The 56,469-nt window shown below is 67.1% G+C and carries 55 protein-coding genes and 1 pseudogene; 20 read left to right on the top strand and 36 right to left on the bottom strand.

Going from position 1 to position 56,469, the window contains the following annotated elements; translation table 11 throughout:
- The 5 genes and pseudogenes from AZG88_RS54795 to AZG88_RS43535 form a co-directional block, all read right to left on the bottom strand.
- Positions 1–208: pseudogene (locus AZG88_RS54795) on the bottom strand (ABC transporter ATP-binding protein); the annotation flags it as partial.
- A complete protein-coding gene (gene cydD / locus AZG88_RS43520; RefSeq protein ID WP_061040673.1) occupies positions 198–1,904 on the bottom strand; it encodes a thiol reductant ABC exporter subunit CydD in 1,707 nt (568 codons plus the stop codon). The pseudogene AZG88_RS54795 and the gene cydD, both read right to left, overlap by 11 nt.
- The gene (gene cydB, locus AZG88_RS43525; RefSeq protein WP_061701184.1) at positions 1,901–2,938 is read right to left on the bottom strand and encodes a cytochrome d ubiquinol oxidase subunit II; all 1,038 of its coding nucleotides are present in this window, start codon (positions 2,936–2,938) and stop codon (positions 1,901–1,903) included. The genes cydD and cydB overlap by 4 nt, the downstream gene beginning before the upstream one ends.
- Positions 2,939–2,949: 11 nt before the next feature.
- Entirely contained in the window at positions 2,950–4,446 is a 1,497-nt protein-coding gene (locus AZG88_RS43530; protein WP_025431869.1) for a cytochrome ubiquinol oxidase subunit I, read from the bottom strand.
- 133 nt (positions 4,447–4,579) lie between these two features.
- Positions 4,580–5,452 (bottom strand): aminodeoxychorismate lyase, encoded by an 873-nt coding sequence (locus AZG88_RS43535; protein ID WP_025431868.1) that lies wholly within the window; start codon positions 5,450–5,452, stop codon positions 4,580–4,582.
- A 63-nt stretch (positions 5,453–5,515) separates the two neighbouring features.
- Between AZG88_RS43535 and ygfZ the strand changes: the two genes are divergently transcribed.
- The 4 genes from ygfZ to AZG88_RS43555 all read left to right on the top strand — a co-directional run bounded on the left by ygfZ (position 5,516) and on the right by AZG88_RS43555 (position 8,634).
- A complete protein-coding gene (gene ygfZ / locus AZG88_RS43540) occupies positions 5,516–6,637 on the top strand; it encodes a CAF17-like 4Fe-4S cluster assembly/insertion protein YgfZ (RefSeq protein WP_025431867.1) in 1,122 nt (373 codons plus the stop codon).
- Positions 6,634–7,302: an MOSC domain-containing protein gene (locus AZG88_RS43545; RefSeq protein ID WP_061701185.1), complete on the top strand. Its 669-nt coding sequence runs from the start codon at positions 6,634–6,636 to the stop codon at positions 7,300–7,302. Before ygfZ ends, AZG88_RS43545 begins: the two co-directional genes overlap by 4 nt.
- Positions 7,299–8,252, top strand: a complete 954-nt coding sequence (locus tag AZG88_RS43550) for an asparaginase (protein WP_005244373.1) — start codon at positions 7,299–7,301, stop codon at positions 8,250–8,252. The genes AZG88_RS43545 and AZG88_RS43550 overlap by 4 nt, the downstream gene beginning before the upstream one ends.
- 181 nt (positions 8,253–8,433) lie before the next feature.
- Positions 8,434–8,634 carry a DUF3073 domain-containing protein gene (locus tag AZG88_RS43555; RefSeq protein ID WP_005244376.1) on the top strand — a complete coding sequence of 67 codons (201 nt, stop codon included), beginning with the start codon at positions 8,434–8,436 and terminating at the stop codon, positions 8,632–8,634.
- Positions 8,635–8,745: 111 nt separating this feature from the next.
- Here AZG88_RS43555 and purM read toward each other — a convergent pair whose 3' ends face one another.
- Positions 8,746–9,825, bottom strand: coding sequence for a phosphoribosylformylglycinamidine cyclo-ligase (purM, locus tag AZG88_RS43560; protein ID WP_005244377.1), 1,080 nt, complete (start codon positions 9,823–9,825; stop codon positions 8,746–8,748).
- A 120-nt stretch (positions 9,826–9,945) separates the two neighbouring features.
- On the bottom strand, positions 9,946–11,529 hold the full coding sequence (gene purF, locus AZG88_RS43565; protein ID WP_005254820.1) for an amidophosphoribosyltransferase: 1,584 nt from the start codon (positions 11,527–11,529) through the stop codon (positions 9,946–9,948).
- Positions 11,530–11,702: 173 nt separating this feature from the next.
- Here purF and AZG88_RS43570 point away from each other — a divergent pair, with 173 nt between their 5' ends.
- A complete protein-coding gene (locus AZG88_RS43570) occupies positions 11,703–13,022 on the top strand; it encodes a class I SAM-dependent methyltransferase (RefSeq protein WP_061701186.1) in 1,320 nt (439 codons plus the stop codon).
- Here the strand turns inward: AZG88_RS43570 and AZG88_RS43575 are convergent, their stop codons facing one another.
- From AZG88_RS43575 to AZG88_RS43605, 7 genes are all read right to left on the bottom strand, one after another.
- Positions 13,023–13,409 (bottom strand): sterol carrier family protein, encoded by a 387-nt coding sequence (locus AZG88_RS43575; RefSeq protein ID WP_005244380.1) that lies wholly within the window; start codon positions 13,407–13,409, stop codon positions 13,023–13,025.
- 4 nt (positions 13,410–13,413) lie between these two features.
- Entirely contained in the window at positions 13,414–14,058 is a 645-nt protein-coding gene (locus AZG88_RS43580; RefSeq protein WP_005244387.1) for a CPBP family intramembrane glutamic endopeptidase, read from the bottom strand.
- Complete coding sequence (locus AZG88_RS43585) at positions 14,055–15,824, bottom strand: alpha/beta hydrolase (RefSeq protein WP_061701187.1); 1,770 nt, start codon at positions 15,822–15,824, stop codon at positions 14,055–14,057. Before AZG88_RS43585 ends, AZG88_RS43580 begins: the two co-directional genes overlap by 4 nt.
- A 3-nt stretch (positions 15,825–15,827) precedes the next feature.
- The gene (gene purL / locus AZG88_RS43590; RefSeq protein WP_061701188.1) at positions 15,828–18,113 is read right to left on the bottom strand and encodes a phosphoribosylformylglycinamidine synthase subunit PurL; all 2,286 of its coding nucleotides are present in this window, start codon (positions 18,111–18,113) and stop codon (positions 15,828–15,830) included.
- A 143-nt stretch (positions 18,114–18,256) separates the two neighbouring features.
- On the bottom strand, positions 18,257–19,540 hold the full coding sequence (locus AZG88_RS43595) for a M18 family aminopeptidase (protein WP_061701189.1): 1,284 nt from the start codon (positions 19,538–19,540) through the stop codon (positions 18,257–18,259).
- Between the two features lie 25 nt (positions 19,541–19,565).
- Positions 19,566–19,919 (bottom strand): VOC family protein, encoded by a 354-nt coding sequence (locus tag AZG88_RS43600; protein WP_061701190.1) that lies wholly within the window; start codon positions 19,917–19,919, stop codon positions 19,566–19,568.
- Between the two features lie 40 nt (positions 19,920–19,959).
- Positions 19,960–21,159 carry a macrolide family glycosyltransferase gene (locus AZG88_RS43605; protein WP_025431866.1) on the bottom strand — a complete coding sequence of 400 codons (1,200 nt, stop codon included), beginning with the start codon at positions 21,157–21,159 and terminating at the stop codon, positions 19,960–19,962.
- A gap of 99 nt (positions 21,160–21,258) precedes the next feature.
- Here AZG88_RS43605 and AZG88_RS43610 point away from each other — a divergent pair, with 99 nt between their 5' ends.
- The gene (locus AZG88_RS43610) at positions 21,259–21,849 is read left to right on the top strand and encodes a TetR/AcrR family transcriptional regulator (protein WP_025431865.1); all 591 of its coding nucleotides are present in this window, start codon (positions 21,259–21,261) and stop codon (positions 21,847–21,849) included.
- A 9-nt stretch (positions 21,850–21,858) separates the two neighbouring features.
- Here the strand turns inward: AZG88_RS43610 and malQ are convergent, their stop codons facing one another.
- Complete coding sequence (gene malQ, locus AZG88_RS43615; protein ID WP_061701191.1) at positions 21,859–23,964, bottom strand: 4-alpha-glucanotransferase; 2,106 nt, start codon at positions 23,962–23,964, stop codon at positions 21,859–21,861.
- A 196-nt stretch (positions 23,965–24,160) separates the two neighbouring features.
- Here malQ and AZG88_RS43620 point away from each other — a divergent pair, with 196 nt between their 5' ends.
- Entirely contained in the window at positions 24,161–24,808 is a 648-nt protein-coding gene (locus AZG88_RS43620) for a HemK2/MTQ2 family protein methyltransferase (protein ID WP_005244403.1), read from the top strand.
- A gap of 213 nt (positions 24,809–25,021) precedes the next feature.
- Here the strand turns inward: AZG88_RS43620 and purQ are convergent, their stop codons facing one another.
- Positions 25,022–25,699 (bottom strand): phosphoribosylformylglycinamidine synthase subunit PurQ, encoded by a 678-nt coding sequence (gene purQ / locus AZG88_RS43625; protein WP_009477892.1) that lies wholly within the window; start codon positions 25,697–25,699, stop codon positions 25,022–25,024.
- Positions 25,696–25,935: a phosphoribosylformylglycinamidine synthase subunit PurS gene (purS, locus tag AZG88_RS43630; RefSeq protein ID WP_005244409.1), complete on the bottom strand. Its 240-nt coding sequence runs from the start codon at positions 25,933–25,935 to the stop codon at positions 25,696–25,698. Before purS ends, purQ begins: the two co-directional genes overlap by 4 nt.
- A 131-nt stretch (positions 25,936–26,066) precedes the next feature.
- On the opposite strand from purS, the gene AZG88_RS43635 reads away from it, so the two are divergent.
- A complete protein-coding gene (locus AZG88_RS43635; protein ID WP_061040664.1) occupies positions 26,067–26,714 on the top strand; it encodes an MBL fold metallo-hydrolase in 648 nt (215 codons plus the stop codon).
- Between the two features lie 50 nt (positions 26,715–26,764).
- On the opposite strand, the gene AZG88_RS43640 is transcribed toward AZG88_RS43635, so the two are convergent.
- From AZG88_RS43640 to AZG88_RS43650, 3 genes are all read right to left on the bottom strand, one after another.
- Entirely contained in the window at positions 26,765–27,469 is a 705-nt protein-coding gene (locus AZG88_RS43640; RefSeq protein ID WP_005254832.1) for a DUF2334 domain-containing protein, read from the bottom strand.
- Between the two features lie 100 nt (positions 27,470–27,569).
- Entirely contained in the window at positions 27,570–28,064 is a 495-nt protein-coding gene (locus tag AZG88_RS43645) for a glutathione peroxidase (RefSeq protein ID WP_005254833.1), read from the bottom strand.
- Between the two features lie 82 nt (positions 28,065–28,146).
- Entirely contained in the window at positions 28,147–29,532 is a 1,386-nt protein-coding gene (locus tag AZG88_RS43650; protein WP_061701192.1) for a cation:dicarboxylate symporter family transporter, read from the bottom strand.
- A 160-nt stretch (positions 29,533–29,692) separates the two neighbouring features.
- Between AZG88_RS43650 and AZG88_RS43655 the strand changes: the two genes are divergently transcribed.
- From AZG88_RS43655 to AZG88_RS51210, 4 genes are all read left to right on the top strand, one after another.
- The gene (locus AZG88_RS43655; RefSeq protein ID WP_061701193.1) at positions 29,693–31,258 is read left to right on the top strand and encodes a sensor histidine kinase; all 1,566 of its coding nucleotides are present in this window, start codon (positions 29,693–29,695) and stop codon (positions 31,256–31,258) included.
- Positions 31,255–31,944: a response regulator gene (locus AZG88_RS43660; protein ID WP_005244415.1), complete on the top strand. Its 690-nt coding sequence runs from the start codon at positions 31,255–31,257 to the stop codon at positions 31,942–31,944. The genes AZG88_RS43655 and AZG88_RS43660 overlap by 4 nt, the downstream gene beginning before the upstream one ends.
- Before the next feature lie 83 nt (positions 31,945–32,027).
- Positions 32,028–32,579 carry an LppP/LprE family lipoprotein gene (locus tag AZG88_RS43665; protein ID WP_005244416.1) on the top strand — a complete coding sequence of 184 codons (552 nt, stop codon included), beginning with the start codon at positions 32,028–32,030 and terminating at the stop codon, positions 32,577–32,579.
- A 162-nt stretch (positions 32,580–32,741) separates the two neighbouring features.
- Positions 32,742–32,921, top strand: a complete 180-nt coding sequence (locus tag AZG88_RS51210) for a hypothetical protein (protein ID WP_037230587.1) — start codon at positions 32,742–32,744, stop codon at positions 32,919–32,921.
- Positions 32,922–32,990: 69 nt separating this feature from the next.
- On the opposite strand, the gene AZG88_RS43675 is transcribed toward AZG88_RS51210, so the two are convergent.
- Both AZG88_RS43675 and AZG88_RS43680 read right to left on the bottom strand, forming a co-directional pair.
- Complete coding sequence (locus AZG88_RS43675; protein WP_061040659.1) at positions 32,991–33,578, bottom strand: TetR/AcrR family transcriptional regulator; 588 nt, start codon at positions 33,576–33,578, stop codon at positions 32,991–32,993.
- A 214-nt stretch (positions 33,579–33,792) separates the two neighbouring features.
- The gene (locus AZG88_RS43680; protein WP_061701195.1) at positions 33,793–34,881 is read right to left on the bottom strand and encodes an LLM class flavin-dependent oxidoreductase; all 1,089 of its coding nucleotides are present in this window, start codon (positions 34,879–34,881) and stop codon (positions 33,793–33,795) included.
- A 231-nt stretch (positions 34,882–35,112) separates the two neighbouring features.
- Here AZG88_RS43680 and AZG88_RS43685 point away from each other — a divergent pair, with 231 nt between their 5' ends.
- From AZG88_RS43685 to AZG88_RS43710, 6 genes are all read left to right on the top strand, one after another.
- On the top strand, positions 35,113–35,541 hold the full coding sequence (locus AZG88_RS43685) for a VOC family protein (RefSeq protein ID WP_061701196.1): 429 nt from the start codon (positions 35,113–35,115) through the stop codon (positions 35,539–35,541).
- A gap of 33 nt (positions 35,542–35,574) precedes the next feature.
- Positions 35,575–37,131, top strand: coding sequence for a long-chain-fatty-acid--CoA ligase (locus AZG88_RS43690; protein ID WP_061701197.1), 1,557 nt, complete (start codon positions 35,575–35,577; stop codon positions 37,129–37,131).
- Between the two features lie 21 nt (positions 37,132–37,152).
- Positions 37,153–38,505 carry an MFS transporter gene (locus AZG88_RS43695; RefSeq protein WP_061701198.1) on the top strand — a complete coding sequence of 451 codons (1,353 nt, stop codon included), beginning with the start codon at positions 37,153–37,155 and terminating at the stop codon, positions 38,503–38,505.
- 38 nt (positions 38,506–38,543) lie between these two features.
- The gene (locus AZG88_RS43700; protein WP_061701199.1) at positions 38,544–39,992 is read left to right on the top strand and encodes an aldehyde dehydrogenase family protein; all 1,449 of its coding nucleotides are present in this window, start codon (positions 38,544–38,546) and stop codon (positions 39,990–39,992) included.
- A 75-nt stretch (positions 39,993–40,067) separates the two neighbouring features.
- Positions 40,068–40,598: a flavin reductase family protein gene (locus tag AZG88_RS43705; protein ID WP_061040653.1), complete on the top strand. Its 531-nt coding sequence runs from the start codon at positions 40,068–40,070 to the stop codon at positions 40,596–40,598.
- Positions 40,595–41,821, top strand: coding sequence for a bifunctional 3,4-dihydroxy-2-butanone-4-phosphate synthase/GTP cyclohydrolase II (locus AZG88_RS43710; RefSeq protein WP_061040652.1), 1,227 nt, complete (start codon positions 40,595–40,597; stop codon positions 41,819–41,821). Before AZG88_RS43705 ends, AZG88_RS43710 begins: the two co-directional genes overlap by 4 nt.
- Here the strand turns inward: AZG88_RS43710 and AZG88_RS43715 are convergent.
- The 3 genes from AZG88_RS43715 to AZG88_RS43725 all read right to left on the bottom strand — a co-directional run bounded on the left by AZG88_RS43715 (position 41,726) and on the right by AZG88_RS43725 (position 45,344).
- Positions 41,726–43,237, bottom strand: a complete 1,512-nt coding sequence (locus tag AZG88_RS43715; RefSeq protein WP_063819484.1) for an amidase — start codon at positions 43,235–43,237, stop codon at positions 41,726–41,728. The genes AZG88_RS43710 and AZG88_RS43715 overlap by 96 nt on opposite strands.
- Positions 43,237–43,581 (bottom strand): hypothetical protein, encoded by a 345-nt coding sequence (locus AZG88_RS52335; protein ID WP_156517760.1) that lies wholly within the window; start codon positions 43,579–43,581, stop codon positions 43,237–43,239. The genes AZG88_RS43715 and AZG88_RS52335 overlap by 1 nt, the downstream gene beginning before the upstream one ends.
- 503 nt (positions 43,582–44,084) lie before the next feature.
- Positions 44,085–45,344: a DUF1116 domain-containing protein gene (locus tag AZG88_RS43725; RefSeq protein ID WP_082764352.1), complete on the bottom strand. Its 1,260-nt coding sequence runs from the start codon at positions 45,342–45,344 to the stop codon at positions 44,085–44,087.
- A 230-nt stretch (positions 45,345–45,574) separates the two neighbouring features.
- Between AZG88_RS43725 and AZG88_RS43730 the strand changes: the two genes are divergently transcribed.
- Entirely contained in the window at positions 45,575–46,489 is a 915-nt protein-coding gene (locus AZG88_RS43730) for a LysR family transcriptional regulator (RefSeq protein WP_061701200.1), read from the top strand.
- A gap of 4 nt (positions 46,490–46,493) precedes the next feature.
- Here AZG88_RS43730 and AZG88_RS43735 read toward each other — a convergent pair whose 3' ends face one another.
- Positions 46,494–47,258 carry a FadR/GntR family transcriptional regulator gene (locus tag AZG88_RS43735; RefSeq protein ID WP_082833639.1) on the bottom strand — a complete coding sequence of 255 codons (765 nt, stop codon included), beginning with the start codon at positions 47,256–47,258 and terminating at the stop codon, positions 46,494–46,496.
- 30 nt (positions 47,259–47,288) lie between these two features.
- Here AZG88_RS43735 and AZG88_RS43740 point away from each other — a divergent pair, with 30 nt between their 5' ends.
- The gene (locus tag AZG88_RS43740; RefSeq protein ID WP_061040647.1) at positions 47,289–48,077 is read left to right on the top strand and encodes an IclR family transcriptional regulator; all 789 of its coding nucleotides are present in this window, start codon (positions 47,289–47,291) and stop codon (positions 48,075–48,077) included.
- A 41-nt stretch (positions 48,078–48,118) separates the two neighbouring features.
- Here AZG88_RS43740 and AZG88_RS43745 read toward each other — a convergent pair whose 3' ends face one another.
- The 10 genes from AZG88_RS43745 to AZG88_RS43790 form a co-directional block, all read right to left on the bottom strand.
- Positions 48,119–48,514, bottom strand: a complete 396-nt coding sequence (locus AZG88_RS43745; protein WP_061040646.1) for a RidA family protein — start codon at positions 48,512–48,514, stop codon at positions 48,119–48,121.
- A gap of 3 nt (positions 48,515–48,517) precedes the next feature.
- On the bottom strand, positions 48,518–49,285 hold the full coding sequence (locus AZG88_RS43750) for a cyclase family protein (RefSeq protein ID WP_061040645.1): 768 nt from the start codon (positions 49,283–49,285) through the stop codon (positions 48,518–48,520).
- Between the two features lie 77 nt (positions 49,286–49,362).
- Complete coding sequence (locus AZG88_RS43755; RefSeq protein WP_197436024.1) at positions 49,363–50,598, bottom strand: MFS transporter; 1,236 nt, start codon at positions 50,596–50,598, stop codon at positions 49,363–49,365.
- A gap of 200 nt (positions 50,599–50,798) precedes the next feature.
- Complete coding sequence (locus AZG88_RS43760) at positions 50,799–52,037, bottom strand: NAD(P)/FAD-dependent oxidoreductase (RefSeq protein ID WP_063819483.1); 1,239 nt, start codon at positions 52,035–52,037, stop codon at positions 50,799–50,801.
- Positions 52,030–52,227, bottom strand: coding sequence for a ferredoxin (locus tag AZG88_RS43765; protein WP_061701202.1), 198 nt, complete (start codon positions 52,225–52,227; stop codon positions 52,030–52,032). The genes AZG88_RS43760 and AZG88_RS43765 overlap by 8 nt, the downstream gene beginning before the upstream one ends.
- A gap of 110 nt (positions 52,228–52,337) precedes the next feature.
- Positions 52,338–53,117 (bottom strand): SDR family NAD(P)-dependent oxidoreductase, encoded by a 780-nt coding sequence (locus tag AZG88_RS43770; RefSeq protein ID WP_197436023.1) that lies wholly within the window; start codon positions 53,115–53,117, stop codon positions 52,338–52,340.
- 5 nt (positions 53,118–53,122) lie between these two features.
- Positions 53,123–54,106, bottom strand: a complete 984-nt coding sequence (locus AZG88_RS43775) for an ornithine cyclodeaminase family protein (protein WP_061701203.1) — start codon at positions 54,104–54,106, stop codon at positions 53,123–53,125.
- Positions 54,106–54,405, bottom strand: coding sequence for a dihydrodiol dehydrogenase (locus tag AZG88_RS43780; protein WP_231914406.1), 300 nt, complete (start codon positions 54,403–54,405; stop codon positions 54,106–54,108). The genes AZG88_RS43775 and AZG88_RS43780 overlap by 1 nt, the downstream gene beginning before the upstream one ends.
- Complete coding sequence (locus AZG88_RS43785; protein WP_061701204.1) at positions 54,405–54,947, bottom strand: aromatic-ring-hydroxylating dioxygenase subunit beta; 543 nt, start codon at positions 54,945–54,947, stop codon at positions 54,405–54,407. The genes AZG88_RS43780 and AZG88_RS43785 overlap by 1 nt, the downstream gene beginning before the upstream one ends.
- Complete coding sequence (locus AZG88_RS43790; RefSeq protein WP_061701205.1) at positions 54,941–56,284, bottom strand: aromatic ring-hydroxylating oxygenase subunit alpha; 1,344 nt, start codon at positions 56,282–56,284, stop codon at positions 54,941–54,943. The genes AZG88_RS43785 and AZG88_RS43790 overlap by 7 nt, the downstream gene beginning before the upstream one ends.
- Between the last annotated feature and the right edge of the window lie 185 nt (positions 56,285–56,469).

Raw genomic sequence — 56,469 nt, forward strand, 5'->3', positions numbered from 1 at the left:
AGATGCCCAGCGCCCGCACCGCCACGACGGCGACGCTGAGGTCCAGGACGGGCGGCATCTGCCACGCCCTCGTGATCAACCACGCCGACAGCGCCGCGAGCGCGAGCGCACTGCCCAGCGTGGCGACGCCGGCGGTGACGGCCCGCACTACCCGTCCCGGTTGCAGGTCGAGGAGCGGCAATGCCCGGATCAGCGGGTCACGCGACATCGGCGCTCACCTCGATCACCCGGTCGGCGGCCGCGAGCAGGGTCGGCCGGTGCCCCACCACGACGACCGTCCGGCCGGCGGCGGCCAGGCTCCGCAGCGAATCGAGCACGGTCCGCTCCGACGCGTCGTCGAGGTGTGCGGTGGGTTCGTCGAGCACCAGGACGGGACGCCGGGTGGCCAGCACGCGGGTCAGTGCGAGCCGCTGCCGCTGGCCGAGCGACAGTCCCGTTCCGCCGGATCCGACGCGCGTGTTCCAGCCGTCCGGGAGTTCGGCGAGAACCTCGTCGAAACCCGTCGCCGCACAGGCCTGTTCGAGGTCGACGACCTCGCCGATGAGCCGAAGGTTCTCGTCCAGAGTGCCGGGAACGAGAACGGGGTGCTGCGGGAGCCACGCCACCTGCGCCCACCACGCGGACCGGTCGAGCGAACTCACGGCGGCGCCCGCCACCCGCACCTCCCCGCGCTCGGGTTCGACGAGGCCGAGGAGTGCCTGCACCGCAGTCGATTTCCCGGAACCGTTGGGTCCTGTCAGCACGGTCACCGCGCCGGGTTCGAGGGTCCCGGTCAGTCCGTGCGGCGCCAGGCCGTGCCGGGACCGGACGTCGACGCCGTCGAATTCGAGACGCGCCCCGGCCGCGTCCACTACGACCGCACGGTCGGCGGCGTCGTCGGGACGATCGGTATCGATGACGGCGAAGGCCCGGCTCGCCGCGGCCATTCCGTCCTCGGCGGCGTGGAACTGGGTTCCGACCATCCGCAGCGGAAGGTACACCTCGGGCGCGAGAATCAGCGCCACGATTCCCGCCTCGAGTCCCATCTCCCCGTACACCAGCCGCAGTCCGATGCTCACGGCGACGAGTGCGACGCACAGCGTGGCCAGCAGTTCCAGCACCATCGACGACAGGAACGCCACCCGCAGCGCCGACATCGTGGTGCGGCGGTGGGCGTCGCCGAGTTCACGCACCCGCGTCGCCGGTCCCTGCTCGCGGCCCAGCGCGCGGAGTGTGGGCAGGCCGGCCAGGAGGTCGAGCAACTGGGACGACAGGGTGGTCATCGCGGTCAGCGTCTTGGCCGCCTTGCCCCTGGTGAGCAGGCCGATCAGGATCATGAAGACCGGGATGAGCGGGAGCGTGACGAAGATGATCGCCGCCGACGTCAGATCCTGAAATGCGATGACCGCCAGCGTCGCCGGTGTGAGCGTCGCCGCGAGGACCAGGGCCGGCAGATACCCGGTGAGATACGGCACGAGACCGTCGATTCCGCGGGTGAGCACGGTCGCGATCTCGTCCCGCCGCGGATCGAGCTCGCGCGGTCGCAGGCGGGTGGCGACACCCAGGACCTCCCGTTTCAGCTCCGCCACCACCCGCGTGGCGGACCGGTGCGCGAACCGGGACTGCAACCAGGTGCCGAGCACCCGCACCCCCACCGCACCGGCGAGCACCACCAGTTCGGTGGACCACCGCCCGAGGTCGGTGTCGTCGTCGACGATGATTCCACCGAGCACGCGGCCGATCATGAGCGCCGACACGATGACCATCGCGACGTTGACGATCGACAGCGCGACCGTGAGAACGAGATACCCGCGGGCCGCCGCGGAGTAATGCCACAGGCGGGGATCGACGGGGCGCCGGGAACCTCGCGCCCCGCCCGGGCGTTCGTCGGCCGGGCGGGGAGCGTCGCCTACCGCTGTGCTCATCTGCGCTCGAGCGGGAGACCGATCGACGGCGGGATGTGCTTGGTCGAGATCCGTTGGCGGAACACCCAGTACGTCCAGCCCTGGTAGATCAGCACCACCGGGGTGAGGAACGCGGCGGCCCACGTCATCACCTTCAGCGTGTACGGACTCGACGACGCGTTGTCGATGGTCAGGTTGTACGCGGCGTCCAGAATGGACGGCATGACGTTGGGGAACAGCGAGCCGAACAGCAGGGCCACCGTGGCGACGACCGCGATCGACGTGAGCAGGAACGCCCAGCCCTCACGCTCGGCGCGGGTGAACGCGATCACCCCGAGGAGTGCGGCGGCGGCGATCGCGACGAGGATCCACGTCCAGCCCTTGCCGTGCGCCAGCTGCGTCCACAGCACGAACGCGCCTGCCACCGGAACGGCCGGGATCGCCAGCCTGGACGCCAGTTCGACGGCATCCGTGCGTACTTCGTCGGCCGTCTTCAGGGCGAGGAACACCGCGCCGTGCAGGGCGAACACGAGTGCGGTCGTCAGACCACCCAGCAGCGCATAGGGATTGAGCAGATCGAAGAGGCTCGAGGTGACCTGCTTGTCGGCGTCGATGTCGACGCCCCGCACGATGTTCGCGAACGCGACACCCCACAGCACGGCAGGCACCCAGGACCCGAAGACGATGCCCCAGTCGCACCGCCTGCGCCAGGTGTCGTCGTCGATCTTGCCGCGGTACTCGATGGCGCAGATCCGGACGATGAGCGCGACGAGAATGATCAGCAGCGGCAGGTAGAAGCCGGAGAACAAGGTGGCGTACCACTCCGGGAACGCGGCGAACAACGCGCCGCCACCGGTGATGAGCCACACCTCGTTGCCGTCCCACACGGGCCCGATGGTGTTGAGCACCACCCGCCGTCGCGTGTCCCCGTTCGGGTCCTTGCGCCTTCCCAGCACCGGCATCAGCATGCCGACACCGAAATCGAATCCCTCGAGGACGAAGTACCCGATGAAGAGCACCGCGATCAGGATGAACCACACTTCTTGAAGTCCCATGACCGTCTCCCCTAGTACGCGAACGAGAGTTGCTCGGGCTTGCCCGGTTCTTCGGGCTCGTCGTGGTCGTCACCCGGTGGATGGGCGTCGTGTTCGAGTGGTCCCTCGACCGTGTAGCGGCGGATCAGCGTGAACCACACGACGGCCAGCGCCCCGTAGACCACCGTGAACGTGATGAGCGAGACCCAGACGGTCCACGGGGAGTGATTCGAGACGCCCTGGTCGACAGTCAGTCTGATCATGTCGACACCGGTCGGGTTGGGTGCCACGACCCACGGTTGACGGCCCATCTCGGTGAAGACCCAGCCCGCGCTGTTCCCGAGGAACGGTGTCGGGATGACGGCGATCGACAACCAGCCGAACCACTTCTTGTCCGGGACGCGCCCGCCGCGGGTCATCCACAGACCGACCACGGCGAGCAGCGCCGACCCGGCGGCCCAGCCGATCATCGCGCGGAACGTCCAGTAGGTGACGAACAGGTTGGGCTTGTAGTTTCCGGGCCCGTACATCTCCTCGTAGCGGGCCTGGATCTCGGTGACGCCCTCGACGGTGGAGTCGAACGTGCCGTCCGCCAGGAACGAGGTGAGCCCGGGGATCTTGATGAGCTGGGTGATGCTCTCGCAGTTGTTCTGGGTGCCGACGGTGAGGATCGAGAAGTCGGCACCGGTTTCGGTGTGGCACAGCGATTCGGCCGATGCCATCTTCATGGGTTGCTGCTCGAACATCAGCTTGCCCTGGATGTCGCCGGTGATCGCGAGTCCGATGCCCGACGCGACCATCACCCACAGCGCGAGGATGGTGACCGGACGGAACATCGTCCGGGCGGTCTCCTCGTGCTTCTTCGCCACTTCGGGTTCGGTGGCTTCCTTCGATTTGCGCATGCTGCGCACCATCCACCAGCCGCCGACGCCGGCCACGAACGTGCCCGCCGTGAGGAACGCTCCCGCCACGACGTGCGGGAAGGCCGCGAGCGCCGTGTTGTTGGTGAGCAGTTCCCAGATGCTGGTGAGTTCCGCGCGCCCGGTCTCGGGGTTGTACACGGCCCCGACCGGATGCTGCATGAACGAGTTGGCGGTGATGATGAAGTACGCGGACGCGTTCACACCGATCGCGACGAGCCAGATGGTGGCGAGGTGGACGAGCTTGGGCAGCCGCCCCCAGCCGAAGATCCAGAGGCCCAGGAACGTCGACTCGAGGAAGAAGGCGACCAGCCCCTCGAGGGCGAGGGGTGCGCCGAACACGTCACCGACGAAGCGTGAGTACTCGCTCCAGTTCATCCCGAACTGGAATTCCTGCACGATGCCGGTGGCCACGCCGAGCGCGAAGTTGATCAGGAAGAGCTTCCCGAAGAACTTGGTGAGCCGGTACCAGTGGTCCTTTCCGGTGACCACCCACATCGTCTGCATGACGGCGATCAGCGGGGCGAGCCCGATCGTCAGCGGAACGAGGATGAAGTGATAGACGGTGGTTATGCCGAACTGCCACCGGGAGACATCCAAGGCATCCATGGCTACTCCGAAACTGGGCCCGTAGGACAGGCTTCAGGGCCGGAGCGTGGGCTTCCGCCCGACCCTTGAAAACAACGTACTGCGGGGTCGTTTCCCCCGCAGGACTTTGCTACTACGAAATGTAGTAGACCTGTCAAGCCTCCGCGGACTCGGCACCCGCCGTCTCGACCGCGAGGTCGACCAGCTCCACGATCTCGTCGGCGAGCGGTGCGTCGGGCAGGGCAAGGCCGTCGATCTTGCGCACGCGCGCGGCCATGGTGACGCTGGAGATGAGCCAAACACCTTCCGCTGTAATGAGATCCGCCGGACGCAGCGCCGCGTACTCGCAGCGGAACCCCTTACCGGACGCCACCTCGTACAGCGCCTGCTGCGTCGTTCCGGGCAGGATTCCGTGCTCCGGCGGCGGCGTGAGGAGGTGCCTGTCGCGGGCGATGACCACCGTGGAACGTGGCCCTTCCAACACATTGCCCTCACTACTGACGAAGATCACATCGTCGGCACCGAGTGTCGCCGCATACCGCAGCGCCGCCATGTTCGTGGCATACGACAAGGTCTTCGCCCCGAGCAGCTGCCACGGCGCACTCGCCGACAGATCCACCGAATACCCGCGGGCCAGTGTGAGTACCGACACCCCGTCGCGTCGTGCCTCCAGAATCCGCTCGGGCACCGGCCCGACGGTGACGAAGGCGGTCGCGTCGCCACCGGACTCCCGGCCGCGGCTGAGCACGAGTCGCATCGCGCCCTCCCGCTCGGACCCCCACTCCTCGACGGCCAGCTCGAGCGCCAGGCGCCACTCGTCCAGGTCCTGCATGGGCAATCCGAGGGCGCGCGCCGACGCGACGAGACGGGTGAGGTGGGGCTCGACCTTCAGGGCGCGACCGCCTCGCACCAACAGCGTCTCGAAGACACCGTCGCCGCGCACCACCGCCAGATCGTCCGCGTGCAGCAGCGGGGCATCCGCGTCCCGCACCTCGTGGTCCAGTGTCACCAGCACTCGATCAGACATGACACCCAGCCTATCGACCCTGCTGACCGCCACCTGTGGTCCATGGTCCCTAGACTGGGTTTCGTGGTCGACAAATTGCCCGTCTCACCCAGTCCACTCCTCACGGCCCCGGGCGCGGTTCCTGCGCCCGAAGGCTCGCTCGACGCCGGCGTCGCCTGGCATCACGGCGATCCACTCGGCGAACAACGCAGCGCCGAACGTTCCGCGGTGGTCGTCGACCGTTCCCACCGGTTCGTCATCGCGATCAGCGGACCCGAACGACTCACCTGGCTGCACACCATCTCGAGCCAGCACGTCGCCGCGCTCCCCGACGGCGCGAGCGCCGAGAACCTCAGCCTCGACGTCAACGGCCGCGTCGAGCACCACTTCGTCCAGACCGACCTGGACGGCGTCACCTGGATCGACACCGAGGCCGACCGCGGACCCGGCCTCCTGTCGTTCCTCACCAAGATGGTGTTCTGGTCCAAGGCCGAGCCCCGTGAGGGCAACGAGCTCGCGGTCCTCAGCGTGATCGGCCCCGACGCCGTCACGGTCCTCGACGCGGCCGGTGTCGTGGCACCCGCCGAGCCGTACGCCGCCGTCGCGGTGCCCGGGGGCGGGTTCGTCCGCCGCATGCCGTGGCCGACCGCCGACTCCTTCGACCTGCTGATCCCGCGGGAAGGACTCGCGACGTGGTGGGGACGGCTCACCGCCGCCGGCGCCGCTCCCGCGGGAACGTGGGCGTTCGAGGCACTCCGGGTGGCCGCCGCACGGCCCCGGATCGGACTCGACACCGACGACCGCACCATCCCGCACGAGGTCCGCTGGATCGGCGGTCCCGCCGAGCACGGCGCCGTCCACCTGGAGAAAGGCTGCTATCGCGGCCAGGAGACGGTGGCCCGCGTCCACAATCTCGGCAAACCGCCCCGTCACCTCGTCCTGCTGCACCTCGACGGCAGCGCCGAGGGCCGGCCCGAACCGGGCGACCCGGTGACGGCGGGAGGCCGTGCGGTCGGACGGATCGGCACCGTGATCGACCATCACGAGCTCGGACCCATCGCGCTGGCCCTCGTCAAACGGTCCATCCCCACCGACACCGAATTGGTGGTCGGCTCGTGCGCCGCGTCGATCGACCCCGACTCCGTGCCCGCGGACGACACGGTCCAGGCGGGCCGCGCGGCCGTCGACCGGCTCCGGGGCCGATGAGCGAGGCGACCGCGACGCCCGGCGAGGTGCTGGACGTCTGCGTGCTGCACACCGAGCGGGACAGCGGCACCCGGCGGGTCACCCGTACGGCGATCGACAAGCGGCCCGTCGACGGCCCCGTGCGCGTCACGACCGCCGGACTGGTCGGCGACCACGTCTGCGACACCGAGTACCACGGCGGCCCGTTCAAGGCCGTCTACGCCTACCAGGAGGACGAGGCGCAGCGCTGGGCGTCGGAGCTCGGCCGCGAGCTGCCCGCGGGGTGGTTCGGCGAGAACCTCCGCCTCGACGGGATCGCCGCGACCGACGCCGTGATCGGCGAGCGCTGGCGGATCGGCACCACCGAACTGGAGGTGACCAGTCCGCGGACACCGTGCGGCACGTTCGGGGTCTGGGCCGCCGAGCCCCGATGGGTCAAGCGGTTCTCCGAACGCGCCGACACGGGCGCGTACCTGCGGGTGGTGACGGAGGGGTCGGTCACCGCCGGCGACACCGTCCAGCGCATCCACGTGCCCGGCCACGGCGTCACCGTGCGCGATCTGTTCACCGGCCGCGACCCCGAACGGTTCGTGGCGCTGCTCGAACAGCAGGAGAACCTCTCTCCGACCGTCGCGGACAAGGCCCGCCGACGGATCGCCGGACTGGAAGTGCCGGTCACGTATTGAGCATCGAACTGGTGGAGGTCGTACGTTCCGGATTCCGTGAGTGCGTGCACCGCGGCTCCGCGGTGATCCTCCGCGCGGACGGCGAGATCGCGCTCACCCTCGGTGAGGTGCACACGCCGATCTACCCGAGGTCGTCGAACAAGCCGTGGCAGGCCGTGACGATGCTGCGGAACGGCTTCGAACCGTCCAGTTCCGAAGAACTCGCGATCGCGACCGCATCCCACGAGGGCGAGTCGGACCACATCGAACTCGTCGAGCGACTGCTCGCCAGGTACGGCCTCGACGAGGACCAGCTCCGCTGTCCCGCCGATCTGCCCTCCAACGAACTCGCCCGGGCCGAACTGCTGGCCGCCGGTGAGCTCCCCCGCCCGGTGTACATGAACTGCTCCGGCAAGCATGCGGCCATGCTCGCCACGTGCCTGGCCAACGACTGGCCGTTGGACAGCTACCTCGAGCCGACTCATCCGCTGCAACTCGCGGTCGTCGACACGCTCGGGTCGATCAGCGGCGACGTCGACGCCGAGCTCGGCATCGACGGATGCGGGCTGCCGATCGTCCCGCTGTCGCTGACGCATCTGGCGCGGGCGTTCGCCCGGCTCGTCACCGCCGAGCCCGACTCCCCCGAGCTCGCCGTCGCCGACGCCGTCCGCGAGCACCCCTACCTCGTCTCGGGCACCGGCAAGGACGACGCGCGGCTGATGCCGGTCGTGCCCGGGCTGATGACGAAGGCCGGGGCCGACGGTGTCTACGCCGGCGCACTCCCCGACGGCTCGGCGTTCGCGCTGAAGATCGACGACGGCCACGAACGGGCCCGGTTACCCCTCGCCGCAGCACTTCTCCACAGGATGGGTGCCGAGTGGACCGAGGATCTGGCGGCCCTCGCGTCGCAGCCCGTGCTCGGCGGCGGCGTCCGAGTGGGGACGGTCCGGGCAATTCCGGGAGTCTTCTGAAGGCGAAATACCGGCATCGGGGCAGCTCGCGAGCCCGGTGAGACTAAACCGACACCGCTTCGGGGTGTGGATGGAAGCGCGAGGGACTTTTCCACGCTAGAGTGTGGGGCAGGAACTTACACACTCAAACGGGGCCGCCAAATTCCCCAGGCCGCCCCGCGAAAGCGCGAGGGGGTCAGCCATGGGCCGCGGCCGGGCTAAGGCAAAGCAGACCAAGGTTGCACGCGAGCTGAAGTACAGCGTACCGACCACGGATTTTGACAGCCTGCAACGAGAGCTCTCAGGTGGGTCGTCCAACTCGCATCGGGACGAGGTCTTCGCTGACCAGCGTGCCGACAGGGAGGGTCACTCCCGGGAGGATGACGACGACTGGCGGCGCTGAGATCTGAAGACAACGAAATGAGGGGGAGCCGATACCGGCTCCCCCTCATTTCCACATCTTCAGCCGGTCGGGGCCACTAGCTCGCCCCGTTCCGACAGACGGCGTCCGACCCTAGAACCGCGGGTGATCGCCGGCGAGAATTGCGCGCTCGGCCGACACGTCGTGCGACTTCTTGATGCTGCCCAGCGTCCAGCAGTCGATGTGGCGCGCCGTCAGAACGGCCAGCGCACGATCGACGTCCTCGGGCGCCACGATCGCGACCATGCCGACGCCCATGTTGAACGTCTGCTCCATCTCGGCCCGCTCCACGCGTCCACGCTGTGCGATCATCGCGAAGATCGGAGCCGGGCTCCAGGTGCCGCGGTCGAGTTCGGCGACCAGACCCTTCGGCATGACCCGCGCGAGGTTGTTGGCCAATCCACCGCCGGTGACGTGGCAGAACGTGCGCACGTCGGTCTCGGCGGCGAGGGCCAGGCAGTCCTTGGCGTAGATCTTCGTGGGCTCGAGCATCTCCTCGCCCAAGGTGCGGCCGAACTCGTCGACGTGCGCCGTCAGACTCATGTGGTCGATCTCGAGCAGGACCTTGCGGGCCAGCGAGTAACCGTTGGAATGCAGTCCGGACGAACCCATGGCGATCACGACGTCGCCGGGACGGACCCGGTCCGGCCCCAGCACCTGGTCGGCTTCGACCACACCGACGCCGGTCGCGGACAGGTCGTAGTCGCCGTCCGCCATCACACCGGGGTGCTCCGCCGTCTCGCCACCGAGCAGCGCGCAACCAGCCTGGATGCAGCCCTCGGCGATGCCGCTGACGAGTTCGGCGACACGCTCCGGGACGACTCGCCCGACGGCGATGTAGTCCTGCAGGAACAGTGGCTCGGCACCGCAGACGACGAGGTCGTCGACGACCATCGCGACCAGGTCGAGGCCCACGGTGTCGTGCTTGTCGAGTGCCTGAGCGACGGCGAGCTTGGTGCCCACACCGTCCGTGGACGCCGCGAGCAGCGGCTCCTTGTAGTCACCCTTGAGCGAGAACAGACCCGCGAATCCACCGAGACCACCGAGAACCTCGGGACGGCTGGCGCGCTTGGCCAAGGGAGCGAAGAGTTCCACCGCCCGATCGCCTGCGGCGATGTCCACTCCTGCGGCGGCGTAGGACGCGCCAGGGCGACTTGTCGGATCCTCGGTCATGTGGTTGTTACTCCAGCCTTCTGTTGCTCGTCAAAATCGTGTCGGTCGGGCAATCGAGTGCTGTGATTGCGTCCTTACGGTACCGGAGTACGTTCTCCGGCCGGATCCCGATGTACCGGCCTACGGCCGACTGAGGGCGTTCGCGTTGTCGTTCTCCCGCGTCGCGGGACCGCCTGCCGCGCTCTCGAGCATTCCCTCGAGAACGTTCTTTCCGATCGACGTCTCCGTGGGGAGCGCGATGGGGTACGTGCCGTCGAAGCAGGCCGCGCACAGTCGCGTCGCGGGCTGCTCGGTGGCCGCGATCATGCCTTCGGTGGAGATGTAGCCGAGGGTGTCGGCGCCGATGGAACGGCGCACCCCTTCGAGCATCTCGTCGAAGCTGCCGGGCTCGCCACCGCCGCCCGCGCCGTTGGCGATCAGCTCGGCCGGCGAGGCGAAGTCGATGCCGTAGAAGCAGGGCCACTTGACCGGCGGCGACGCGATCCGGACATGGATCTCCAGTGCGCCGGCCTCGCGGAGCATCCGGATGAGCGCGCGCTGGGTGTTGCCGCGGACGATCGAATCGTCCACCACCACGAGGCGCTTGCCGCGGATGACTTCCTTGAGCGGGTTGAGCTTGAGGCGGATACCGAGCTGGCGGATCGTCTGCGACGGCTGGATGAAGGTGCGGCCGACGTAGGCGTTCTTCATCAGACCCTGGCCGTACGGAATGCCCGACCCCTGCGCGTAACCGACCGCGGCCGGAGTGCCCGATTCGGGGACCGGGATGACGAGGTCGCCCTCGGCGGGGTGCTCGGTGGCGAGGCGACGGCCGATCTCGACGCGGGTGGAGTGCACCGAACGTCCGGCGATGACACTGTCCGGACGGGCCAGATACACGTACTCGAACACGCAGCCCTTGGGCTCGGGGTTCGCGAAGCGGGAGGAGCGGACGCCGTCGGCGTCGATGGCGAGCAGCTCGCCGGGCTCGATGTCGCGGACGAAGGACGCGCCGACGATGTCGAGTGCGGCCGTCTCGCTGGCCACGACCCAGCCGCGGTCCAGGCGTCCGAGGCACAGCGGGCGGATGCCGTGCGGGTCGCGGGCCGCGTAGAGCGTGTGCTCGTCCATGAAGGTGAGGCAGAACGCGCCGCGCAGTGTCGGCAGGAGCTTCATGGCCGCCTGCTCGATGGTGCTGTCGGCGGCGGCGTGCGCGAGGAGGGCGCCGACGACGTCCGAGTCGGACGTGGCGCCGCCGGGGCGCTTGTCGTTGACCAGTCCGGCTTCACGGGCGCGCTGCGCCAGCTCCGCCGTGTTGACGAGGTTGCCGTTGTGCCCGAGGGCGATGCCGCTGCCCGCGGCGGTGGTGCGGAAGATCGGCTGCGCGTTCTCCCACGTGGTCGAACCCGTGGTGGAGTAGCGACAGTGGCCGACGGCGACGTGTCCCGGCATCGCTGCCAGGGTCTGCTCGTCGAACACCTGGCTGACCAACCCGAGGTCCTTGAAGACCAGCACCTGCGAACCGTCGGCGACGGCGATACCCGCCGCTTCCTGCCCACGGTGCTGCAGAGCATAAAGTCCGTAGTAGGTGAGTTTCGCCACATCCTCTCCCGGCGCCCAGACGCCGAAGACTCCGCATTCCTCGCGGGGCTCGTTCTCGTCCTCGTCGGACGGGTTCGAAGAGAGAAGATTAGGACTGTGGACCGACAGATCGGCTCTGGTCACCGGGGTGCTCCCTGGGGATGGGCGTGTGAGGGGCAAGGTCAGTCTACGTGCCCTGCGCCGTCGCTTCGCCCACGGTGCCGATCGAACCGGCCCGACTCCCGGACGGACAGCCGAAAATAGGTTGGTTTCGGTATCGATCAGCATCCTCGAACCACAGAGCGGGGGCTTTTCCGATGGACGTCCGCAGCACGGCACCGACCGCCGCAGAACGCCTGCTGAGCGCGTTCGAAGGCGCGATGGGCATCCCCATTCCCGTGCACGTCCGATGCTGGGACGGCTCGGAGGCCGGCCCCGACTCGGACGTCACCATCGTCTTCCGCAACCGCCGGGCCATCCGGAGGGTGCTGTGGTCGCCGAACGAACTCGGTCTCGTCCGGGCCTACGTGTCCGGTGACCTCGAGATCGAGGGCGACGTCTTCCGGCTGCTGACGCTTCCGGATCTCGTCGACCGGCTGGGGACACTCGGCGTCCGCGGATCCGACCGCGGCACCATCCTGAAGTCGCTGTCGACGTTCGTCCGGCTCGGCGGCCTCGGTCTCCGTCCGACACCGCCGTCGGTGGAGGTGGCCCGGCGCCGCGGCCCCAAGCACAGCAAGGCGCGCGACGCGTCCTCGGTCTCACATCACTACGACGTCGGCAACGATTTCTACCGCCTTTTCCTCGGGCCGACGATGGTCTACTCCTGCGGGTACTGGGACCAGCGATCCGGCGACCGCGGTGCAATCGGGACGCTCGAAGAAGCGCAGAACGACAAGCTGGACCTGGTCTGCCGCAAGCTCGGCCTCCAGTCGGGCATGCGACTGCTGGACGTGGGCTGCGGCTGGGGTTCGATGGCGATCCACGCCGCCGAGAAGTACGACGTGTCCGTCGTCGGCGTCACCCTCAGCCACGAACAGGCCGAGCGGGCGCGTTCGAGGGTCTCCGAGGCCGGGCTGTCGGATCTGATCGAGATCCGCGTTCAGGACTACCGCGACGTCGTCGACGGTCCGTTCGACGCGATCTCCAGCATCGGCATGTCCGAACACGTCGGCGACTCCTCGCTGCCCGGGTACGCGCAGCACCTGCTCGACCTTCTGCGTCCCGAAGGGCGGTTGCTCAACCACGCCATCGCCTCGGTCCGGTCGCTCACCGGCACGGACAATTCGTCGGGACTGATCGAGAACTACATCTTCCCGGACGGCGAGGTGCTGCCGCTGAGCAGAACGGTCGACGCCTTCGAGCACGCCGGACTCGAGGTCCGCGACGTCGAGGCCCTCCGGGAGCACTACGCACTCACGCTGCGGGCGTGGGTGGGCAGACTGCGCGACTCCTGGGACGACGCGATCCGGCTCGCCGGCGCGGAGCGGGCCCGCACCTGGTTGCTGTACCTCGCGGCCAGCGCCCTGGGGTTCGAGGAGAAGGGCCGGCTGACGATCCATCAGCTACTGGCCGTGCGCCCGTCCGACGACGGGTCGAGCGGGCTGCCGCGCACCCGCGCGTTGTGGCTGGGCTAGCTATACGCGCAGCAGCGGCAGCCAGTGGGCGATCTCCCCGGCGCGACTCCCCGACACCGAGACTCCGCCGTCGGCGGTCGCGCTGTCGAACTCCAGCAGCCCCGTCACCAGCAGCAGCCACGTCCGGGGGTCGGTCTCCACGACGTTGGGCGGAGTGCCGCGGGTGTGCCGGGGACCCTCGATGCACTGGACCGCGACGAACGGGGGAACCCGCACCTCCACGCTCGAACCGGGCGCGACCTGCTCGAGTGTCCGCGCGCTGAGCCGGACCGCCGCGGCCAGCTGGGTGCGGGACGGTTTCTCCTCGGAATCGCCGCGCAACCACGGACCGACCTCGAGTACGGCGGCCCTCAGTTCGGCGGGATCTACGGCTCGGCGCGACGGCATACGCTCAATCTACTGTGCGGGCCCGCGCGACCTCGGCGGCCACCGCCCCGCCGACATTGATCGAAAGGTGCAGCAGTGCAGGGGCTACGACGCTGCCGCTGCGTCGACGCAACCACTCGAACAGCCACGCGGAGGTGCCGGTGAGCAGCACGCTCGCGGCGACGCCGTCACCGGCGATCCGGGCCGCGCGCACGTGCCACAGCCCGAACGTGGCGGCGTGCAGGACGTGGGCCGTCGCAGGCGGCCAGGCCCGTCGCAGCATCGCGGACAGGACGCTGCGGAACAGCAGTTCCTCGTGCGCCACGGTCCCCACCGGGATCCGGAACCCCACCCAGCCGGCGAAACCGGTGACGCCGTCGCCCGCCGGCACACGCCTGCGCAGTGCGGGCACGCTCAACCCGAGCGCATATCCGGCGAGCGGAACCACCGACGCCACGGCGCCGTATCGCAACCCGGACCGGGCCTTCGACGCGGACAGGCCGAGCTCGTCGATGCCGTACCCCGCGGCGCGCGCTGCTCCCACGACCGACAGTCCGAGCGCGCCTCCCGCGACGGCCCGCCCGTAGGGGCCGAGCCCCGCACCGGGCAGCACCACGTTGTTCCACAGCACGGCCGCCGCCGCACCGGCAACGGACGCGCGCCTGCTCACTTCTCCGGACCCTCTGTCCCGGCGAGGGATTCGAGAGTGGACCGCACGCGTTCGGTGTCGACGGGGGTCCATCCCTCGGGCTGGGCCACCGTGATCCAGCCGTCGAGGACGAGAGTCCCGTAATTGTGGCCGTGCCCGTCCGGCACGCCGGCGGCGTTGGTGAGGTCGGCGGACACCTGCCAGAACGTCACGAACGGAAACCATTTCATCGACGGCGAACGATCCTCGCCCGGTGGTTCCTTCAACCAGTCGGGCCGGGTGAACGCGAGGTCCGGCGACCACCACACGACGGGATCCGACGGGTGCTGGACGTACAGGATGCGCGGCGACAGCCACTCACTGGTGTCGTCGACCATGTCGGCGGAGTCGTCGGCGAACCGCACCACCAGACCCGCCGAGTACTCGGGGTCGACCTCGGGAGTGCCGGGGTCGCGGCGCTGGATCAGCTGTCCCCACAGGCGGTTCGAGTTGGGCGGTCCGACCCACAACACGCCGTCGACGGTCTGCCGGATGTCGCTCAGCGTGTCGAAGGCGCCCTCCCCCGCCTGGGTGCCGAGACTTTCGCCGTAGACGAGCAGCTTGGGGCGCGTCGCCTCGGGTTCCTGCAACCACCGCTCGTGCACGCGGTCGATCAGCTTCTTCCCCGCCTCCGCGGCCTTCTCACGGTCGGCGAGGAACGAGATCCAACTCGGCAGGAACGAGTACTGGCTGGCCACCAACGCCGTGTCACCGTTGTGGACCAACTCGATCGCTTGCGCCGCAGTCGGATTGACCCAACCGGTGCCCGTGGTGGGGATGACGACGAGGACCTTGCGCTGGAACGCGCCGGTCCGCTCGAGTTCGTCGATGACGACGTCCATGCGCGCGTCCGGGTCCTCGGCGGTCTCGAGTCCGGCGTAGACCCGGATGGGGTCCTTGGCCGGGGTGCCGTTGGCCGCCGTGAGCTCGTCGGCGTCGAGGCCTCGGGACACGAAGTTGCGGCCCTCGTACCCGAGGGTGTCCCAGGGCGCCAGCGACTCGGGGCTGCCCGACTTCTCCGGGTCGAGTGGTTGCTCGACGCCGTCGCGGGTGGTCGAATTCTGCAGGCTGAACGCCGCATTCGTGGCGGCGTAGATGCCGCGCATCAGAACACCGTCGACGAGCAGGAAGAACAGCACCGTCACGATGAGGATGCCGGCGGTGGTGGCCGTCGGGATCGCGAGGTGCCACCGCCGGATGAGTCGTGCCGCGATCCACCGCACGAGTTCGCGCAGCAGCCGCCACACCGAGATGATCGCGGCGCCCACGAGCAGGCTCAGACCGCCCGTACGGATGTAGCCGGTGGTGGTGGTGCCCTCCGCCCCCATCAGCGCGGCGAGCTCACGCTGCCATGCCGCGGAGTATGCGAGCATCACGAGGCTCACGACCACGCACGTCACCGTCACGACGACGCGCAGGCCGGTGGACCACGGTTCCGGCAACGGCCACCACGACCGGTGCCGCAGGAAGTAGCGCCGCACCAGCCAGCCGATCGCCGTTCCCACCGTGTAACCGATCGCGGCGTTGATGCCGCCGATCAGCCCCTGGAACAACCAGTCGCGGGGCAGCAGCGACGGTGTCAGCGACCAGCAGAAGAACAGCGTCGCGAACGCGATGCCGGTGAAGTCGAGCCGAAGGAAACGCCAGGTCCGGTCGAGTCGGGGACCGTGGAGGAGTGCAGGATCAACCAGCCGCGAGAGTTCCCGCGGCCCCCTGTCAACCCTCTCCAATGCCCCCGATTCGACCATTCATCACCCGAACAATGCCGGCAGAGTTCCCTCGAACGTCGTGCGCAGCTCGGCCAGCGAGACCGAGAACTGGCCCTGGACCTCGACGGAATCGGACCCCTCGTCCACCACACCGATGCGCACCCACGGGAGATTACGGGCCGTGCACATACCGGTAAAGCGAGTTTCCTCGGTGCGCGGGACCGCGACGAGCACGCGGCCCGACGACTCGGAGAACAGGGTGACGAACGGATCGGCGTCGTCGGGAAGCAGGATTCGGCAGCCCGTCTCGCCGGCCAGCGCGGCCTCGACGACGGTCTGCGCGAGACCACCTTCGGACAGGTCGTGCGCCGCGGACACCAGTCCGTCGCGGGACGCCGCGAGGAGGATGTCGGCGAGCAACTGCTCCCGTTCGAGGTCGACCTTCGGCGGCACGCCGCCGAGGTGGCCGTGCTCGACCTGCGACCAGATGGACCCGTCGAACTCGTCGCGGGTGTCGCCGAGCAGGATCAGCGTTTCGCCCGGTTCCAGTCCGAGGCCGGTGGGGATGCGACGGTGCACGTCGTCGATGACGCCGAGCACGGCCACCACCGGGGTGGGCAGGATCGGGGTCGAGCCGGTCTGGTTGTAGAAGCTGACGTTGCCGCCGGTGACGGGGATGCCGAGCTTCGCGCAGCCGTCCGCAAGGCCGCGGACGGCCTGCTGGAACTGCCACATGACGCCGGGATCCTCGGGGGACCCGAAGTTCAGGCAGTTGCTGACGGCCTTGGGGGTCGCGCCGGTGACGGCGACGTTGCGGAAGGCCTCGGCGAGCGCGAGCTGCGCGCCGGCGTACGGGTCGAGCGCGGTGTAGCGGCCGGACGCGTCGGTGGCGAGCGCGATGCCGCGGCCCGTCTTCTCGTCGACGCGGATCACGCCTGAATCGGCGTTCTCGGCCAGGACGGTGTTGCCGCGCACGTAGCGGTCGTACTGCTCGGTGATCCACTTGCGGCTGCACAGCGCCGGGGACGCGAGCATCTTCAGCAGGGTCGCCTTCAGTTCGTCGGCCGACTCGGGACGCGTCAGACCGGCGGTGGTGTTGGCGACGAGGGCGTCCTGGCTCGCGGGACGCTGCACGGGGCGCTCGTACACGGGGCCCTCGTGGGCGACGGTGCGCGGCGGCACGTCGACGACGGTCTCGCCGTGCCAGGAGATGGTGAGCCGCTCGCCGTCGGTGACCTCACCGATGACGGTGGCGAGGACGTCCCACTTCTTGCAGACCTCCATGAACGCGTCGACGTTGTCGGGGGTGACGACGGCGCACATGCGTTCCTGGGACTCGCTGGACAGCACCTCGGCCGCGGTCATGCCGGTGGCCCGCATCGGGACCTGCTCGAGGTTGATGTGCATGCCGCCGTCGCCGGCCGCAGCGAGCTCGGACGTGGCGCAGGACAGGCCGGCGCCGCCGAGGTCCTGGATACCGACCACGAGCTTCGCGGCGTACAGCTCGAGACAGCACTCGATGAGCACCTTCTCGGTGAACGGATCGCCCACCTGCACGGCGGGCAGCTTCTTACGTCCGGTTCCACTTTCGTCGCCGTCGAAGGTCTCCGACGCCAGCACGGACACGCCGCCGATGCCGTCGAGGCCGGTGCGCGCACCGAACAGGATGATCTTGTTGCCGGCACCGGATGCGAACGCGAGGTGCAGGTCCTCGACGCGCATCGCGCCGGCGCACAGGGCGTTGACCAGGGGGTTACCGGCGTACGACGCGTCGAACACGGTCTCGCCGCCGACGTTGGGGAGGCCGAGCGAGTTGCCGTAGCCGCCGACACCGCGCACCACACCGTCGACGACGCGTCGGGTGTCGGGGGCGTCCGCCGCACCGAAGCGCAGCTGGTCCATGACCGCGATGGGCCGTGCGCCCATGGCCATGATGTCGCGGACGATGCCGCCGACGCCGGTGGCCGCACCCTGGTAGGGCTCCACGTAGGAGGGATGGTTGTGGCTTTCGACCTTGAACGTGACGGCCCAGCCGTCGCCGATATCGACGACGCCGGCGTTCTCGCCGATGCCCGCGAGCATCGAGGAACGCATCTCGTCGGTCGTGGTCTCACCGAAGTACTTCAGGTGCACCTTGGACGACTTGTAGGAGCAGTGCTCGCTCCACATCACCGAGTACATCGCGAGCTCGGCCTCGGTGGGGCGGCGGCCCAGGATCTCCTTGATGCGGGCGTACTCGTCGTCCTTCAGCCCCAGTTCCTTGAAGGGCTGTGCGACGTCGGGGGTCGCGGTGGCGGCGGTGACGGTGTCGACCGGGTGTGCTGACACTGGAGGTGGGGTCCCTTCCCTACGGGAGTCAAGAGAGGCAAGCCGGGAGTCACGGTCGGCGCAAGCCGGGTGGCGACGAGCCGTACGTCAGTCTATCCGGCGGCTCGCTCCGGTACCGACCTGGCGCTCCTCGTCCCGCTTCCTCACGCCGTCGGTGTGAGGAAGGCCGCAAGTGCGTCGGAATAGGCCCGCACGTCACGGGCGCCCATCAGCTCTCGCGACGAGTGCATCCCGAGCTGCGCGGCGCCCACGTCGACGGTGCTCAGCCCGGTCCTGGACGCGGTGATCGGGCCGATGGTCGAACCGCACGGCAGATCGGCGCGGTGCACGTACCGCTGCAGCGGCACGCCGGCCTGGTCGCAGGCGAGGGCGAACGCGCCGGCTCCGGCCGCGTCGGTGGCGTAGCGCAGGTTCTGGTTGACCTTGAGCACAGGTCCCCCATTGACGGCGATGGGGTGGGCGGGCTCGTGCCGCTCCGGGTAGTTGGGGTGCGTCGCGTGCGCCATGTCTCCGGACGCGCAGATCGATCCGGCCATCGTCTGCAGGAATTCTTCGCGACCGCCGCCGCGGCCGAGGACGATGCGTTCGAGCACGGTGCTCAGGAGATCGGAGAACGCGCCCCGATCGGACATGCTCCCCACCTCCTCGTGGTCGAACAGCGCAAGCACCGGCACCCGGTCCCCGGGGTTCTCGGCCGCCGCCAGCAACGCCTGGGTGCCCGCGTAGCAGGTGCCCTGGTTGTCGAGCCGCGGCGCACTGACGAGGTCCTGTTGGGTCCCGACGAGGGCGCTGGGCGCGAGATCGTGGGTCATCAGTTCCCACCCGAGCACCGCGTCGGCAGGCACCTCCGCCCGGTCGGCTACGAAGTCGATGAACGAGCGGCGTTCGGACCCCACCCCCCACACCCCGTTGAGGTGGCGCTGCGGATCGAGGTGGACGCCCTTGCGGTCCTCGGACAGGTGGATCGCCAGCTGCGGGACGCGCAGGATCGGTTCGTCGACGCGGACAAGTTTCTCCTCGACCGTGTTGCCGGCCCGCACACTCAGCCGCCCGGAGATGCCCAGGTCGCGGTCGAGCCACGAGTTGAGCCACGCACCCCCGTACGGTTCGAGACCCACCAGCTGCCACCCTGCCGACGACAGGTCGGGGTGCTGTTTGACGCGCAGGTTCGGGCTGTCGGTGTGCCCGCCGACGATGCGGAACGGCGCCGTCCGGCCCAGCCCTTCGGTACTCCACGCGATAAGGGATCCGCCGCGCACCAGGAAGTACCGGCCGGGCTCGCCGGGCCACGAGTCGGTTTCGTGCAACTCGGTGAAACCGTTGCCGGTCAGCAACATCGACACCGTCGCGCACACATGGAACGACGACGGTGATGCATCGACGAAGGTGCAGAGTCCCTGGGCGTCGGCCCACGTAGTGGAAGGCATGGGGTCAATCATGCAGGACCCGCTGTCACGTGTGGGGACCCGAGACGCAGAACTGGTTGCCGTCGGGATCGGCGAGCGTGACCCACCGGAAATCGCCCATCTCGTGCTGCGCGACCTCCGTGGAGCCCTCGGCACTCAGCCTGCCCACCTCGCCGTCGAGGTCGTCGGACGCCAGGTCGAGGTGGAGGCGGTTCTTCCCCGGAGTGGGGTCGCCGACCTTCTGGAACGCCAGCTTCTGCGCGGAATCCGGGAGGGCGACGACGTAGAACCAGCCGTCGTTCTCCTGCTCGATCGTGCCCGCCGTCTGCTTCGCCCACCACTTCGCGAGCGGCCCCGGGTCCGTGGTGTCGAACGTGATCATGCCGAGTGTGAGTGCCATGCCCGCAGAGTAGACGTGACCACCGACACGTCTCGCGGCTTCACAGGAACTCCTCGATCACCCGGACGGCGGCGTCCACTCCACCCGCAGAACGCAACTCGGCGGCGAGCTCCGCGCTGCGGCGCCGGACCGGCTCGGCGCCGACGTGCGCGAGCGCGTTCCGCAACTCCGCCGCCGACACCTCCGAACTGTCCACTCGCACCGCGACTCCCGCGGCGACGAGCGCGTCGGCGTTCTCGAACTGGTCGGTGGCCTGCGGCGCGGCGATCATCGGCGTTCCGGTGAACATTCCCTCACTGGACCCGCCCATGCCGGCGTGGGTGAGGAACGCGTCGGCCTGCCCGAGGATGTCGAACTGGGGCACCCACCGGTGGACCTCGACGTTGCCGGGCACGGTTCCGAGTTCGGCGACGTCGACGTGCCGGCCGATCTGCAGAACGACGTGCCAGCCGTCGAGGTCGCCGAACGCCTCGATGCAGCGCCGGTAGAAGTCGGCGTGGTCGGTGAACGCGGTGCCGAGCGAGATGAGCAGCACCCTTCCCGCGTCTGCCGGACGCTGCCACCGGCCGTCGGCGGGCCGCCGGGTGGGCAGGGCCGGTCCGACGAACGTGTAGACGTCCTCGTCGACGCGGTCGGCATTGGGCTGCATAGATTTCGCGATCAGCACGACCGCCCGGGCCGGGCGCCCGTAGAATTCGTCAGGGTCCGTCTCGACACCGTTGTCCCGCAGCAGCTTCCCTTGCCGCTCGTACAGCGCGGCGCCGCGCGGGTCCGCCCGCATCGTGCCGACGAACGACTTCATGTCGTCTTCGTAGCCCTCCCACGCCACGTACGTCGGCGACAATTGCACGATCGGGACGCCCCATTCCTCGGCGAGGACGCGGGCGGGACCTCCCGCGATGTCGTAGAGGAACAGGTCGGGGCGGTCGTCCTCGTACAGCGCCCGCAGTTGGGGCAGCATCGACTCGTATTCGGCCTGGAACAGAGTGAGCTGATCGATGGTGTCGCCCTCCCAGGACTTCTCGGACTCCTCCGTCGCACCCGCGGTGTTCACGCGCGGCAACGTCGAGGCGTATTCCTTGAATTCCGCTCCGGCGCTCTCGACGACGTCCTTCACGGCGGCGTCGTTGGCGTACGTCACGCGGTGCCCGCGCGTGACGAGTTCGCGGAGAATCTCCAGGCTCGGGTTGACGTGCCCGGGCGCCGGAATGCTGACCATGGCGATGTGTGAGCGGGTCATCTTCATCCTTCCAATACGGAACGGTCCGTCTCGGTCAAGAGTGACACGTGGGGAAAATCGAGTCAAGACGATACGTCTCGTCTGGTCTACGATCCGTTCATGCCGTCCGCCGACAATCCCCGCCGTTCCGAACGGTCCCGCGCCGCGATACTGCAGGCCACGCAGGAACTGATCCGCGAACAGCCCTACGCGAAGATCAGCGTCGAAGGCATCGCCGCACGCGCCAAGGTCGGGAAACAGACCATCTACCGGTGGTGGCGATCCAAGGGCGCGCTCGTCGTGGACGCCCTGCACGAACAGAACGCGGCCGGCGCCCACCAGACCATGGCCCTCCCGGACACCGGCGACCTCGCCGCCGACATGCGGCTGGTCCTGCGGGCCACGGTCGACGAGTTCACCTCACCCGATTTCGAACCGCTGTTCCGGGCGCTGTCCATCGAATCGCTGCAGGATCCCGCACTGCAGGAACAGATCGTCGAGCGGATCTACCGGCCGCAGTTCGAGTTCGTCGCGGCGCGGTTCCGCTCCGCGCAGGATGCGGGGCAGGTGCGGCCCGACGTCGACCTCGCCCTCGCGTTCGAGCTGTTCATGGCGCCGATGTTCTACCGCTGGCAGAGCGGGGCGCATCCCCTCACCCACGACCACGCGGACGCCGTCGTCGACCTGGCGATGCGCGCCCTCGCACCCTGACGGCCGGGATCAGCGGGCGTCGTCGACGAATCCGAAATCGCCGTCCGCCAGGTCTTCGACGTGGACGGCACGACCCGACGCGTCGGCGAGGGGAATCTTCCAGTTCGAATACTGGGTCTCGTCGGTGCCCGGCTGATTCTGGACGCGGTACTCCCCCACCAGGTCGGCGAGAGCGACACCCGACAGCAACGACGGGCTCCGGTTGATCAGCCGGTACAACGCCTTCACGGTGTCGGGTATCGACGCGTCGTCGGCCAGCAGCCCGCGGTCGCGCGCCAATTGCAGCACGGCCTCGCGCTGCCGGGCGTCGTGTTCCTTCTCGAGTTCGAGGTCGCGTTCGAGGAGCCCGAGCCGCGAGCGCAATTCGATGTGTTCGCCGGCCAGGTATCCGGCGGTCGGCGGAAGATCGTGCGTGGTAACGGATGTCAGGCACAGGGTCCGGTACTGCTCCGGCGGTGTCGGCCGCTCGCCGTCGTGCTCGAACCACAGGATCGACGTCCCCAGGATCCCGCGCTCGGCAAGGTAGTCCTGGACCGCGGGCTCGAAAACCCCGAGGTCCTCGCCGATCACCACGGCGCCTGCCCGCTCGGCCTCGAGCGCGAGGATCCCGACGAGAGCCTCGTGGTCGTAGGAGACATACGTTCCGTCCGCAGGCGACTCCGCGTCGGCGGGGATCCACCACAGCCGGAACAGCCCCAGGATGTGATCGACCCGCAGCCCACCTGCGTGCTTCAGCACGGTGCGCAGCATGTCGCGGTACGGGGCGTACCCCAGTTCGGCCAGCCGATCAGGACGCCACGGCGGCTGATTCCATTGCTGACCCTGCTGATTGAAGTCGTCGGGAGGAGCGCCGACGGTAATGCCCTCTGCCAGGGCCGTTCCCAGCGACCACGCGTCCGCACCCCCGCGCTGGACCCCGACCGCGAGATCGTGCACGATCCCGATGTCCATGCCTGCCGAGCGCGCCGCATCCTGTGCGTCGGAAAGCTGCTCGTCGCAGACCCATTGCAGCCACGAGTAGAACTCGATTCGCGGCGCGAGCTTACGCCGCTGCGCCTGCACCCAGTCGCTGTCGGGCGCACCGGCCTTCGTCGTCCATCGCGGGTCGCCGGGTGGCAGTTTCTCGGTGAGCGCGCACCAGGTCGCGAAGTCCTGCAGCCCGTCCCCCTCGTCGCGGCAGAACTCCTCGAATGCGTGCTGCCTGCTCGGGCTGCGCTCGATCCGGAAGACCCGTTCGAGCACCCGGAGTTTGGCCCGGTACGACGGGTTGCGGTCGATCCGGTCGGACCGGTCGTTCGCCCGGTCGAATCGCGCTGCGGCGTCGCGCATCCGCGCATGGCGTCGCGTCGAGAGGTACGCCGTCTCCGGGATGTTCTCGACACGGATGTACATCGGGTTGACGTAGCGGCGGGTGGTCGGCAGGTACGGCGACGCCTCGATCGGTGGGCGGGGCTGCGCGGCATGCAGTGGGTTGACCAGAACGTAGTCGGCGCCGTGGACGGAACCGAAGATCGATGCGAGATCCGCGAGGTCGCCGAAGTCCCCGACACCCCAGGAACGACGTGAGCGGATCGAGTACAACTGCGTGAGCACACCCCAGCGCCGGCGGTCGCTCAGTGCGTCGGACGTCGACAAACGCGCCGGTGTCACGACGAGTGTGCACGACGAGGACGCGAGCGAGGTGGACGCCCGCACCGTGTGCCACCCGCACGGGACGTCGGAGGGGACGACGAACGTCGCGCGGCCGACCAGGGCGCCGTCGACCTCCCGCGGATCGACCCACACCTGGAGCTGGTGCGCCGGAACCGTCCCGCCCGATTCCGTGTCGATCGTGACGTCCACCGCCTCGCCGTGTGGAACGTGGACCACGAAACGGGTCTCGAACCCGTCCCTGCCGACGACGACGGGCGGCAGCATCCGTCGCCACGGTGCCGCGTCGCATTCGGACAGGGCGCGCCGCACCTCGTCCTCCGTTCCGGCGGGAACGTCCAGGGCCGAGAGGACGCTGCGGAGCGTGTCGTCGCGCACGTCGTGGCGCTGCTGATCCCAACCCCGGTACGACGTCGCAACCCCGTGCCGGGCGGCGAGGTCACGCAACTGCTCGGTGTACGTCATCCCGTCGATCGTGCCAGTTCACCTCGGAATCTGCGCGGCTTCCGACCCGTGCCACGGCGGTCGGTGCGTCGCGGCGTGATTGGCCCTGCGCCCGGCGGGGTAACTGTGGAGTAATCAGACGCACGACGTCCACGGTGAGCCCGCGAGGGAATGCCGTGGACGCACCACGATGCGACCGGCGACAGAGGAGTCTTCGATGCTGCTACGTCTTCCCGGAGTCTATCGCCCGCAACACGATACGCAGTTGCTGGCCGACGTCTTGGCGGCGGAGCCACTCGGACCCCACTCCCGGGTGCTCGACCTCTGCGCGGGGACCGGCGCGCTGAGCGTGCGCGCCGCCGCTGCGGGTGCAGGCCGGGTGACTGCGGTGGACGTGTCGAGGCGAGCAGCGATCAGCATCAGACTCAATGCCCTTGTCGGAGGGCACCGGATCCGGGTGATTCACGGAGATCTCGTCGAGCAGGTTCGCGAGGAACGGTTCGACGTCGTCGTGTCCAACCCGCCGTACGTTCCGGCACTGGTCGATGCCGTGCCCGACCGTGGCCCGGCACGGGCCTGGGACGCGGGGAAGAACGGTCGCGCACTGCTCGATCGGATCTGCTGCCAGGCCCCCGACGTTCTCGTCGCCGGTGGTGTTCTGCTGCTGGCGCAGTCCAGCCTGAGCGGGGTCGAGAAAACTCTGACGATGCTCGAGGAACAGAACATGCGGGTCGACGTCGCCGCGACCGCCGAGATCCCCTTCGGACCGGTCCTCGTCGAACGCAGGGGCATGCTCGAGCGGAGAGGGCTCATCGAGGTCGGCCAGACCCGCGAAGAGATCGTGGTGATCCGCGCCGTCAAGTAGACACCGAATATGTGCCACAACATTTTTCAGTGCCCACACCGAGGCCTGGGACTGGGACTGGCAGAGCCACGCCCTGAGCGCGACCGAACCGTTCGGAATCTGGGACGGGCTCACCGCGTCCGAGCGCCGCGGCATCGCGCAGCACGGCGAGGGAATCGTCGCCGTCTGACCCGGCACCGTGCAGGCCCTCGGCCACACACGGTGCCGGTCGGCTCAGGCGGAGATGACGCTGTCGAGGACGGAGTAGAACATGCCGAGTCCGTCGTCGCTGGGGCCGGTGAGGGCCTCGGTGGCGTGCTCGGGGTGCGGCATGAGGCCCACGACGCGGCCGTTGGCCGAGGAGATGCCTGCGATGCCGCGCTGCGAACCGTTCGGGTTGTCGCCGACGTAGCGGAACACGACGCGGCCCTCACCCTCGAGTTCGTCGAGGACGTTCTCCGACGCCTGGTAGCGGCCCTCGCCGGACTTGAGCGGGACGAGGATCTCGGCACCCGACTCGTAGCGGGACGTCCACGCCGTCGACGTGGCCTCGACCTTCAGCCACTCGTCGCGGCAGATGAAGTGCAGGCCCTCGTTCCGGGTGAGCGCGCCGGGCAGGAGGCCCGCTTCGCACAGAACCTGGAAGCCGTTGCAGATCCCGAGGACGGGCATGCCACCCTGGGCGGCCTGCACGACCTTGCCCATCACGGGCGCGAACCGTGCGATGGCGCCGCACCGCAGGTAGTCGCCGTAGGAGAAGCCACCGGGGACGATGACGGCGTCGACACCCTTGAGGTCGGCGTCGCCGTGCCACAGGCTCACGGCCTCGCCGCCGGCGAGGGTCACCGCGCGGGCGGCGTCGACGTCGTCGAGGGTGCCGGGGAAAGTGATGACTCCGACGCGGGCGCTCATGCTTCGACGCGCCTCACGGTCCAGTCCTCGATCACCGTGTTGGCCAGCAGGGCCTCGGCGATCTTCTCGAGCTGAGCGTCGTCGACACTGCCGTCGACCTCGAGCTCGAACCGCTTGCCCTGACGGACATCGGAAACTCCAGCGAAGCCGAGCCGCGGCAGCGCTCCGACAATGGCCTGCCCCTGGGGGTCGAGAATCTCGGCCTTGGGCATGACTTCGACGACGACACGGGCCACGTGCTGCTCCTTGTAGTAGTGCGCGAGCCCAGAGTGGAACACCGGGCACCCGGAAGTTTACCGGGCTACCTGCCTGCGGTTCGCATCGGACGAACGGGACGAGCCATGCATGCAGGCGCATACTCGAATTCATGCGACTGACTCACTTCGGCCACAGCTGCGTCCTCGTCGAGTTGAACGGTTCCACCATCCTCTTCGATCCGGGCAACTTCTCCCACGGATTCGAGGGCATCACCGGACTGGACGCGATCCTGGTGACCCATCAGCACCCCGACCACGTCGACCAGCAACGACTGCCTGCCCTCGTCGAGGCGAACCCCGGCGCGGCCCTGTACTCGGACCCGCAGACCGCGGCGCAGCTCGGCGGCGCGTGGACGGGGGTGCACGCCGGCGACGAATTCGACATCGGCGACGTGCACGTCACCGGCACCGGCGGCAGGCACGCGGTGATCCACCCCGACATCCCGGTGATCGACAACACGGCGTTCCTGCTCGGCGATGCCGGCAACCCCGCCCGGCTGATGCACCCGGGGGATTCGCTGTTCGTCCCGGAGCAGAAGGTCGACGTGCTAGCGCTGCCCGCCGCGGCGCCGTGGCTGAAGATCTCCGAGGCAATCGACTACCTGCGCGCCGTCGCGCCGCGGGTCGCGGTGCCCATCCACCAGGCGATCCTCGCGAACGAGGCCACCGGCATCTTCTACGGCCGCTACTCGGACATGGCTCCCGAGGGCACCGAGTTCCGCACGATGCCGAGCGAGTCGAGCGTCGAGGTGGCCTGACGGCCCCGTGAGTACTTGTTAACCGCCCGCGGTTAATAAGTACTCACGGGTCAGGCGGCACCGATCTGCGGGATCCGCGGCTCCCAGCGGTACACCTGCGGCCGCGCGTGGTGGTAGAGCGCGAGGTCGACGGCGTCGAGCATCGCCTGCCGAGGTCCCGACGTGCCCAACTGCTTCGCGGTGACGGCGAGGCGCACCACGCCCCCACGCCTGGCGGTCCGTCCGGAGCCGAGGACCAGGGCCCGGCACCACCACGGTTCGGCGCGGAATCCCTCACCGATCCCCAGCACGCGCGACCGCACCGACGTCTCGCGTTCGAGGTCGTGGACGGCGGTCATCACGGCCAGCAGCCGGAAGCCGGCGGACGGCAGAGCCGCGACGGCACCCTGCGACGCCAGCCAGCGGGGAGGAGCGAACAATCTGGTGCGCAATCCGGTCTGTTCCATCACTCGGTCCGCCGCGAGCAGCCGCAACCGCGCCTCGTGCTCGGGAAGCGAGGCGAACTCGGCCCGGCGACGCTTGGTCGCGGCCTGGTCGTATCCGTGCAGGACGACGGCGTCGCCGCGGGATCGGCGCGCGCGAACCCAGTCCTGCGTCGCGGGGTCGTTGACCAGTCGATACTTGTCTTTCAGGCGCGGGGCGACGAGCAGCGACAGCGGCACGCCGCGCGCATCCATCTCCTCGGCGAACGCGGCCGCGAAGTCGCGCGTCTCGTCCTTGATTCCTGACACCGACACGATCAGCTGTCCGGTCATGGCCCCAGCGTGACAGGTGAACGTGAACAGCGAGCAAAGCTCGTGCGCCTTTCCGGTAGTGGGAGCTACCGAAAAGGCGCACGAGCGGCGAAGCCGCCTACTACTTGGGCAGGGCTGCCTCGATGGCCTCGACGACCTCGGGGGCGTCGGGTTCGGTGCGGGGACGGAACCGGTTCACGACGGTGCCGTCGGGTGCGACGAGGAACTTCTCGAAGTTCCACTGGATGTCGCCCGCGGTGCCCTCGGCGTCGGCGGCCTTGGTCAGTTCTTCGTAGAGGGGGTGCCGGTTCTCACCGTTCACCTCGATCTTCTCGAGCAACGGGAACGTGACGCCGTAGGTGGTGGAGCAGAAGGTCTCGATCTCTTCGGCGGTGCCGGGCTCTTGACCCATGAACTGGTTGCACGGGACGCCGATCACGGTCAGTCCGCGGTCGGCGTAGTCGGTGGCGAGCTTCTCGAGGCCCTTGTACTGCGGGGTCAGTCCACACTTCGAGGCGACGTTCACCACGAGGACGGCGCGGCCGTCGTATTCGCCGAGTGAGGTCGGCGTGCCGCCGAGTGTGTTGATGCCGATGTTCTGAACAGGTGTCGTCATGCGCACCAACGTAGCCAACAAACCTCTGTGCGCCCAGGCTTCGAATCGCCCGGGCGCACAGAGGTTTACTTCGGAGTGGGTATCAGCTCTTCACGAGCACCCGCGGCTCGTCGGCGGCAGGGGTCTCGGTGACCTGCTCTTCGACGACCTCACCGTGGCCGTCGTCGACCATCGTCGACTCGTCGAACGGGAGCTTGCCGTCGAGGACGGTGCGGACGCGCTCGTTGTCGATCGTGTTGGTCCAGGAACCGACGAGGAGGGTGGCGACGGCGTTGCCGGAGAAGTTCGTGACCGCGCGGGCCTCGGACATGAACCGGTCGATACCGACGATGAGGCCGACGCCGTCGAGCAGTTCGGGACGGTGGCTCTGCAGGCCGCCTGCGAGGGTGGCGAGCCCGGCGCCGCTGACTCCGGCAGCACCCTTGGACGCGATGATCATGAACACCAGCAGCGACAGCTGCTCGGGGAAGGACAGCGGCTGGCCCATTGCGTCGGCGATGAAGATCGACGCCATGGTCAGGTAGATCGCCGTGCCGTCGAGGTTGAACGAGTAGCCGGTGGGGACGACGACACCGACGGTGGTGCGCTCGACGCCGACGTGTTCCATCTTCGCGATCAGACGGGGCAGTGCGGACTCGGACGAGGACGTGGCGAAGATCAGCAGGTACTCACGGGCCAGGTACCGGACCAGCTTGAAGATGGAGACGCCTGCGACGACGCGGAGCACGGATCCGAGGACACCGAACACGAAGATCAGGCAGGTCAGGTAGAAGCCGAGCATGAGCGTGGCGAGCTGGACGACGGCACCGAGACCGGTCTGGCCGACAACGTTCGCGATGGCACCGAAGGCACCGATCGGTGCGAGCCACAGGATCATCGACAGGATCTTGAAGACGAGCTTCTGCACGGAGCCGACAGCGCGCAGGATCGGCTCACCCTGCTTGCCCAGTGCCTGCAGTCCGAAGCCGACGAGCAGCGCGACGAACAGGGTCTGCAGCACGCTTCCCTCGGTCAGCGCCGACATCAGCGATGTGGGGATGATCGACTGGAGGAAGTCCATGGTGCCGCCGGCGCCGTGGGCCTTCTCGGCGAGCGCCGCTCCGGTGCCCGCGGTGTCGGCGCTGATGTTCAGGCCGGAGCCCGGGTTGAGCAGGTTGCCCACCAGCAGGCCGATGCCGAGCGCGACCGTCGACATGCCGATGAAGTAGGTGAGGGCGAGTCCGCCGACCTTGCCGACCTTGGCGGCGGCCTTCACCGATCCGATGCCGAGGACGATCGTGCAGAAGATGACCGGGCTGATCATCATCTTGATGAGGTCGACGAACATCGTGCCGAGCACGCCGAGCGACTTGCCGACTCCCGGAGCCAGCCATCCGACGAGGACGCCCGCGACGACGGCGACGATGACCCCCATGTACAACCAGTGTGTCCGGTCGCGCTTCTTGGTCTTCCCTGTCGCAGTACTCATGGGATTGTCCTCCAATTCGAGTGGCAAGCTGATCGGTGAGGCCGGTTAGTGACCGCGATCACGTCTTGGAAGAATCTTCTAAGCGATCGCTTGGCTGGAGAAGTTTGTGTTCATTACGTTCAGGAGAAATGCATTGCCGCACCATCCGCCGAGACGGCCCATGAGCGTCGCGAGGCAGCTCTTCCTCCTGCAGCTCGTCGTGTTGGTGCTGGTCATCGGGGCCGGGACCGCGCTGGCCATCGTCGACCAGCGTCGCGACAGCGACGAGACCACCCGACGTGCCGTCACGGCCGTCGCCACCACGCTCGCGATGTCGGACGGCACCGTCGAGGCATTGCGGTCGCCCGACCCGACGGCGGTTCTCCAGCCCCAGACCGAGCAGATCCGCGCCGCGACCGGCACCGATTTCATCGTCGTGATGACGCCCGCAGGCATCCGCTTCACCCACACCAACCCGGAGCTGATCGGTGGTGTGTTCTCCGGGAACATCGAGCGCGCCCTCCGCGGGGAAACGTTCACGGAGACGTATGCCGGTTCACTCGGACCGTCGATCCGCGCCGTGGCCCCGGTGTACGACGGCGACCGGATCGCGGGTCTCGTGTCCGTCGGCGTCACGCGCGAGAAGATCGGCGACCAGTTCGCCGCGAGCCTGCCGACCATCTTCGCGGTCGCCGCGATCGGTCTGGCGGTGTCGGCAGCCGGATCGTTCCTGCTGAGCCGGCGCCTGCGCCGTCAGACGCTGGGGATGGCGCCGGACGAGCTGCGGCAGATGTACGAGCATCACGACGCCGTCCTGCACTCGATCGGCGAGGGCCTGGTGGTGCTCGGCCGCGACAGCGGTGACACCGCGAAGGCCGAAGTGGTGAACGACGAAGCGCGCCGCCTCCTCGATCTCCCGGAGGGCCCCGTCCCGGTGGCCGCGCTGCCGGAGTCGTTTCGGCAGTCGCACGACGACGATTCCCGGGACGAGGTGCACGTGACCCCCGACCGCGTGCTGCTCGTCAGCCGGGAGCCCGTGACGTGGGAGGGACAGCGTCTCGGGACGGTGCTGACACTGCGCGATCGCACCGAATTGCAAAGCATCATGGGTGAACTCGACTCCGTGCGCGGATTCGCGGAATCGCTGCGGTCGCAGGCCCACGAATCGGCGAACCGTCTGCACACGATCATCACGATGGTCGAACTGGGCCGCTACGACGACGCGATCGCGTTCGCCACCGAGGATCTACGGTTGTCGCAGGAATTGATCGACCGCCTGATGACGGCGGTGCACGAACCCGCCCTGGCCGCACTGCTGCTCGGCAAGGTGGGTGTGGCCGCCGAACGGGGAGTCGACCTGACCGTCACCGAAGACACCGCCCTCGGACCCGTCGCGCCGCTCAGTGCGCGTGAACTCGTCACGCTGGTGGGTAATCTCGTGGACAACGCGATCGACGCCGCCCGCGGTGCGACGGAATCTCCCGGAGAGGATGCGTGGGTGGAAGCGACCGTCCGTCAGGAGGATTCGATGATGGTGGTGCGGGTGGCCGACAGCGGCCCCGGCATTCCCGCCGACGAACTCGACAAGGCGGTCACGCGCGGCTACTCCACCAAGTCGGGTCAGCGCGGGCTCGGGCTGGCGTTGGTGGCCCAGGTAGTGGCGCGGCACGGCGGGACGATCCACACGGAGCCGTCGCTCGGATCGATGATCGTCGTCGAGATCCCGATCGAGGGGGCCGCCTCGTGATCCGCGTGATGATCGTCGAGGACGAACCACTCATCGCCGAGGCGCATCGGGCGTATGTGGAACGCATTCCGGGTTTTTCGGTCCACACCGTCGTTCACGACGGAAACGGCGCCATGCGCGCGGTCGCCGCCGCGAACGGCAGCGACGACCCCATCGACCTCGTCCTCCTCGACATCGGTCTGCCGGATGCCAGCGGACTCGACGTGGCGGCGGCACTGAGCGGCGTGCGACCGAGTCCCGACGTGATCGCGGTGACCTCGGCCCGCGACCTCGAGATGGTCCGCACCGCCGTGGCGCGCGGAATCGCGTTGTATCTGCTGAAGCCGTTCACGTTCGCGGCGTTCCGCGACAAACTCGAGCGGTACCGGGAATTCCGCGACGCCCTGCCCGCCGGAAGCAACGCGCTGAGTCAGCACGACATCGATCGGGCGATGTCCGCGCTGCGCACCTCCGACGAGCGCGCGGCGTCCCCGAAAGGCGTTGCACCCCAGACACTCGATCATGTATCGGCGTGCGTCCGTGACGCCGCCGGACCGCTGACGGCGGCCGAGGTGGCGGCCAGCATCGGGGTCTCCCGGGTCACGGCCTGGCGGTATCTCGAACGCCTCGCCGACGACGGGGTGCTCACCCGGCACACCGAGTACGGCCGGGCGGGGCGCCCGCAGATTCGGTACGCGCTGCGCTGACCCCCGTAACGAACCGGCCACGCCGCGCGAGACAGTGAGTGAGGCGAAGTAATTCCTGTCGGGGGACGATGCAGGGAGAACACATGAAGACTCACGTGGCAGCAGTTCTGACCGTCGCGGCCGCGACCGTGCTCACCGGGTGCGCTGGAAGCGACAACGCGGCAGAATCCGTCGCCTCCCCGATCCCACAGGCCGCTTCTGGCGCAGACGTACGCAGCGGGCCGTGTCTCGACCTCGATTCCGCGATGGTCAGCGACGCGTTCGCGACGCTCGGCAACGCGCCGGGTGGCGATCCGTGGGTACCCGGAACCGCGTCCGATGCCGCCGGCGAGGACTGCCCCGCACTGCTGTGGGCCACGGCGGAGACGCCCATGGGAACGGTGAGTTCGCCGACCCAGGTGCTGTTCTTCCACGACGGCACGTATCTGGGCACCGCGACAGCCGAATCGTATGCCTACACCGACGTGGTCGGATCCACCGACGACTCCGTCTCGGTGGAGTACAGGTGGCTCGGCGAGCAGGACGCCAACTGCTGCCCGTCGGGCGGACCTGCGGTCGTCACCTACTCCTGGGACGGATCCCGGGTGGTCATGGAGCAGCCGTTACCGCAGGAGATGCTCGACTCGTACGAGTGACATCCGACTACCACTGCGGCGCAACGCTATTGATATGACGCGGAAGGGGCCACCGGAGACGGTCGAGAAAACCTCACCTAGAGGTTGTGACCTGCATCACATCGGTGGACGATTGTAGAGGAGTCACCTCCGGCTCGTAGTAACTCAGTCAAGGACCTTCACATGTCTAGCAGAATTGCCACCACACTCGCCGCGATTGCAATGACCTTGTCACTCGGCGCCCTGGCCGCCCCCGCAGCTGTCGCCGCACCGCTCGCTCCCGCACCGACCCCGGCAGTCGGTTCGATCTCGGTCTGCCTCAACCTGCCATTGGGGTCGGCCAGCATCAGTTTCTGCATCTGACCCACGCACGGGTATCGCGGTTCCTACCCGCAGCGTCGGGACACCGCATTCAACGCCTCCAGCCTCAGCTCACGGAGCGACCGCGGAGGTGACGATATCGGCTACGAATTCGGCGGCCCGGTCGTCGAGTCCCTTGTGTTCGATGATGCTGCGGTAATAGAAGGATCCGTTGATCATCGCGGTGAGCAGTTCGATGTCGACGTCCGGACGGACGTCGCCACGAGCGATTCCCCGCTGGATGATGATGCGCATCCCGGCGGGAAATCTGTCCAGGAACGGCTGCACGTCTCGCTGGAAGTCGTCGTCCTCGGCGCTTGCCGCGACCGAGCCGGCCATGATGCGCCGGACGCCCTTCGTCCGGTACATCGCCGCTCGATCCCGCAGGAACGCGATGACCTCGTCGCGGAACGAACCCAGGTCGGGGACCTCTCCCGGCGGGACGAGGCGTTCGATGGCTGCCACGAGAACCGCTTGCCTACCGGACCAGCGGCGATAGATGGTGGGTTTGCTGACGCCTGCTCGGGCCGCGATCGCGTCGATGCTGACCGCGCTGTAGCCGCGTTCCATCCACAGTTCCAGCGTCGCATCGAGAATCGCCGACGTGGTGTTGCTACTGCGCGGCCTGCCGGCCCGGGTGGCGCTGCCCGAATCAGCCATCTCACCACCTTTTCGGCATGGATCCATTACTCGTCCGTACTTTAACAGGCGCCTTCCCTCGTGCCGTGGGACGAATTGCTCCGCAGGCACAATCGGCCCGGGAAGGATCGACGACGACCATTCGAGATACGCCTCGGTAACGAAACACTGCATGGTCGCGGCGGAGGGATCACGGGCCTGCAACCCCTCCACTGTGATCGGGCATTCTGCTCGGTCAACCCGCGGACACTACCGCTGCGCGCTCACGCATGAGGGGCATGACGTCCCGGCCGAACCGGGTCGCCTCCTCGTCGTGCGGGTAGCCGGAGAGGCAGAAGTGTGTGCAGCCGACGTCGACGAACTCCGACAGGGTGTCGGCGACCTGCCGAGGGTCACCCACCACGGCGACGCCGGCACCGGGGCGAACGGTGGTGATTCCGCTCCACAGGTGGTCGCCGAGACGGTAGTCGTCGGCTTGCACGAGTTGCTGCATGCGGTCCTGCGCCTTCGAATCGGTCCAGTCGCCGCGCCACTTCTGCTCGTCGGCTCCGGCGATCAGGGCTTCGGCAGCGCTCCACGCCTCGGCTTCGGTGTCACGGACGATCACCTGCAGCCGCATTCCGAAACGGAGTTCGCCTTCGCGTCCGTACAGCGCGGCCCGTTCCTTCGCCTCGGCGATCTTCTGCGCGATCATCTCGGGCCGGTCGCCCCAGAAGAGATACACGTCAGCATGTTTCGCACACACGTCGACGGCTGCATCGGACAGGCCGCCGAGGTAGAACTCGGGGTGAGGCTTCTGGAGCGGCCGCGGCTTGACGACGGCACCCTCTACCGTGAAATGGTCACCGCGGTAGGTGACCGGCTCGTCTTCGGTCCACACCCGCTTCATGATCTCGACGGTCTCGTCCATCAGCCGGTATCGCGCATCGTGGTCGTGAAAGAGGCCGTCTCCGGCCAGTTCGGTGGGGGAACCGCCGGCGATGAGATTGATCGCGACGCGTCCGCCGGAGAGCTGGTCGAAGGTACTGATCATCTTGGCGGTGACGGTCGGCGCGATCACTCCCGGCCGAGCCGCCACGAGGAGGGTGAGGCGTTCGGTGCGGGCGGCGACCATGGCGCAGGCGATCCACGCCTCGTGGCACTCGGTCTGAACCGGTACCAGTGCATATTCGAACCCCGCCGCTTCCGCGGCCTTGGCCACTCGCTCGAAGAGCTCCAGGCTCGGTGCAGTTCGTGCATTCGGATCGCCGAATGCGGTGGTGTCTCCCATGGTCGGGATGAACCATCCGAAGTGAAGTTCCGGGTCGTGGGTCGGTGTCGACATTCTGTCTCCTTCGATAGCGGTCGTGTGCCGGTGCGTCTGGGGCCGTGCGCCGCACAGTTCACAGATGCATTTCGACACCAAACCGTATCGTAATAGGATCGCGCATTCAATAGCGAACGTTCCAGTTAGGAACAAGAGTATTCGTCGCAAACTCGCCATTGACCGGATTAATACGACACCGTATCGTATCGTCCTGTCAGTGAGAGGCAGATCACACAGAGGAGTGTTTCCATGGTTCAGATTCCCGTTGTCCACCACGTGGCGCTGACAGTCAGCGACCTCGACGCGAGCGTCGAGTGGTACGAGCAGGTGTTCGGCATCCAGCAGGTTCTCGACGTGCCGCACGATGGCGGAACCGCCACAGTATTGGCAGACAGCGATTTCCGGCTCGTCATCGGGCTGCATCGCCACGATCACAACCCGGGCGCACGATTCGCGGAGACGCGCAGCGGACTCGACCATGTCAGCTTCCGGGTGGACGGCCGCGAAGAACTGACCGCGTGGGGCGACCGACTCACCGAACTCGGTGTGCGGCAGACGGATGCGGCCGATCAGCCGCTCACTCAGGCACCCATCGCGGACACCGCGTACGGCTCGGTGCTGGTCTTCCGCGACCCCGACAACATCCAACTCGAATTGATCGCACCACCCGCCGCATGACGTCGCGCCACGATACTTCGACGGAGGAGTAATATGCTCAACCTCGCTGTCCTGCTCGAGGATTCGGCTCGAGAATACCCCGCACGTGAGGCGGTGGTGTGCGATAACATCCGGCTGACATACAGAGATCTCGACGCCTCGGCGAATCGCGTCGCGAACCTGCTGACCGGCCTCGGCATCGGCCCCGGCGACAAGATCGTCCTCGCCTGCCCGAACGTGCCCAGCTTTCCGGCCGTGTACTACGGCGCCCTCAAAGCCGGCGCGGTGGTGGTCCCGATCAACATTCTCCTCAAGTCCGAGGAGATCGCCTACCACCTGGCGGATTCGGAAGCCAAGGCGTTCTTCTGCTTCGAGGGGTCCGAAGAACTGCCGATCGGCGAACACGGTCTCGAGGCGTTCGCGGACGTCGACGAGTGTGCGCACTTCTTCTCTGCAGCCGCAGACCCGATGGCAGCACACTCGGTACTCCCCGGGGTGACATCGCTGGGCGAGGCGCTGCGGGCACAACCGCCGACCTTCGACACCGAGGCAACACGGCCCGGGGATACCGCAGTCATCCTCTACACCAGTGGCACGACCGGCAAACCCAAGGGCGCCGAACTGACCCACGCCAACCTGGTGCTCAACGCCCGCCTGTTCGACGTGATGTACGCCGACCATCCCCACGACGTACACCTGGTGACGCTGCCGCTGTTCCACACGTTCGCGCAGACCATTCAGATGAATGCCGGCTTCTACAAGCGCGCAACCCTGGTACTCCAGCCGCGGTTCACCGCCGCCGACACGTTGCGACTGATGCAGGCCGAAGACGTCACCTTCTTCGCCGGGGTCCCCACCATGTACTGGGACCTCCTCGGCGCCGACGATTCCGGCGTCGACCTCGACCGGATCCGCAGCACTCTGCGCTACGCCGTCGCCGGAGGTGCTCCGCTGCCGATGGAGGTGCTGAAGGGTTTCGAGGCCAAGTACGGTGTGCCCGTCCTCGAGGGGTACGGGTTGTCCGAGACCAGTCCGGTCGTCGCGTTCAACCGCCACGACCGTCCGTCCCGTCCCGGCTCCGTCGGACTCCCGGTCTGGGGTGTGGAGGTACGGATCGTCGACGAGGAACGGAACGACGTCGGCCCCGGCGATCCGGGTGAATTGCTCGTGCGCGGCCACGGTGTCATGAAGGGCTACTACCGGCGACCCGAAGAGACGGCGAGCGCTCTTCGCGACGGCTGGCTCCACACCGGCGACATCGCGCGACGCGACGCCGACGGCTACCTCTACATCGTGGACCGCAAGAAGGACCTGATCATCCGTGGCGGCTACAACGTCTATCCCCGTGAGGTCGAGGAGGTGGTCATGGGCCACCCCGACGTCAGTCTCGCAGCGGTCGTCGGCGTACCGCATCCGCGGCACGGGGAGGAAGTCAAGGTCTTCGTCATCCGTGAACCCGGCTCGACACTCGGCGAGCTCGAACTGGTCACCTGGTGCCGAACCCGGCTGGGCGGCCACAAGTATCCACGTCACGTCGAGTTCCGCGACGACCTCCCGCGGAACGCGACCGGCAAGATCCTCAAGCGCGCTCTCACCCTGAGTCCGACATGACAATGCGAAGGGAGCACCTCGATGTCCACCGCAGCGCGCAACTCTGACGTCGGCGCCGTCCGACACGCGGCATCGGCACCACCCACACGATCAACCCACTCCACGATCCGCGGCTGGGCCGTCGCCGTGATGCTGAGCGTCATGATGGCGATCAACTTCGCCGACAAGAGCGTCCTCGGCCTGGCGGCCGAGCCCCTGATGAAGGATCTCGGGCTCACACCGAGCCAGTTCGGCCTCGCAGGCAGTGTCTTCTTCCTCCTCTTCGGCGTCGCGGGAGTCGCCGTCGGCTTTCTCGGCAACCGGTTCACCAGCACGCGGTTGCTTCTGCTCATCGCGCTGGCGTGGTCGGTGTCTATGCTGCCGCTGCTGCTCATCCCGTCGCTGGCCGGTCTGCTCGTCAACCGTCTTCTGCTCGGTGCAGCGGAAGGCCCGACCGCACCGCTCGCAGGACATGCGGTACAGAAGTGGTTCTCCGAATCGAAACGGTCGGTTCCGACGTCGATGGTGTTCCTCGGCTCCGGACTCGGCGTTGCTCTCGCGGCGCCGCTCCTGACCTACTTGATCACGAACTTCGGTTGGCAGTCCGCGATCTGGTGTCTGGCCGGTGTCAGTCTCCTGTGGGCCGCCGGATGGAAAGTCGTGGGGCGTGAAGGCCCGCTGGACACCTACGATTCGGCGGCGGATCTGCCGGGAGACAGCGCCCCCGCAGCGGAGGTGCGACTGCCGTATCGCAGGTTGTTCGCAGCGTCGTCGTGGTGGGGGCCGATCCTCGCGCTGGCTCCCGGATACTGCGCCTTCGCTCTGTTCAGTGTGTGGGGACCTAGCTATCTCGTACACGGGCTCGGCTTCTCTCCGCACACGATGGGCTGGCTGATCGGCGTCTACGGACTGGTCGCAGCGTTCGGACACGTGTTCTTCAGCTGGCTCAGCGGCATTCTCGTGCGGCGTGGAATCAGTACGCGCTGGTCGCGCGGCGTCTACACGGGAGCTGTGGTGTGTCTGAGCGGTTCGCTTCTCGTCGCGGCCATGACGATCGCCACCGGATCGGCGGCCGCGTGGTTGATGCTCGTCGGCTTCGGATCGGCCAACACCGTGTACACGATCGGCTACCTCCTCGTCGCCGAGTCGTCGCCGGTCGGTCAGCGCAGCGCGATGCTCGCCACCTTCAACTCGGTGGTCACGGCCGGCGCCGTCCTCGCGCCTCTGGTTGCGGGCATGTTGGTCGATGCCGCCGCAACCCCGACCGCGGGTTACCGCACGGCGTTCCTGTGGTCGGGACTGCTGCTGGTTCTGGGTGGACTCGGTACCGCCGTGTTCACCCGACCGGACCGCGACACCCGGCGGCTGGGCCTGCGCGGACCCGACTTCACCTGACCGGAAACTCCACTGTCTCGACAAGAAATGGAATGAACATGACTGTGTCACAACTTCTCATCGGGGACTCGTGGGTCCCTTCGGCGTCCGGCGCCGAGTTCACGACCCTGGATCCGGCAACGGGTGAGACCATCGGTGTCTGTGCGGAAGCCGGTGCCGAGGACGTGAAACACGCTGTGGCTGCGGCACGTACCGCCTTCGACCGCGGGACCTGGCGGAACCTCCCGGCTGCCCAGCGCGGCAGAGTGCTGTGGCGAATCGCCGACCTCATCGAAGAGCGCGCAGACAGCCTCGCGCGCATGGAAACGCTGGACCAGGGTCAGCCACTGAGCTTTTCGTCCGGGATCAGCGTGCCGTTCGCCGTCGAGACGTTCCGCTACTACGCCGGCTGGTGCACGAAGATCGAGGGCACCGTCAAGTCGGTCTCGATTCCCGACGTCCTCGCGTACACCACCCGGGGGCCGGTCGGGGTGTGTGCACTGATCACGCCGTGGAACTACCCCCTCCTGCTCGCGTCCTGGAAACTCGCCGCCGCGCTCGCAACCGGCAACACGGTGATCCTCAAGCCTGCCGAGGACACCCCTCTGACCACTGTCGAATTGGCACGGATCTGCGTCGAAGCCGGGGTACCCGACGGAGTGGTCAACTGCCTCACCGGCGGTCCGGAGGTGGGGCAGGCTCTCGTGCAACACCCCGACGTCGACAAGGTTTCGTTCACCGGGTCCACCCAGGTCGGTAAGGAGATCGTGCGGGCGGTCAGCGGCAACCTCAAGAGGGTGAGCATGGAGCTCGGCGGAAAGGCTCCGAGCATCGTCACCGAGTCGGCGGATCTGGAAGCCGCGGTCGCGGGGAACCTCGAGGGAGGTCTGGTCAACTGCGGCCAGACCTGTGTTGCGTACACCCGATTCTTCGTTCCGCGGAAGATGGCCGACACCTTCGCCGAGCATCTTGCCGCGGCGGCCGCGACGCTGCCGATCGGCCACGGACTGCAGGAGCAGACGGTACTGGGTCCGCTGGTGTCGAAAGCTCATCTGGACCGGGTCGCCTCGTACGTCGAGAAGGGGATCGCCGAAGGAGCACGACTGGTCGGTGGCGGCGAACGGCCCGGTGGGGACCTGGCCGGCGGAAACTTCTTCCAGCCGACCGTGTTCACCGACGTCACCGACGAGATGACCATCGCTCGCGAGGAGATCTTCGGTCCGGTCCTGTCGGTGATGCCGTACGACGACATCCAGGAAGCGGTCACCCGGGCAAACGACACTCCCTACGGGCTCGGGGCGAGCATCTGGACCCGCGACCTGACTGCGGCGCACCGACTCGCCGCCGACATCCGCAGCGGCATGGTGTGGGTGAACATGTCACCGCTGTGCGATCCCTCGGTGCCGTGGGGAGGCGCCAAGCAGAGCGGCTGGGGACGGGAACTCAGCAGTTCCGGACTCGACGAGTTCACCGAAGAGAAGTCGGTCTGGATCGCACTGAGGGACTGACCCCAGCCCCCCGGGTGTGGGCGGGTCGAATTTCCCGCCCGCACCCTCGGCAACACCCGCACGCCAGGAGCAGAAATGATTACCCAACCCGCCCCCACTGTCGACGACGCCACCATGCGCGGCGTCCACCGCACCTTCGTCACCGGCGTCACCGTCGTCACAACCACAGATCAGGACACACCGAAAGGGCTGGCGGTCAACGCCTTCACGAGCATCTCGCTGGATCCACCGCTCGTCATGGTCTGTGTCCAGCAGTCCTCAGCCACTCACGACCCGCTGTTGCACTCCACACATTTGGGCATCAATATCCTCGCCGCGGATCAACGTTCGACGGCAGCAGTGTTCGCAAGCAAAGGTGCCGACAAGTTCGCAACCATTGCCTGGGAACGGGCCGAGCACGGGTCACCCGTTCTCACCGGCAGCTGCGCGTGGATGGAAGCGGAAGTCTGTCAGCGACTGGACTTTGGCACCCACACCGCGTTCATCGCCCGGGTCGTGGGCGCCGAGCACTCGGATCGACCCGCGCTCGTCTACCGAGCCGGCGAGTTCTTCGACAGCTCCGACCTCTCTTGTGCGCCACTCCCCTCGGTCAGGAACGAACAATGACCACGCTGCAGCTCGACACGATCGAGCGGGCGATCGACGACATCGCCGCAGGACGCCCCGTCGTCGTGCTCGACGCCGACGACCGCGAGAACGAGGGCGACCTCGTCTTCGCCGCAAGCATGGCAACCCCGGAGCTGATGGCCTTGACGGTCAGGAACAGCAGCGGCATCGTCTGCGCACCTGCCGACGGTGCGGTACTCGACCGACTCGCCCTTCCCCTGATGACCGCGGACAACCACGACCGCATGGGTACGGCATTCACCGTGTCCGTCGACGCCACGGACGGTGTGAGCACCGGTATCTCGGCGCACGACCGCGCCCGCACCGTCCGAACGCTCGCCGATCCGGACAGCGAAGCGGCTCAGCTCGTCCGCCCCGGGCACATTTTTCCGCTGCGCGCCCGCGACGGCGGTGTGCTGGTGCGGCCCGGCCACACCGAGGCCGCGGTCGACCTGGTCAGGCTCGCCGGGCTGCCACCGGTCGGCGTGATCAGTGAGTTGGTCGACGACGACGGCACCGTGAAGCGAGGCCCGCGGTGCCGGGAGTTCGCCGACGCACACGGGCTGGCACTGATCTCGATCGCCGACCTCGTGGCGTACCGCAAGCGCCACGAACCGACGGTGCAGAGGGTGGCCACTGCCCGGATCCCGACCGAGTTCGGGCAGATGACTGCCTTCGGTTACCGAGATGTCGTGACCGGCGCCGAGCACCTCGCATTGGTCCACGGAGACCTCGGCAACGGGCAGTCCGTCCTCACCCGGGTCCACTCCGAATGCCTGACCGGTGACGTGTTTCGCTCCTGCCGGTGCGACTGCGGCGACCAACTGAGCGCTGCGCTACGCCTCGTCGCCGAGGAGGGTCGCGGTGTTCTGATCTATCTCCGCGGCCACGAAGGCCGTGGGATCGGACTGGTCGACAAACTCCGGGCCTACGCCCTCCAGGACGGCGGGCTCGACACCGTCGACGCCAACCTCCGCCTCGGCCTCCCCGTGGATGCGCGCGACTACACCGCAGGCGCGCACATCCTCGACGACCTCGGAATCATGAGCACCCGGCTCCTGACGAACAATCCCGACAAGGCCCGCTGCCTCGTCGATTGCGGCATCGACGTGACCGAGCGGGTGCCGCTACACACCACCGCCACCATCCACAACCTGCCCTACCTCGACGCGAAGCGACTGCGCCTGGGACACGACCTCCCGCTGTGCGGTAGCCCGGCGTGAACCAGGAAGAGCCGGCCGGTTACAGGCGTGTTGTGTCCACCGCTCGAAATCCTTGGCCATGCTGAGCAATTGGTCCTCGGCGCGGTGCCGGCCGACGAGCTGGACTCCGAGTGGGGTCCCGGATTCGCTGAAGCCCGCCGGCAGCGCGATGACGGGATGGCCGGTCACCGTGACGTGGCAGGCCGTCTCCATCCATCCGAGGTAGTCCGGTTGCGGTACGCCACACACGGACTCGGGGTACTGCAGGGTGACGTCGAACGCGGGCAGCGGTGCCACCGGGAGAAGCAGTCCGTCGTAGGTGTCGAGGAACTCGCGCATGCGATGGAAGAGTCCGGTTCTGAGCAGTGCCGCTCGGCCGACGTCGCGCCCGGACAGACGCCGGCCAGCCATCATGTTCTCGTACAGGCTGGGCCGGACCAGTTCCTCGTTCGCATCGAAGAGTTCGCCGAACGCCGCTTCGAACTGCCATGCCCGAAGGATTCGGAAACACTCTCCGGCCCCGTCGAAGCTCGGGCATGCCTCCTCGACGACCGCGCCGGCCTCCTGGCACGTGCGCGCGGCATGTTCGACCAATCGACGTACCTCCGGTTCCACCGGGACGCTACCGCCCAGATCCACCGAGAACGCAATTCTTCGACCGTGCAGACCGCCTTCGGCGACGGTGGCGAACCGGCATCCGTCCTCCTCCAGACTGATGGGTGACCGGCGGTCGGGGCCCGCGAGGACGGACAACAACAACGCGACGTCGTCGACACAGCGCGCCATCGGCCCGGGAACGGACAGCCCGCACCAACCGTCCGCCGCCGGGTACGTGGGTACACGCCCCGCGCTGGGACGCAGCCCGACCACGTTGCAATATCCGGCCGGCAGACGAAGAGATCCACCCATGTCGTTGCCGTCCGCGATCGGATGCATCCCCGCGGCGAGTGCCGCTGCGGCCCCGCCGGACGAACCACCTGCGGTAACCTCGAGATCGTATGGATTCCTTGTCGCGCCGAAGAGTTCGTTGAAGGTGTGCCCACCGGCGACGAACTCCGGAACATTGGTCTTACCCAGCGTCACGACTCCCGCCGCTTTCATGCGTTCCACGACGAGATCGTCACGGTCGGGAACATACTGTGCATGGATGCGCGAACCGAAGGTGGTTCGTACTCCCCTGGTGAGGTGGTTGTCCTTGTGTGCCACTGGAATACCGTGCAGAGCGCCGTCCCACCCCCCGGCTGCGAAGCGTTCGTCGGCAGCGGCCGCCTGTGCCATCGCGAGGTCTGGAACGTACGTCACGACGGCGTTGACGGCGGGGTTGACCTCCTCGATCCGCGCGAGATGCGCTGACACGATTTCACGCGCCGACAGCTCACCCGCACGCATGAGCCGGGACAGCTCGGTCGCACTGCGGTAGTACAACGGCTCCGACATCAAGGACCTTTCTTCACAGGATGGGGCATCGACGCGGATTGGTTGACTGCTTCGAGTGTTCCGGCCTGGTCATCCGAGATGTTCAGGTTCGCGATCAGATCTCGCGCTTCCCGGGACAGCACCCCGGCCTCTCCCGGTTCCGGCAGTTCGAACCACAGTTGCAACAGTCCTTGTTCCACAATCAAGCGATAGGTCCGTGGGCGATTCGAAACTGGCGAGCGCTGAGGACAACGGTCGACGAAGCCGGCGTCCTGCGCGGCGCCGCAGTCGTCGAACAGCCTCGCCGTCCGACGACCGTGCGCCCAGTCGGGCAGATCGGCCCGGTCCAGTTCGCGTGCAATCATCTCACCGATCTTTCCCGCACCGGGCCGCAACGTTGCTCCCGCCTGGAGGCTGTTCCGGAGATTGTCCGAAGTGACACGCAGGACCCAGGATGTGCCGATCCTCGTGGGAGTGTGGAGCCGAAACCCTGGCCAATCCGCATGCGCGATGGAGTGCAGCATCGTGGTGCCGTCGCATCCCAGCTGGGTAACCGACCTTCGCGAATAGGCAATCCCGCGGGCCACCGGATCACTCAGGCCCAACTCACCGAGCAGGGTGAACGCCCGTCTCGGTGCCGCTCCCCCGTATCCGACGTCCACTTCGTCGACCGCAATGACGTCTCCACTGTCTACTTCCCACAGCATGTGCGGAACGATCAGAGAGCCCGATGCATTGGTGAGGAACCTCCCCGGGTCACGACCGGACGACCAGAAGACGTCGCTCGCGGCGAAACCGGCAACGATGCGAGTCACTCGTGCCTCGAGTTTCTCGACGTGGTTCAGGGCGTTGGCAGGCCTCGCCCAGATCATTCACCCCACCGCCTTCCCGCTGACGCCATCCAGTCGCCCGCACCGAGATCCAGCAGGGCGTTGTGCGCGGCGACGAAGGGTTCGATCGGAAGTCTCGTGATTCCCGCACCGACCTGCCCGATTCCTGCGGATCGGTGCGCGAATCCGTTGTTCACGACCGGGGCGATTCCTGTTCGTGCGACAGCTTCGACGTCGATTCCCATCGGCGTGCCCCGAAACTCCTCGGCCGGGATGAGGAAGCGACTACTGCCGCCTCGGGTGATCTGCCGCATCTCCGCCACGTAGTCCTTCAACGCGCTGGGACTGCCTCCGATATAGGAACTGATTGCCGGCGCGGCGGACAGTGCGAAGGCACCGAGACCGATCACCTCGGTCACGAGTGAATCACCCATCATCGGGCAGGCATCATCGAAGGTGAATCCATCGAACAACTTCGGATTGCCCACCGGCGCGGGCGCCGTGATCCACGAATCGAGACCGCTCACGCGAATCCCCATCCGTCGCCCGTTCCCTGCGATCGCGGTCACCAATCCCCTTGTTCCACAGCGATGGGCGGCATCGGCGACCAGTTTCGCGCCCGCCATGGAGAACGACAGGAAGGAGTGCGGATTGCCGCCGAGGAACTCGATGATCGCCGCCGCGGTCTTCGAGTCGGGGGCATGTTCGATCACTCCTGGCGCAAGCCTGATCGTCAGCGCTGCCGTGGACGCGACGTTTCGATTGTGGCATTCATCGCCTCGCCGAAGCCCTTCCACCTGCAGCGCAGTGATGTCGATACCGCCCATCGACCTCAGGGCGTCGTCGAGTACGGGTGCCAGAACGGCACTCATCCACCGAAGGCGCTCGATGACCCCGGCGTCGTTGGCACCGAATCGAAGTGCCCGGCCGAGTCCTTCGTTGAGCGGTGCGAATGCCTTGTGGCCGTTCTCCGCTTCGACAACCACCACCGGGGTGCTCGGAGAGACGACACCGGCCATCGCCCCCACGGCGGACGCCGAATGACACGGCTGCAGATCAACCTTCCCGGCGTCGAATAGTTGGGCTGCCGCGTCGAGATCGGGAACCTCACCCTCGAGCACCAACGCCCCGAGGATCGCGCCCCTCATCGGACCGACGACTTCGCCGGGCTCCACCTGCGGACCGGCGTGCAGATACGAGCGCCGACCTACCGCATCGATGACGTCCCCCGCCCGTCTCACGCCGACGGCATTCGCCGTCGCGGTGTCGAGCACCGCCCAACCATCCCTTACAGTCATGACAACTCCATTGAAAGTCGCGAACGACGCGTCCGGCCGGTTGGATGACCGGTCCACGGACGGCGTCTACAGATCGTGGTGATCCGGCCTGCGAATCAGCTCACCTGATTGCCCCAAAGATACCGAGACACAGCCCATTCAGCGAGATCAGGCTGGCCACATCATCCCGATGGCAGGTATCATTTCGAATGATGATCGACTGCCGGCGACGGCGGGAGAGGTGACGAGAGTTGCAGACGAAACTGAACCGAATCGACTTGAACCTTCTCGTCGGCCTGGACGCCCTCCTGTCGGAGCGAAGCGTGTCGCGCGCTGCGAAGCAACTCTCGGTCGGGCAACCGGCGATGAGTGGCACACTGTCGCGATTGCGAAAACTCTTCGACGATCCCCTACTCGTGCGCGACGGGTCGTCGATGACGCTGACACCGCTGGCTGAGTCCCTCACTTACCTGGTCCACGACATACTCGGATCGATCGAGACACTGGTGGCCGTCCGTGCCCCGTTCGACGCGGCCACGGATACCCGCACCTTCACGATCCACGCAAGCGACTATGTCACTCTCGTGCTACTTCGTTCGTTGATCAGGACAGCCGCCGACCAAGCGCCGAACATACGGATCAATATCGCTCCCCCGCAGGCGAATTACTTCGATCCGCTGCGTGAGGCGCAGGCCGATGTGGTGATCATCCCGCGAGAGATAGTCGGACACGGGGGAACCGCCTACGCCGGCACTCCCCTCTTCACCGACCGGCACGTCTGTGTCGTCGCCGCGGACCATCCCGTTGCGGGCGAGACGATGTCGCGGGAGCAGTTCAGCGCGTTTCCACACCTGTCCGCCACCGGCGGAATCCCGCCGTCCTTCGCCGAGACCCAGTTCGATGCCATCTCATTGCCCTTCCGCATCGAAGCGTCGACGACCAGTTACGCCGCCGCCCCGTTCCTGCTGGAAGGAACGGAGATGGTCGCGGTGCTGTACGAGCGTCTGGCGCGAGCGCTCGGCGACAGTGCCGGTATTCGACTGCTCGAGCCGCCGGTCCCGCTGGCCCCGATCACCGAGATGATGTACTGGCATCCACGCCATTCCGACGATCCCGGTCACCGATGGCTTCGCCACGGCATTCACCAACTGGCCGAGCAACTGTGAGCAGTCACCGAAACCACGGACGGTCGGCGGGGTGCGGCCCGGGGGTCGCGATGCGGACCGACAACGACGCACCTTCCAACGCAACCCCGATCCGGTCCCCGGAGAACAAAGCCTTCAGCATTCCTCGGAATGCGCGCTCGATATCCCCATTCGTGTTCCACAGTTGTCTATCGGGGATATACGGCAATGCATCGAATAACTTTTCGGCCGCCTGGTTCCGGGCACTGACAATAATTGTCCGGGAAAGTAAGTCGTCGGCGTCCGGATCCGAATATGCGGTTTCCGCGGACGCCGCCCATTCGATGTGCCTTTTCCGGATGGACTCGAGATCCTCCGCGTCACCGCGCACCGCGACCGCCATACACGCCGAGGATACGAGGAGACGTTTCAATTCCTGGACGTCCTCCGGAGGCACCACGCCCAGTCCGGTCGTGGTTACCGGCAGGCACCGCCGGGACGACAACACGTAGGTGCCCGACCCCTGCCGTCGCTCGAGCATCCCCGAGTACGCCAGCACTTGTACTGCCTCCCGCACGGTGTTTCGGCCGACTCCCACCATCTCGGCCAGCATTGGCTCGGTCGGAATCCGGCTTCCGACCGCCCACCGTCCCAACACGATCTCGTCCTCGAACCGATCGACAACCTGGGCGACCAAACCCTTGCGGCGTACCGTCTTCAATTCGCTTCCCTTTTCTGGTGTATAGCGCCGCGGTCCAAGGGAATAATTCACGAGGTCGAATAATCCCTGCCTGGTTGAACCGGAATCCATTTCGAAACCGGGACATGGTATATTTTGGGCGTGAGCAGCGCGCACGAGCCCGAGAAAAAGTCCGAGAATTCCACGATGCAGAGCATGGATCGTGGAATGCACATGCTCGAACTGCTCGCGGAACAGCCGATGCGTGCGAAAGAACTGGCCGAAGCCACCGGAGCGAAATGGGCAACTGCGCACCGCACACTGACCTATCTTCGCGACAAGGGCTTCGTCAGGCGCGACGACACAACCGGTCTGCACTACGTCGGTCGTCGGATGTTCGCCATCGGCTCCGCCTACCTCGGCGATCATCCCCTGTTCACAACGAGCGAACCGCTGATGCGAACGGCCGCCGATCGGATCAACGGTTTCGTTCAGATCGCCGAGCGTGACGGGCATTCGTCGGTTGCCATTGCCAGCGTCGAACCTCGCATTCCCGTTCCCACCCTGTCCTACGCGAATACGTATCGTGCCTATCCACTCCACACGGGAGCCCGCGGATTGGTTCTGCTCGCGTACTGCCCCGACGAGTTCATCGACTCCTATGTCCAGGGGCCGCTGCGTTCGTTCACCGAGTACACGATCACGGATCCCGCCGAGTTGCGCGCCAAGCTGAAGCAGATAGTGGCCGATGGCTACGCCACCAGCGACCGGGATGTCACCACTGCCACATCTGGGATTGCGGCGCCGATCCGGAACGCCGCGGGCGAGGTGACGGCATCGGTGTCGATCGCCAATTACCGCGAACAGATGCCGCCGCGGGATCTCGTGCTTCACGAGGTCCTCGGACTCGCCCAATCCCTTTCCCAGCTGATGGGCTGGCGGAACCGGTAGGTCTTCTCCTCGGCGCCGAGGAGGAGACCTACCGCCACCTTCTAGCTCTTGACCGCGATCGCCTCGAACTCGATCAGCATCCGCGGATCCACCAGGCCGGCGACGTACACGAACGTCGACGGCGGCCGGTTCGGGATCCACTTGTCGCGGATCGTACGAATCTCCGGCAGAGACTCCGGGTCGGTGAGATACCCGGTGATCTTGACGATGCGGTCCATCGAACTGCCCGCAGCCTGCAGGGCACGCTCGAGGTTCGCGAACGCCCGGTCCGCCTGCGCCCCAGCCGAGAGGTCCTCGCCGATGTCACCGGACTCGTCGTGCGGCACCGCTCCCGAGGTGAACACCAGATTCCCGGCTTCCGCTACCCAGTGCCAGGCGGCGTCGGCCTGCAGTCCGGGAACGGTCACGTACTTCACATCTTCGCCGACAGTGGTCATTGATCAGTCCTCGTCGACGATCGCAACGGCCCGCACGAATCCGGCGGTGCCGCCGGCGATCTTGATGGGCAGCGCGATGACCTTGAACCCGTGCGGGGGCAGCTGGTCGAGGTTGGCGAGCTTCTCGATGTGCGCGTATTCGATCTCGAGGCCGAGGAGGTGGCAGGGCCACAGGTACTTCGGGTCCTTACCGTGCTTGTGGTAGTCGGCGGCCCATGCGGCGTAGGGGCGGTCGTAGCTCCACGCATCCGTTCCCACGACCGTGACCCCCTGTTCGAGGATCCACTTAAGTGCCTCGCGGCTGGGTCCGCCACCACGGGTGGTGTACTCGGGCTTTCCCCAGTACTTGTCGTTGCCGGTCATCGTGAGGACGATGTCGCCCGGCTTGATGGTGTAGTTCATGTCCTTCAGCTTCTGCTGAATTTCCTCGAGGGAGACCTCCGAGCCGTCTTCGGCATCACTGATGTCGATGACGACTCCGTCACCCATGCATCGCTCGAGGGGCCACTCTTCGATGGTCTTCGGCTTCGACCCGTCCGCCATCACCGGACCGAAGTGCCACGGTGCGTCCATGTGCGTGCCGGTGTGTGAGTTCATGTCGATATGTTCGACCGCGAACGCGGCACCGGGGGTGGGCCAGTGATTCGGATCGATGTCGTAGTGCTCTTCGTTGTACTGCGCCCCGAGGACGTGGGGCTCGAACACCACTCCCTTGCCCTCGAGGGTGGGGTCACCGTCGGTGACCATGGAGATGTCGATGATTCTGCTCATCTGCTTACTTCCTCATTTCTTTCGATTGATCGCACTCTGGATCTCACAGTGCGACAGTGGATGTGGTAGGTGCACAGTCAGCCGACTGTGAGTTTGTGGTCTTCGCCGAGCGGCTCGGCGGCTCGCTTCTTGCCCAGCAGGCCCACGAGGGCGGTGAGCACCGAGATCGCCGCGACAGCAATCCAACCGGCCGCGAAACCGTGATCGGGGACGATGTGCCCGAAGACCACGGGGACGATGAATCCGCCGACCGCCGCAAGGGTGAGCATCACGCCGACCGCGGTGCCGACCTGTTCGGGATCGATCTTCGACAGGTCCGCGGGCACACCCAGCCAAGCCGGGTAGCTGAAGACGAAGAGGAATCCGATCGCGAAGGAGATGAACCACAGCAGGGCACCGGGGGCGACGGGGATCGCGGCGATCAGTGCCCCCATCAGCAGGAGAGGAACGACGATGACGGATCGGTAGTTGCGGGCCAGGTCCGCGACCTTGCCACCGACCAGGCTGCCGGGGATTCCCGCCAGGGCCAGGATCGCGCCGAGCATGCCGCCCTGGCCGGGGGTGAAGCCGCGTTGCGCGACCGCGTACTCGCTGAACAGCTGCGATGCGGTGAAGTAGGCGCCGTACACGCCGAGCATGGCGATGCCGTAGATCCACAGCTGCTTGTCGACCAGTGCCCGGATCAGGCCGGCGCGGCTGATCCGGCCGCCGTGGAGTCCGCTGACGCCACGCGGGGTGTAGAACCACAGGGCAACCGCCGCCGCCAGGACGATATTGACGATGCCGCAGATCGCAAGCATCCCACGCCATCCCGTGAGGTCGGTCACGTAGATGCACGCATACAGACCCAACGCGACACCGGTACTGAATGCAGCACCGCATGCGATGCCCAGAGCGAGGTTGATCTCGTGATCACGAAACCACACGCTGACGGCGGCGACGGCGACGGCGATGAAGATGGACGCGCCGACACCGGCGATCACCCGGTACAGGGCGAGGTCGAGAAAGCCGACCGCGACGCCGGACAGCGCCGCACCGGCCCCTTGGAGCACCATCCCGAGGACGAGAGTGCGCTTCATTCCGAGCCGGGCCGCGATGATGCCGCCCGGGACGTGGGCGACCCCGTAGCCGAGCACGAACAGCGCGATCAGCAGGGCGAGTTGCTCGAAGCTCACGCCGAGGTCCTCGCTGATGGGTGTGAAGGCCGACGCGATGTTGAACCAGTTCAACGTCAGGCTGATGTAGCCGAGAACGAGCAGGGCGAGCATTCGCCATCGGGCCTGGTAGACGTCGCTACCGTCAATTGTCGACAAGGGGGTTCCTTCCATCGGTGCCCATGCCTGCCGGATAGCCAGCTGAGCGGGAGATTGCGAGATCCGACAGGACACACCTGAGGGTCGGTGATCCGACGATTACTAAGGCCGCGCACCACACTGTGACTCAGGTCTCTGTCGGTGGGTCCGAATCTATCTCTCCCCAACGGAATTGGGGAGAGGGGAGGACCCGACCGCCGTCAATGGCCGCTATCAGTTGAAATGATGTTCTCGAGCGCAGCCGTCGACGCGGACCACGACGCCCCTTCGGCGACCAGGTGCTGGTACTTGATCAACCCGCGTGGGGAGTTGAACGAAACGACGCCGGTGACACGGTCGTCGCGACCGTAGAGGGCGACGAATCGTTCGTCGCCAGGTCCGCCGCTGACGAAGCACACCTCGTCCGTGGGCCGGGGACACCCGACCATCTGGGTGCGTTTACGGTACTGGTCCGACCAGAAGCTGGGCACGGCGCACAACGTCGATTTCTTCTCGGCTGCAATGATGTTCTCGGCCACCACCGTCGCCTGGAGGGTCGCGTTGTTCCAGTGCTCGCTGCGTACCTGCGCCCCGAAGTAGTCCGAGTACCAGCGGGCAGCGTCGCCGACGGCATAAATACCGGGCACGTTGGTGTGCCCGCCATCGTCGCAGAGGACGCCGTTGTTCACTTCGACGCCGGAGCCGTCGAGCCATTCGGTCACTGGGGAACCACCCACTCCGACAACGACCAGATCCGCGGGGAGAAGTCGTCCGTCGGTCAGCCTGACCCCGGTCACGCGCCCGTCACCTGCCAGTTCCTGGACGCCCACCCCGAGTTCGAGTTTGGTCCCGTGGCTGGTGTGCAGGTCCGCGAAGTGGGAGCCGACGATGGGGCCGAGGACGGTGCCCAAGGGGGTCGGTTGCGGATCGACCAGAGTCACCGACTGCCCGCGAGTGCGCACGCTCGCCGCCACCTCGGCGCCGATGAACCCGGCACCGACGACGACGATGTCTCGGGCACTGTCCAATTCGGATCTGAGTGCGAGAGCGTCCGGCAGCGTCCGAAGAACGTGGACACCCGCGAGGTCACCCATGAAAGCTGGGCGCCGAGCCCTCGAACCCGTGGCCACGACGAGCGCGTCGAATTCGAGAACCGCGCCGTTGTCGAGGGTGAGCGTATGCCGAGACGGGTCGAGCGAGAGCGCTGTGGCCCGGCGTCCGAGGCGAAGATCGAGGTCGAGTTCGCCTATCTCCTCCTCGGTCAGCAGGAAGAGATCGTCCGGATCTCTTGTGCCCGTGAGCAACTTCTTCGAGAGTTCGGTGCGGTCGTAGGGCGATCGCACGTCCTCTTCGCCGACGAGGGTGATAGCGCCGAGGTATCCCAGGCGCCGCAGTTCCTGGATCACGTTCATGCCGGCGAGGGAGCCGCCGACCACAACGATGCGCTGAAACCTACTCATCGCGGGTTCCCAACGCCTTGGCGGGACAGGACCGAATCGCCCTGTCGGTCTTCGTGTGCAAAGATTCGGGCGGGTTTTCCTGCAGCAGGATCACCGTGTTCTCGTCTTCGTCCAGGTCGAAGACCTCGGGGGCTTCGAGCATGCAGCTACCGTAACCACGGCACTTGCCGGCATCGGCGGTGACATGCATGGCTACACCTCGCTGTTGCGGTCGGCCGCGATTGCCCGCGGGTGGGAATGGGGTTGTGACATTGTTCGTTCCTTCTCGAGTGGTGCCGTGCGGCACGGCACAAGGGGCAGTCAGCCGACGAGGTATCCGCCGTCGATCGGCAGGACGACACCGGTGATGTAGCCGGCCTCGGCGGAGGCGAGGAATGACACTCCGGCCGCTACCTCGCGTACATCTCCGGGTCGGTTCATCGGGATGTTGCCTCCGACGGGTGAGGGTTCGTCGGGGACTGATCCCCCGGCTCGCCGGAGTGCGGCCGCGCTGGTGGTGAACAGGTCGGTGGGAATCCACCCGGGGGCGACGGCGTTGACCCTCACACCTCGACCGGCGTACTCCGCAGCGACTTTCAGGGTCAGGCCCACGACCGCGTATTTCGAGGCTATGTAGGCGGACCCGCCGCCGCGGGGCACCAGCCCGGCCGACGACGCGATGTTGACGATCGCGCCGCGGCCGCGTTCGACCATGAGCGTTCCGACCGCGCGCATCACATTCGCGGTACCCAGGACGTTGACGCGCAGGACCCGTTCCCAGGTGGCGGACGTGAGCTCGTCAAAGTTCAGGTTCTGGTCGAAGATGCCGGCGGCATTGATCAGGACGTCGATCTCGCCCAGGTCGGCCGTGATCTCGCCGACCACTACGCGGACACGGTCCTCGTCGGTGATGTCCGCCGCGTAGGCGGTGCTGCGACCGCCCGTCCCGGAGACGATCTCGGCCGTGCGTTTGGCGGCCACGTCGTTGGCATCGATCACCGCGACCGCGTAGCCGTCGTCGGCCAGGCGGGTGGCGACAGCGCGTCCGATTCCGCTGCCGCCGCCGGTCACCACGGCCACTCGTTGGGCCCAATTCGCCATGGGGCTCATGCTCCCGCGGGCTTCTTGGTGCGCAGCAGATCCACCGACGTCCCGATTCCGTGCTGCACGGCCCTGTCGTAGACCACCTTGGCCGCGACCAGGTCCTGCAACGCGGTGCCGACCGACTTGAACACGGTGATCGCGCCTGCGTCGAGGTCGGGCACGTTGCCTCCAGCTAGATCCGCCAGTGCCACGAGTTTGCCGTCGAGGACCCCTTCTTCGTCGGCGGCGATCAGATCTCCGGACTCGGTGCGTGCCTGGTCGGGGGCGTCGCTGACCACGAGTGCGGCGCGGCCGACGACGTCGGTGTCGATCTCTCGCAGCGAGGGCATGGTGGAGCCGATCGACAGGACGGTGGTGCCTGGCATGAGCCACTTGCCCTCGAGGGCGACGCGTCCGGTTCCGACTCCGGTGTTGGTGGCGACCACGACGACCGGTGCTGCGGCCGCCTCGGCCGGATCGGACACCGCGACGACGTCCACATCGAGGCGTGCGGCCATCCGGTCGACGAATGCTGTCCGCCGCTGTGGGTTCGGACTGTAGACGCGGACCCGTTTGACGTCGAGGGCGGCGCAGACCCCCTCGAGGTTCGTCTCGGCCTCCAGGCCGGATCCGATGACCCCGATCTCGACACCGGTCTGCGGTGCCAGGAACCCCGCTGCCACACCTGTGGTCGCTCCGGTGCGGGCAGCGGTGAGGTATGCGCCGTCCAGCTGAGCGAGCAACTCACCGGTCCGCTCGTCGAACAGGCCGATCAGGTATTGGACCCCACCCTCGGAGACTTGGTTGAACACCTTGAACCCCATCAAACCCGCGCCGTCCGACACGCCGGGCATCATCCGGAAGAATCCCGGCGTGGACTCCAGGTTGATGCGGTCGGGCAGTTGTGCACCGCCGCGGGCCTGCGTGCGGTATCCCTCGCGGATGGCGCTGACGAGGTCGGGCATCTGCGTGAGGGCTTGCACGTGCTCGTCGGTCAGTAGCAGCATCAGTTGTTCTCTTTTCCGATGTCGGTGGTCGGGTGATCCTCGGGGCCGAACGGCTGGTCGAGGTAGGCGGAGATGGTTTCCTCGTTTTGCCAGCTCAGTGCCTCGAGGGCGAGGGCGTCGAGACGGATCTGATGGTCGAGCCGGAGTGAGGTGATCTCGAGCCGTTGCCCGTTGCGGGTCAGGATCTTCCGCACCCGTACGGCAGTGAACTCGTTGACGACGGTGAATTCGGTTTCGATGGTTCCGTCGCCACCGTGCGGCGCGGCCGAGTCGTTCGTGTGTGTCCGGGGGGCCGACATCAGATCACCATTCGCAGGTGCGGCAGTCGGACCACGCTCTCGTCGAGCTGGACCGTCCGCTGCACCAGGCCCCATCCGTCGCCGCGGCGACGCAGGACGTCCTGTCGTCCGGCCGCGGTTACCACCACCGGATCTGATTGGTGCACAACGGTTACGAGCACATTCGACGCGACCGATACTTCGTTCGCGCGCTCAGTGTCGGTGACCGAGAGGACCGACACGAACCGCCGCACCCGCTGGAGCGGGACCTCCCCCCAGGAGAAGTCGATGTGTTCGGGTTCGAGGCGCCGCGCCCAGAGATTGGCCAGGGAGTCACGGGACTCGTCGAGCAGGTACGCACCGGCCACGAACGGGGACTGCGACGGGTCGTCGCGGGTGACGGTGACGGGAATCCGGTAGACGAATTCGGGTTCGAGCAGCGGAATCCACCGCGGGTAGTCGTGTGCGTCGAGCAGCGCCGTCTCCCGGCCGTAGAACCTGCTCACGCTGGTAAAAGTGGCGTCGTCCGTATCCTGGACGCCGATACGTTCGTCGCTCAGCATCGGCCCGCCTTCCCTGCCGTGCGTGTGCAGATGCTGTCGTCGTCGAGCAGTTCGGACCACCTGCGGAACATCGCCCGCTGGTTGACCTCCGAGTGATCGACGTCGTAGACGGCGCCGGGCCAGTCGACATCGTCGGCCGGTTTGATACCGACTCCGCCGGCGTAGACGAAATCGGTGGACTGCGACACCCGACCGCGGCTCATGTCGGCGATGGACGTCCAGTTCTGGAAGTCGTCGGTGTCGAAGATCCCGGCGAGACCGACCATGCGGAGGTTCGCGCGCTGCGAATACTCGCGCTGCTGCTCGTCGTACCACCTCGGGACCAACGCGAACATGATCAGCTCACAGTGCATCTCGTCGACCGGCTGCCACTGGCGGAACTGCACGTACGACACCGCCGGGGTGTCGTCACCGGAGGAAAGGGCCGCAGCGTCGATGAAGGACAGGTTGGGGAACACATTTCCGTGCAGCACAGACATTCTCGACATCAGATCGGCCTGCCTGGGGTCGAGTCCGGCCGCGATGTCGGACCAGCGGTTCTCCGGGTAGCCGAGAAACACCGGGGTATCGGACTCCAGTCCGTAGTGCTGGACCCGGAGCGTATGCCCGTTGCCGGCGACGATGCATCGCCCACGCATTGCATCCATCGAGACGTCGTCGAGCTGCGGAAAAACCTCGGTGTTCAGGTAGGTGCCCAGATCGATCGGGCTCTTGTGCGTCGTGCCCAGGTGATAGCCGTCGCCGGCGAAGTTTTCCGCGCCGAGCTTCCAGTTGGTTCGCACCAGGGCGCGCGCCGGCGGACCGACGACCTGCAGGTCACCGGCTTTGTCGAGCACGGCCTCGAGATACCAGGCCATGTCTCCCAGTTCGTCGAGCAACGTGGGAGCGTCCGGGTCCCAGCTGGCGAAGATCAGCCCGTGGAAGACGTCGACGTTCGGCGGCCCGACCAGGTTGTACTCGCTCTTGTCGAAGTCCGCGTCGAAGACCTGCTTGCGCTCGGGCACTCCACGCAGCGTGCCCTTGTTGGAGAACGTCCAGCCGTGGTAACTGCACCGAAAGTGCGATGAGTTGCCCATGTCGGCACGACACAATTGATTGCCCCGGTGTGTGCACGAATTCAGGAAGATCCGGACGTCGCCGGTCTCGTCCCGGACAACGATGACGTCCTCGCCTCCCAGCTTCCGGGTGACGTAATCGCCGGGGGAGGGAATCTCGCTCTCGTGGGCGACGAACAGCCAGCACCGTCCGAAGATTCGTTCCATCTCGGACTCGAATTCGTCTCGGCCCCAGTAGGAACGGCGGCTCACGCGAGTGATGTCCGCGGTAACACGTGTCATCTGGTTGACCCCTATCAGGAGTGGATTGAAACACCTCGAAACGACGTATCCATATAATGGATATGAAGTCCGTTAGGTGGATGTGATGACGCTAACAACGCCACACAGAAACTGTCAACACGCGCCGCTGCCGCCAATGCGACGCCGGGCCCAATGCGAAGTTCGCCGCAGCGCGGCCGAGAGCG

The organism is Rhodococcus sp. LB1, assembly GCF_001583455.1.
GTDB classification, from domain to species: Bacteria; Actinomycetota; Actinomycetes; order Mycobacteriales; family Mycobacteriaceae; genus Rhodococcus_F; species Rhodococcus_F opacus.

Excerpts from the sequence above, each read along its gene's own strand:
- cydD (WP_061040673.1), bottom strand. The coding sequence starts at position 1,904 with ATGAGCACAGCGGTAGGCGACGCTCCCCGCCCGGCCGACGAACGCCCG.
- cydB (WP_061701184.1), bottom strand. The coding sequence starts at position 2,938 with ATGGGACTTCAAGAAGTGTGGTTCATCCTGATCGCGGTGCTCTTCATC.
- AZG88_RS43530 (WP_025431869.1), bottom strand. The coding sequence starts at position 4,446 with ATGGATGCCTTGGATGTCTCCCGGTGGCAGTTCGGCATAACCACCGTC.
- AZG88_RS43535 (WP_025431868.1), bottom strand. The coding sequence starts at position 5,452 with ATGTCTGATCGAGTGCTGGTGACACTGGACCACGAGGTGCGGGACGCG.
- AZG88_RS43545 (WP_061701185.1), top strand. The coding sequence starts at position 6,634 with ATGAGCGAGGCGACCGCGACGCCCGGCGAGGTGCTGGACGTCTGCGTG.
- AZG88_RS43555 (WP_005244376.1), top strand. The coding sequence starts at position 8,434 with ATGGGCCGCGGCCGGGCTAAGGCAAAGCAGACCAAGGTTGCACGCGAG.
- purM (WP_005244377.1), bottom strand. The coding sequence starts at position 9,825 with ATGACCGAGGATCCGACAAGTCGCCCTGGCGCGTCCTACGCCGCCGCA.
- AZG88_RS43570 (WP_061701186.1), top strand. The coding sequence starts at position 11,703 with ATGGACGTCCGCAGCACGGCACCGACCGCCGCAGAACGCCTGCTGAGC.
- AZG88_RS43575 (WP_005244380.1), bottom strand. The coding sequence starts at position 13,409 with ATGCCGTCGCGCCGAGCCGTAGATCCCGCCGAACTGAGGGCCGCCGTA.
- AZG88_RS43585 (WP_061701187.1), bottom strand. The coding sequence starts at position 15,824 with ATGGTCGAATCGGGGGCATTGGAGAGGGTTGACAGGGGGCCGCGGGAA.
- AZG88_RS43595 (WP_061701189.1), bottom strand. The coding sequence starts at position 19,540 with ATGCCTTCCACTACGTGGGCCGACGCCCAGGGACTCTGCACCTTCGTC.
- AZG88_RS43600 (WP_061701190.1), bottom strand. The coding sequence starts at position 19,919 with ATGGCACTCACACTCGGCATGATCACGTTCGACACCACGGACCCGGGG.
- AZG88_RS43605 (WP_025431866.1), bottom strand. The coding sequence starts at position 21,159 with ATGACCCGCTCACACATCGCCATGGTCAGCATTCCGGCGCCCGGGCAC.
- AZG88_RS43610 (WP_025431865.1), top strand. The coding sequence starts at position 21,259 with ATGCCGTCCGCCGACAATCCCCGCCGTTCCGAACGGTCCCGCGCCGCG.
- malQ (WP_061701191.1), bottom strand. The coding sequence starts at position 23,964 with ATGACGTACACCGAGCAGTTGCGTGACCTCGCCGCCCGGCACGGGGTT.
- AZG88_RS43620 (WP_005244403.1), top strand. The coding sequence starts at position 24,161 with ATGCTGCTACGTCTTCCCGGAGTCTATCGCCCGCAACACGATACGCAG.
- purQ (WP_009477892.1), bottom strand. The coding sequence starts at position 25,699 with ATGAGCGCCCGCGTCGGAGTCATCACTTTCCCCGGCACCCTCGACGAC.
- AZG88_RS43635 (WP_061040664.1), top strand. The coding sequence starts at position 26,067 with ATGCGACTGACTCACTTCGGCCACAGCTGCGTCCTCGTCGAGTTGAAC.
- AZG88_RS43640 (WP_005254832.1), bottom strand. The coding sequence starts at position 27,469 with ATGACCGGACAGCTGATCGTGTCGGTGTCAGGAATCAAGGACGAGACG.
- AZG88_RS43645 (WP_005254833.1), bottom strand. The coding sequence starts at position 28,064 with ATGACGACACCTGTTCAGAACATCGGCATCAACACACTCGGCGGCACG.
- AZG88_RS43650 (WP_061701192.1), bottom strand. The coding sequence starts at position 29,532 with ATGAGTACTGCGACAGGGAAGACCAAGAAGCGCGACCGGACACACTGG.
- AZG88_RS43655 (WP_061701193.1), top strand. The coding sequence starts at position 29,693 with ATGAGCGTCGCGAGGCAGCTCTTCCTCCTGCAGCTCGTCGTGTTGGTG.
- AZG88_RS43665 (WP_005244416.1), top strand. The coding sequence starts at position 32,028 with ATGAAGACTCACGTGGCAGCAGTTCTGACCGTCGCGGCCGCGACCGTG.
- AZG88_RS51210 (WP_037230587.1), top strand. The coding sequence starts at position 32,742 with ATGTCTAGCAGAATTGCCACCACACTCGCCGCGATTGCAATGACCTTG.
- AZG88_RS43675 (WP_061040659.1), bottom strand. The coding sequence starts at position 33,578 with ATGGCTGATTCGGGCAGCGCCACCCGGGCCGGCAGGCCGCGCAGTAGC.
- AZG88_RS43680 (WP_061701195.1), bottom strand. The coding sequence starts at position 34,881 with ATGTCGACACCGACCCACGACCCGGAACTTCACTTCGGATGGTTCATC.
- AZG88_RS43685 (WP_061701196.1), top strand. The coding sequence starts at position 35,113 with ATGGTTCAGATTCCCGTTGTCCACCACGTGGCGCTGACAGTCAGCGAC.
- AZG88_RS43690 (WP_061701197.1), top strand. The coding sequence starts at position 35,575 with ATGCTCAACCTCGCTGTCCTGCTCGAGGATTCGGCTCGAGAATACCCC.
- AZG88_RS43695 (WP_061701198.1), top strand. The coding sequence starts at position 37,153 with ATGTCCACCGCAGCGCGCAACTCTGACGTCGGCGCCGTCCGACACGCG.
- AZG88_RS43700 (WP_061701199.1), top strand. The coding sequence starts at position 38,544 with ATGACTGTGTCACAACTTCTCATCGGGGACTCGTGGGTCCCTTCGGCG.
- AZG88_RS43705 (WP_061040653.1), top strand. The coding sequence starts at position 40,068 with ATGATTACCCAACCCGCCCCCACTGTCGACGACGCCACCATGCGCGGC.
- AZG88_RS43710 (WP_061040652.1), top strand. The coding sequence starts at position 40,595 with ATGACCACGCTGCAGCTCGACACGATCGAGCGGGCGATCGACGACATC.
- AZG88_RS43715 (WP_063819484.1), bottom strand. The coding sequence starts at position 43,237 with ATGTCGGAGCCGTTGTACTACCGCAGTGCGACCGAGCTGTCCCGGCTC.
- AZG88_RS52335 (WP_156517760.1), bottom strand. The coding sequence starts at position 43,581 with ATGATTGCACGCGAACTGGACCGGGCCGATCTGCCCGACTGGGCGCAC.
- AZG88_RS43725 (WP_082764352.1), bottom strand. The coding sequence starts at position 45,344 with ATGACTGTAAGGGATGGTTGGGCGGTGCTCGACACCGCGACGGCGAAT.
- AZG88_RS43735 (WP_082833639.1), bottom strand. The coding sequence starts at position 47,258 with ATGGATTCCGGTTCAACCAGGCAGGGATTATTCGACCTCGTGAATTAT.
- AZG88_RS43745 (WP_061040646.1), bottom strand. The coding sequence starts at position 48,514 with ATGACCACTGTCGGCGAAGATGTGAAGTACGTGACCGTTCCCGGACTG.
- AZG88_RS43750 (WP_061040645.1), bottom strand. The coding sequence starts at position 49,285 with ATGAGCAGAATCATCGACATCTCCATGGTCACCGACGGTGACCCCACC.
- AZG88_RS43760 (WP_063819483.1), bottom strand. The coding sequence starts at position 52,037 with ATGAGTAGGTTTCAGCGCATCGTTGTGGTCGGCGGCTCCCTCGCCGGC.
- AZG88_RS43765 (WP_061701202.1), bottom strand. The coding sequence starts at position 52,227 with ATGCATGTCACCGCCGATGCCGGCAAGTGCCGTGGTTACGGTAGCTGC.
- AZG88_RS43770 (WP_197436023.1), bottom strand. The coding sequence starts at position 53,117 with ATGGCGAATTGGGCCCAACGAGTGGCCGTGGTGACCGGCGGCGGCAGC.
- AZG88_RS43775 (WP_061701203.1), bottom strand. The coding sequence starts at position 54,106 with ATGCTGCTACTGACCGACGAGCACGTGCAAGCCCTCACGCAGATGCCC.
- AZG88_RS43780 (WP_231914406.1), bottom strand. The coding sequence starts at position 54,405 with ATGTCGGCCCCCCGGACACACACGAACGACTCGGCCGCGCCGCACGGT.
- AZG88_RS43785 (WP_061701204.1), bottom strand. The coding sequence starts at position 54,947 with ATGCTGAGCGACGAACGTATCGGCGTCCAGGATACGGACGACGCCACT.
- AZG88_RS43790 (WP_061701205.1), bottom strand. The coding sequence starts at position 56,284 with ATGACACGTGTTACCGCGGACATCACTCGCGTGAGCCGCCGTTCCTAC.